The organism is Stutzerimonas zhaodongensis, from assembly GCF_003696365.1.
GTDB lineage: Bacteria > Pseudomonadota > Gammaproteobacteria > Pseudomonadales > Pseudomonadaceae > Stutzerimonas > Stutzerimonas zhaodongensis.
Genome location: NZ_RFFM01000005.1, coordinates 172,783 through 214,333, shown reverse-complemented (window position 1 = coordinate 214,333; position 41,551 = coordinate 172,783). Strand labels below are relative to the sequence as shown.

General features: G+C 57.3%; 42 protein-coding genes (1 of these 42 cut by a window edge). 27 read left to right on the top strand and 15 right to left on the bottom strand.

Translation table 11 applies throughout. The features are described from left to right. The first annotated feature begins 1,130 nt into the window (after window positions 1–1,130). The 4 genes from EA797_RS18075 to fliS all read left to right on the top strand — a co-directional run bounded on the left by EA797_RS18075 (window position 1,131) and on the right by fliS (window position 4,743). Window positions 1,131–2,330: a flagellin gene (locus EA797_RS18075; RefSeq protein ID WP_122167726.1), complete on the top strand. Its 1,200-nt coding sequence runs from the start codon at window positions 1,131–1,133 to the stop codon at window positions 2,328–2,330. Window positions 2,331–2,393: 63 nt separating this feature from the next. Continuing rightward, window positions 2,394–2,744: a flagellar protein FlaG gene (locus tag EA797_RS18070; protein WP_122167724.1), complete on the top strand. Its 351-nt coding sequence runs from the start codon at window positions 2,394–2,396 to the stop codon at window positions 2,742–2,744. Window positions 2,745–2,801: 57 nt separating this feature from the next. Further along, window positions 2,802–4,232 carry a flagellar filament capping protein FliD gene (gene fliD, locus EA797_RS18065; protein ID WP_122167722.1) on the top strand — a complete coding sequence of 477 codons (1,431 nt, stop codon included), beginning with the start codon at window positions 2,802–2,804 and terminating at the stop codon, window positions 4,230–4,232. A gap of 121 nt (window positions 4,233–4,353) precedes the next feature. Then, entirely contained in the window at window positions 4,354–4,743 is a 390-nt protein-coding gene (fliS, locus tag EA797_RS18060; protein WP_122167720.1) for a flagellar export chaperone FliS, read from the top strand. Window positions 4,744–4,893: 150 nt separating this feature from the next. Here the strand turns inward: fliS and ppnP are convergent, their stop codons facing one another. Both ppnP and EA797_RS18050 read right to left on the bottom strand, forming a co-directional pair. After that, window positions 4,894–5,175: a pyrimidine/purine nucleoside phosphorylase gene (gene ppnP, locus EA797_RS18055; protein ID WP_122167719.1), complete on the bottom strand. Its 282-nt coding sequence runs from the start codon at window positions 5,173–5,175 to the stop codon at window positions 4,894–4,896. 112 nt (window positions 5,176–5,287) lie between these two features. Beyond that, window positions 5,288–5,629: a DMT family protein gene (locus tag EA797_RS18050; protein WP_122167718.1), complete on the bottom strand. Its 342-nt coding sequence runs from the start codon at window positions 5,627–5,629 to the stop codon at window positions 5,288–5,290. A gap of 145 nt (window positions 5,630–5,774) precedes the next feature. Here EA797_RS18050 and EA797_RS18045 point away from each other — a divergent pair, with 145 nt between their 5' ends. Further along, on the top strand, window positions 5,775–6,050 hold the full coding sequence (locus tag EA797_RS18045) for a YkgJ family cysteine cluster protein (protein ID WP_122167717.1): 276 nt from the start codon (window positions 5,775–5,777) through the stop codon (window positions 6,048–6,050). A 41-nt stretch (window positions 6,051–6,091) separates the two neighbouring features. On the opposite strand, the gene EA797_RS18040 is transcribed toward EA797_RS18045, so the two are convergent. From EA797_RS18040 to imuA, 3 genes are read right to left on the bottom strand one after another with little or no spacing between them, the layout of a single operon-like run. Then, window positions 6,092–9,166, bottom strand: coding sequence for an error-prone DNA polymerase (locus EA797_RS18040; protein ID WP_208644467.1), 3,075 nt, complete (start codon window positions 9,164–9,166; stop codon window positions 6,092–6,094). Next, window positions 9,166–10,578, bottom strand: a complete 1,413-nt coding sequence (locus EA797_RS18035; protein ID WP_122167715.1) for a Y-family DNA polymerase — start codon at window positions 10,576–10,578, stop codon at window positions 9,166–9,168. The genes EA797_RS18040 and EA797_RS18035 overlap by 1 nt, the downstream gene beginning before the upstream one ends. Before the next feature lies 1 nt (window position 10,579). Beyond that, window positions 10,580–11,197 (bottom strand): translesion DNA synthesis-associated protein ImuA, encoded by a 618-nt coding sequence (gene imuA, locus EA797_RS18030; protein ID WP_122167714.1) that lies wholly within the window; start codon window positions 11,195–11,197, stop codon window positions 10,580–10,582. Between the two features lie 386 nt (window positions 11,198–11,583). Between imuA and mtnA the strand changes: the two genes are divergently transcribed. The 8 genes from mtnA (at window position 11,584) to rpsA (ending at window position 23,891) form a co-directional block, all read left to right on the top strand. Then, window positions 11,584–12,660, top strand: a complete 1,077-nt coding sequence (gene mtnA / locus EA797_RS18025; protein ID WP_122167713.1) for an S-methyl-5-thioribose-1-phosphate isomerase — start codon at window positions 11,584–11,586, stop codon at window positions 12,658–12,660. A gap of 123 nt (window positions 12,661–12,783) precedes the next feature. Next, window positions 12,784–15,591 (top strand): DNA gyrase subunit A, encoded by a 2,808-nt coding sequence (gene gyrA, locus EA797_RS18020; RefSeq protein WP_122167712.1) that lies wholly within the window; start codon window positions 12,784–12,786, stop codon window positions 15,589–15,591. Window positions 15,592–15,731: 140 nt separating this feature from the next. Further along, on the top strand, window positions 15,732–16,817 hold the full coding sequence (gene serC, locus EA797_RS18015) for a 3-phosphoserine/phosphohydroxythreonine transaminase (protein WP_122167710.1): 1,086 nt from the start codon (window positions 15,732–15,734) through the stop codon (window positions 16,815–16,817). After that, entirely contained in the window at window positions 16,817–17,914 is a 1,098-nt protein-coding gene (gene pheA / locus EA797_RS18010; protein ID WP_122167708.1) for a prephenate dehydratase, read from the top strand. The genes serC and pheA overlap by 1 nt, the downstream gene beginning before the upstream one ends. Before the next feature lie 82 nt (window positions 17,915–17,996). After that, window positions 17,997–19,106 carry a histidinol-phosphate transaminase gene (gene hisC, locus EA797_RS18005; RefSeq protein ID WP_122167706.1) on the top strand — a complete coding sequence of 370 codons (1,110 nt, stop codon included), beginning with the start codon at window positions 17,997–17,999 and terminating at the stop codon, window positions 19,104–19,106. Next, on the top strand, window positions 19,103–21,349 hold the full coding sequence (locus EA797_RS18000; protein WP_122167705.1) for a bifunctional prephenate dehydrogenase/3-phosphoshikimate 1-carboxyvinyltransferase: 2,247 nt from the start codon (window positions 19,103–19,105) through the stop codon (window positions 21,347–21,349). Before hisC ends, EA797_RS18000 begins: the two co-directional genes overlap by 4 nt. Next, window positions 21,346–22,032, top strand: coding sequence for a (d)CMP kinase (gene cmk, locus EA797_RS17995; RefSeq protein ID WP_122167703.1), 687 nt, complete (start codon window positions 21,346–21,348; stop codon window positions 22,030–22,032). Before EA797_RS18000 ends, cmk begins: the two co-directional genes overlap by 4 nt. Before the next feature lie 173 nt (window positions 22,033–22,205). Next, window positions 22,206–23,891, top strand: a complete 1,686-nt coding sequence (gene rpsA, locus EA797_RS17990) for a 30S ribosomal protein S1 (RefSeq protein WP_083380720.1) — start codon at window positions 22,206–22,208, stop codon at window positions 23,889–23,891. 128 nt (window positions 23,892–24,019) lie between these two features. On the opposite strand, the gene EA797_RS17985 is transcribed toward rpsA, so the two are convergent. After that, window positions 24,020–24,502, bottom strand: a complete 483-nt coding sequence (locus EA797_RS17985; RefSeq protein ID WP_122167701.1) for a MarR family winged helix-turn-helix transcriptional regulator — start codon at window positions 24,500–24,502, stop codon at window positions 24,020–24,022. Window positions 24,503–24,581: 79 nt separating this feature from the next. Between EA797_RS17985 and EA797_RS17980 the strand changes: the two genes are divergently transcribed. Together EA797_RS17980 and EA797_RS17975 are read left to right on the top strand one after the other, a co-directional pair. After that, window positions 24,582–25,748, top strand: coding sequence for an aminotransferase-like domain-containing protein (locus tag EA797_RS17980; RefSeq protein ID WP_122167699.1), 1,167 nt, complete (start codon window positions 24,582–24,584; stop codon window positions 25,746–25,748). A gap of 37 nt (window positions 25,749–25,785) precedes the next feature. Next, window positions 25,786–26,391 (top strand): glutathione S-transferase family protein, encoded by a 606-nt coding sequence (locus EA797_RS17975; RefSeq protein WP_122167697.1) that lies wholly within the window; start codon window positions 25,786–25,788, stop codon window positions 26,389–26,391. Between the two features lie 72 nt (window positions 26,392–26,463). Here the strand turns inward: EA797_RS17975 and folE are convergent, their stop codons facing one another. From folE to EA797_RS17955, 4 genes are all read right to left on the bottom strand, one after another. Then, entirely contained in the window at window positions 26,464–27,009 is a 546-nt protein-coding gene (folE, locus tag EA797_RS17970) for a GTP cyclohydrolase I FolE (RefSeq protein WP_122167695.1), read from the bottom strand. Window positions 27,010–27,110: 101 nt separating this feature from the next. Continuing rightward, on the bottom strand, window positions 27,111–27,668 hold the full coding sequence (locus EA797_RS17965; protein WP_122167693.1) for a Smr/MutS family protein: 558 nt from the start codon (window positions 27,666–27,668) through the stop codon (window positions 27,111–27,113). Window positions 27,669–27,739: 71 nt separating this feature from the next. After that, window positions 27,740–28,057 carry a hypothetical protein gene (locus tag EA797_RS17960; protein WP_122167691.1) on the bottom strand — a complete coding sequence of 106 codons (318 nt, stop codon included), beginning with the start codon at window positions 28,055–28,057 and terminating at the stop codon, window positions 27,740–27,742. Window positions 28,058–28,143: 86 nt separating this feature from the next. Beyond that, window positions 28,144–28,737, bottom strand: coding sequence for a cysteine hydrolase family protein (locus EA797_RS17955; protein WP_122167689.1), 594 nt, complete (start codon window positions 28,735–28,737; stop codon window positions 28,144–28,146). 189 nt (window positions 28,738–28,926) lie between these two features. On the opposite strand from EA797_RS17955, the gene prmB reads away from it, so the two are divergent. Beyond that, on the top strand, window positions 28,927–29,844 hold the full coding sequence (gene prmB, locus EA797_RS17950) for a 50S ribosomal protein L3 N(5)-glutamine methyltransferase (protein WP_122167758.1): 918 nt from the start codon (window positions 28,927–28,929) through the stop codon (window positions 29,842–29,844). Between the two features lie 46 nt (window positions 29,845–29,890). Here prmB and EA797_RS17945 read toward each other — a convergent pair whose 3' ends face one another. Together EA797_RS17945 and EA797_RS17940 are read right to left on the bottom strand one after the other, a co-directional pair. After that, window positions 29,891–30,679 carry a hypothetical protein gene (locus tag EA797_RS17945; protein ID WP_122167756.1) on the bottom strand — a complete coding sequence of 263 codons (789 nt, stop codon included), beginning with the start codon at window positions 30,677–30,679 and terminating at the stop codon, window positions 29,891–29,893. Between the two features lie 67 nt (window positions 30,680–30,746). Further along, window positions 30,747–31,712, bottom strand: a complete 966-nt coding sequence (locus tag EA797_RS17940) for an alpha/beta hydrolase (RefSeq protein ID WP_122167754.1) — start codon at window positions 31,710–31,712, stop codon at window positions 30,747–30,749. A gap of 154 nt (window positions 31,713–31,866) precedes the next feature. Here EA797_RS17940 and aroC point away from each other — a divergent pair, with 154 nt between their 5' ends. From aroC to EA797_RS17900, 8 genes are all read left to right on the top strand, one after another. Further along, window positions 31,867–32,958 carry a chorismate synthase gene (gene aroC, locus EA797_RS17935; protein ID WP_122167687.1) on the top strand — a complete coding sequence of 364 codons (1,092 nt, stop codon included), beginning with the start codon at window positions 31,867–31,869 and terminating at the stop codon, window positions 32,956–32,958. 70 nt (window positions 32,959–33,028) lie between these two features. After that, a complete protein-coding gene (locus EA797_RS17930; protein WP_122167685.1) occupies window positions 33,029–34,180 on the top strand; it encodes an MFS transporter in 1,152 nt (383 codons plus the stop codon). Then, window positions 34,177–34,797 carry a methylthioribulose 1-phosphate dehydratase gene (locus EA797_RS17925; protein ID WP_122167683.1) on the top strand — a complete coding sequence of 207 codons (621 nt, stop codon included), beginning with the start codon at window positions 34,177–34,179 and terminating at the stop codon, window positions 34,795–34,797. The genes EA797_RS17930 and EA797_RS17925 overlap by 4 nt, the downstream gene beginning before the upstream one ends. 80 nt (window positions 34,798–34,877) lie before the next feature. Beyond that, a complete protein-coding gene (locus EA797_RS17920) occupies window positions 34,878–35,423 on the top strand; it encodes a 1,2-dihydroxy-3-keto-5-methylthiopentene dioxygenase (protein ID WP_122167681.1) in 546 nt (181 codons plus the stop codon). Window positions 35,424–35,425: 2 nt separating this feature from the next. Further along, window positions 35,426–36,109 carry an acireductone synthase gene (gene mtnC / locus EA797_RS17915; protein WP_122167679.1) on the top strand — a complete coding sequence of 228 codons (684 nt, stop codon included), beginning with the start codon at window positions 35,426–35,428 and terminating at the stop codon, window positions 36,107–36,109. A gap of 71 nt (window positions 36,110–36,180) precedes the next feature. Continuing rightward, on the top strand, window positions 36,181–36,390 hold the full coding sequence (locus EA797_RS17910; RefSeq protein ID WP_122167677.1) for a PLDc N-terminal domain-containing protein: 210 nt from the start codon (window positions 36,181–36,183) through the stop codon (window positions 36,388–36,390). Between the two features lie 2 nt (window positions 36,391–36,392). After that, a complete protein-coding gene (locus tag EA797_RS17905; RefSeq protein ID WP_122167675.1) occupies window positions 36,393–36,584 on the top strand; it encodes a PLDc N-terminal domain-containing protein in 192 nt (63 codons plus the stop codon). Window position 36,585: 1 nt separating this feature from the next. Then, window positions 36,586–37,140: a histidine phosphatase family protein gene (locus EA797_RS17900; protein ID WP_415845088.1), complete on the top strand. Its 555-nt coding sequence runs from the start codon at window positions 36,586–36,588 to the stop codon at window positions 37,138–37,140. Here EA797_RS17900 and EA797_RS17895 read toward each other — a convergent pair. Beyond that, complete coding sequence (locus tag EA797_RS17895; RefSeq protein ID WP_244214155.1) at window positions 37,097–38,044, bottom strand: DNA-3-methyladenine glycosylase family protein; 948 nt, start codon at window positions 38,042–38,044, stop codon at window positions 37,097–37,099. The two genes, EA797_RS17900 and EA797_RS17895, sit on opposite strands and share 44 nt — an antisense overlap. Before the next feature lie 167 nt (window positions 38,045–38,211). On the opposite strand from EA797_RS17895, the gene speE reads away from it, so the two are divergent. Further along, window positions 38,212–39,072, top strand: coding sequence for a polyamine aminopropyltransferase (gene speE / locus EA797_RS17890; protein WP_122167672.1), 861 nt, complete (start codon window positions 38,212–38,214; stop codon window positions 39,070–39,072). Window positions 39,073–39,349: 277 nt separating this feature from the next. Continuing rightward, window positions 39,350–39,691 carry a ribonuclease E inhibitor RraB gene (locus EA797_RS17885; RefSeq protein ID WP_122167670.1) on the top strand — a complete coding sequence of 114 codons (342 nt, stop codon included), beginning with the start codon at window positions 39,350–39,352 and terminating at the stop codon, window positions 39,689–39,691. A 1-nt stretch (window position 39,692) separates the two neighbouring features. On the opposite strand, the gene EA797_RS17880 is transcribed toward EA797_RS17885, so the two are convergent. After that, on the bottom strand, window positions 39,693–40,649 hold the full coding sequence (locus EA797_RS17880; RefSeq protein ID WP_122167668.1) for a LysR family transcriptional regulator: 957 nt from the start codon (window positions 40,647–40,649) through the stop codon (window positions 39,693–39,695). A 108-nt stretch (window positions 40,650–40,757) separates the two neighbouring features. On the opposite strand from EA797_RS17880, the gene EA797_RS17875 reads away from it, so the two are divergent. Then, window positions 40,758–41,513 (top strand): sulfite exporter TauE/SafE family protein, encoded by a 756-nt coding sequence (locus EA797_RS17875; RefSeq protein WP_122167666.1) that lies wholly within the window; start codon window positions 40,758–40,760, stop codon window positions 41,511–41,513. 17 nt (window positions 41,514–41,530) lie between these two features. Here EA797_RS17875 and EA797_RS17870 read toward each other — a convergent pair whose 3' ends face one another. Then, window positions 41,531–41,551: the 3' portion of an MATE family efflux transporter gene (locus EA797_RS17870; protein ID WP_122167664.1), read on the bottom strand. Its footprint extends 1,365 nt past the window's final position; the window shows 21 of its 1,386 coding nt (coding positions 1,366–1,386); its start codon lies beyond the right edge, outside the window; the stop codon is at window positions 41,531–41,533.

Genomic DNA, 41,551 nt, shown 5'->3' with positions numbered 1-41,551 from the left:
GCCGGTGCATGGTTGAAGAGCCAAAGCGCATAACCGCTGCGTCCTTTATAAACGTCTTCGGTTGGTGCCAGCTTAGAAAAGAAGTCCGGCTTTTGGATGGCAGTCCTGGGAAAGGGCGACGAGTGCAAATAAAGCTATCGGCGCGCAAATGGTGTGGGGCACGAGGTTGTATCAACTTAAGTCCTTTTTGCGGGTCTCCCATTGGGTAGTAGGCCATGCGTCTCCTCTTGGGTAGGCAAGGAATATTCGCCCAGTCTTCAAAGGTAAAAAGGGCGACGGTTACCGTTTTCCCGACCGTCGTTTACTGTTCCTTGGGCGATGACGAGTGCGTAACGGGATAGGGTGGTAGATAGCGGTTGTTTGAGTCGCCGTGATGTAGCGCCTCTAGTGCCGCACTAGCGCACCACATCTCGTCATAATCGTTAAGCCAAAAGTAAGTAGCGGTGTTCGTGGTACTGGTCGAAGGAAAGGAAAGTGGTTTCAGAGGCTATCGGTAAGAGGTCTGAAGCGAGTAAGGAGTTGAGTGGCTCTATGTACTCGCTTTGATGGAATCTATCGCCATGTTACGACGACGGGCCATAGCATGGCGCCTGGAGACACCAGTGCGGCAATAGTGTTCTGACTTATCGAGCACTGCTCGCCTTCGGCTTCTGCGTATGAAATCCACTGCATGGTGGTGTTAGCGCAGACGATCCAAACAGCTAGCTGCCCTGTTGAATGCGATCCAAGAGCTAGTCCCGTCATCTGATGGTCATTTATCTCGCGCAGTAGCCGATGAAGCTTCCTGCACTTATGCGTGCCACAGCGCACTGCCGCCTAATCAGTATCCCTGCGGTTGTGCATGACCTGACGCGGAGGTGCTCCAAGCGGCGCAAAGGAATTGCCCGTGCTAAAGAATTCTCAATTTTGCCCGAAAACCTGTGCAGGCGGGCTCGCTTGGTTGTGAGTTTCGCCGGTGTCGTACAGGTTATTTTCGGGGCTTGCAAAAAATATTTTCACTGCCTCCTAAAGCTCACCGAAACGACGCCGATAAGCTTATCGAATGCGAACTCAATGGGTGCCTGGGCACAAGCCGGCCCGGAGTCGCAAGCTCAGGCAACCAAAGTAACTAGCGCCCTTGGAGGCACATCATGGCTCTTACAGTCAACACTAACATTGCGTCGCTCAACACTCAGCGCAATATCAACAACACGTCCAACTCCCTGAACACCTCCATGCAGCGCCTGTCCACCGGTAGCCGCATCAACAGCGCTAAAGACGACGCCGCAGGCCTGCAGATCGCTAACCGCTTGACCAGTCAGGTTAACGGTTTGGGTGTTGCGGTACGTAACGCCAACGACGGTATCTCTCTGGCTCAGACCGCTGAAGGCGCTTTGCAGCAGTCGACCAACATTCTGCAGCGTATGCGTGACCTGTCCCTGCAGTCGGCGAACGGCTCGAACAGCGATGACGAGCGTAAGGCATTGAACTCCGAAGTAGGTCAGCTCAAGAAGGAACTGGACCGTATCAGCAACACCACTACATTTGGTGGTCGTAAATTGCTCGACGGCTCATTTGGTACTGCTAGTTTTCAAGTAGGTTCTGCTGCAAACGAGCTGATCAGTGTCGGGATTGATAAAATGAGCTCAGACTCATTGAAAGGCAGCTTTTATAAAACCGAAGTAGACATGGCCACCACTGCGGTTGATGACGCGACTTTCGTGGCTGGCAAAGCTACCGCAACTCTCACCTTGGATGATGGCACAGACGTTACCGTAGATTTCGATATCAAGAAGGGTGACGATGCCGATGCGATCAACGCCAAGTTTGCTGCTGCTGTTAACGACGCAAACGTAGGCGTGAGTTTGCAGAAAGATTCAGCTGGTGCTTACCAAGCTGTTTCGAAGTCTAACAAGGATGGTGACGGCCCTGCTGTAACCACTATTGCTGTCGCCGCTAAAACTGGTGGAACTCTTGCTGGCGTGACGTTCGGTGCCGCTACTACCACTATCGCGACTACAGACTTAGCAGAGGCAGATTCTGTTAAGGAAATCGATATCAGTGACGCAGTGGGCGCCCAAGCAGCTGTACTTGTAATCGATGATGCAATCAAGCAAATCGATTCCCAGCGTGCTGACCTCGGTGCTGTGCAGAACCGCTTCGACAACACCATCGCCAACCTGCAGAACATCAGCGAAAACGTATCGGCCGCTCGCGGTCGTATCGAAGACACTGACTTCGCAGCTGAAACCGCGAATCTGAGCAAAAATCAGATTCTGCAGCAGGCCGGTACTGCGATCCTGGCTCAGGCCAAGCAGCTGCCGCAGGCTGTCCTCAGCCTTCTGCAGTAACAGGCCAGCGTGTAGTGGGGGGCGGCAAGCGTGCCGCTCCCCATGATTCATTAGAGGTGAATCATGGACGTAGGGAAAGTTTCAACCACATCTGTTGTACCTGCTCAGGTACCCAGTCTCCGCAAGGAGCCTGGGCTTTCGTCGTTTCTTGCTGAGCCGGTAGTAGTTGTGGCCAAGCCGGACGAGGAAGCGCGCGGGGAGCTTAACGAGGCCGTAACAGACCTGCAGTCGCGAATGCAGAACGTTCAGCGCGATCTAAACTTCAGCGTGGATGACTCTACGGGTGAAGTAGTCGTCAAGGTGATTGATGGCGAGTCGGGCAAGGTAGTTCGACAGATTCCGTCTGAAGAAGTATTGAAGCTCGCCGAACAGCTGGATGGCGTGCGTAGCTTGATGTTCGAGACCAAGGCTTAAGACGGCACGGTTTTTGGATAGATACTTGGACGCATTATTTTTTGACAGGTGATAGTTATGTCTTCAGTCACAGGTGGTGTCGGGCTTGGCACCGGGATGAACATCGACTCCATTGTAAAGTCGATGGTCGCTGCCGAGCAGGCACCCAAACAAGCTCAGCTATCTAACCTGGAGAAGGCTACGACTGCCCGCATCACCGCTGTTGGCGCACTTAAAAGCGCTATTTCTGACTTCCAGACTGCGCTCGGTAACCTGAACAAACCTGAGCAATTCCAGGGTAGGTCTGCCACGTCGTCCAAATCGGATCTGCTAACTGTAACTGCGGGCACTACGGCAGGGTCAGGCAATTACAAAGTCAACATCATGCAGCTGGCAACCAGCAGCAAGGTTGCACTAGCGGCAGTCAAGGCCCCGTTGGGCGAAACGGCCAATTTTGGGACGGGTTCCCTGACCGTTAAGGTTGGTGGCGGCCAATCGATAGCGATAAAAATTGACGAAAGCAACAATACGCTCGAAGGGCTTCGTGATTCGATCAACAAAGCGGGGGCAGAGTCAGGGGTAGCTGCAACCATCGTGACTGATGCCAATGGCCCTCGTCTTGTATTGAGCAGCAGCAAGACGGGCGAGGGTGAAGATATATCGGTCGAGGGAGACGGTGTCGGTGGAAACGTGAAGCTGTCCAGTTTGAGCTTCCCCGCAACGGACCCAGACTATACCGGGACGGCAGCAGCAAGACAGATCACCATGGCGGGCAACGCCAAGCTCACCATTGATGGTCTGGAGGTCGAAAGCAAGACCAATACTGTGGACTCCGCAATCGAAGGCGTTACGTTGACGCTCAAGGGCGTTACGACTGCAGATGCGCCGATTGTCTTAGGCGTCGAGCTTGACCAGGCTGGCGTGAAGTCGAATGTGCAAAAGTTCGTTGATTCGTACAACAAGCTGATCGGTGTTGTTAACGCTCAAACTAAAGTTACTCCGGTTGGAGACGACAAGGCGCCGGTAACCGGGGCTCTGGTTGGAGATGCCACGGCAAGAACACTGCTTAATACTGTTCGTAACGAGCTTTCTAACGTTCAAGGTAACGGTGCGATACGCGCGCTTTCTGACATGGGTATTACGACCCAGAAGGACGGCACGCTCGCGCTTGATGGCACTAAGCTGGATAAAGTGTTAGCGAGTAACTTCTCGGACGTAGCAGGCTTGTTCACGGGTGAGAAGGGGTTGGCCACTCGGCTTGACGCTAAGCTTGCACCTTATACCCAGACGGGGGGTGTGCTTGAACAGCGTAACAAAGCCATGAGCGAGACGATCACCAAAATCGACAAGCAAAAAGAAGCGCTAACGGTCCGCATGACGGCGCTTCAGGAGCGGTTGTCCAAGCAGTGGTATGCAATGGACGCGATGGTGGCGCAACTGACCAGCACATCCAACTCGCTAGCTGCGATGTTTGAAAACATGCCTGGGGTCGTTACCAAAAAGAACTGATTCAACAAAGATTACTTAACCGCCCATAGGGCGGTTTTTCTTTTTGAGCTCTTTCGTCAAGTTTTGCCCATAAGGGCCGATACGCTGTACATGCAAACTGATGTCGCAAGGGGCATTTAGAATGAACGCAATGGCAGCAATGAGGCAGTACCAGCAGGTTGGCGTTAAAGCTCAGGTGACCGAGGCCGATCCGCATCGCCTTATCCAAATGCTGATGCAAGGCGGGCTTGATCGTATTTCGCAAGCTCGTGGCGCCATGGAGCGCGGCGAATTCGCGGAGAAAGGAGCATTACTGGGCAAAGCGATCGCCATCATCGGTGGCCTTCGCGATGTGCTGGATAAGAAGGCTGGGGGCGAGCTTGCTGACAACCTCGACAAACTTTACGAATACATGTCTATGCGGCTGTTCGAAGCTAATCGGAACAACGATCTGAAACTGCTTGATGAGGTTTCTGGGTTGCTGGCTGAAGTCAAGGAGGGCTGGGACGGTATCGCGTCAGTCGCCGCTTGAAGCTGCGGAAATAGCGAGTAGGTACTCTGCCAAAAAGTACTGAAGTCTACCGCTACGCTTCAAGATAAAGGCTTCGCCAGAGTTAGGTGGATGGCTCATGTTTCATCCACCTTAGGATGTTCTGGCAACCAGTGCACGCCAGCCGTTTCGTTATCTGTACTCGCACAGATAAGCTGTAGCCTCTGCAACCTTCAGCTGAAACTTGCTGTTGGCCGGTACAGTGAACTGGGTGCCCGCACCAAAGGTTTCGTAGTTTTCGCTTCCGGGCAGTTTCACCTCGAGGCTGCCTGATATCACGTGCATGACTTCAAGCTGAGCAGTGCCGAATTCATATTCGCCTGGGGCCATGACGCCGATGGTAGCTGGGCCGGCCGCCGTATCGAAGGCGATGGATTTGACGGTGCCGTCGAAGTATTCGTTGACCTTGAACATGCGGAAATCTCTAAGGGACGGAAAGGGGTGGCCAGTATGCCCAAGCCGCTTGGCGCCGTCATCAGCCTACGATTGCTAGACCGTGTCGTCCGCCAAGGCGCGTATGTGCTGCTCATGTACGGAAGATGAAATAGACCGCACCGAGCAAACACAGCCCCGCCCACAGATAGTCGAGCTTCAGCGGTTGCTGCATGTACATCACGCTGAACGGCACAAAGATGGCCAAGGTAATCACTTCCTGCATGATCTTCAGCTGGCCTATCGATAACTCGGTGTAGCCGATGCGGTTGGCGGGCACCATGATCAGGTATTCGAACAGGGCGATGCCCCAGCTGATCAGCGCTGCTATCAACCAGGGCTTGCCATTGAGCGTCTTGAGATGACCATACCAGGCGAAGGTCATGAATAGGTTGGACACGCAGAGCAGTGCTGCGGTCTGAATCCAAATAGGCATGGGGGGATGGCTCCTAGGTGATGGCAAATGCTAGGGGCGCGCCGGAGTGCTCGCAAGCGCTCTGGTGCCCATTTTTCGTGGCTAGTGTCTTTTGCCTGTACAGCCATTTATCATCGCACCCGAATTTTTCATTTCGGTACTTGGAATGAATTGCCGTCCCGGTTGCGGTGCCTGTTGCATCGCCCCTTCGATCAGCTCGCCAATTCCCGGCATGCCTTCAGGCAAGCCGGCCGGGGTACGTTGCCTGCATCTTTCCGATGCAAATCTGTGCGGCCTATTTGGTAACCCAGCCAGACCAGCTGTCTGCGCAGAATTTCAGGCCGATGTCATGTTTTGCGGCGATGATCGACAGGATGCGATCCGCCTGCTCGGATGGTTGGAGCAGGCGACCGGAAGCTCAAATGAGCAACATGTGGTTTAGTTAGGTGGGCAATACAGCGGCTTCGATTGCGTGTAACCGCGTCATTGAAAATCCCGGCTGCGCACATCGAGCCCTGTCAGCATCGAAGTAAGGTCGCGAAGCCGTCCTGCAATGACATGGCGTACGCCGCTCGACGACTCGAGATGACCATCGATTCGCAGCAACTGAGACTGTAGAAGTACTCTTCGGTAGCGCTCGGCCAAGTCGCGCCAGACAATCACATTGATCATGCCAAACTCATCTTCCAACGTGACGAAGATGACGCCACTGGCGGTTTGCGGACGCTGACGGCCAATCACCAGACCGGCAACGCTGACTAGTCGACCATGTTCAACGTCCGCCAGTTCACGAGAGCTTCGACACCGAAGAAATTTGAGCTTTTCCCTTAGCAAGGCTAATGGGTGGGGGCCTAGCGTCGTGCCCAGTATTGAATAGTCAGTCATCAGCTCTTCGCCAACGGTAGGTAGAGGTAAAGGGATGACCTCCTCTTGAGTTGCCGGCTGATCAGCGAATAGCGGCAGTTGTGGTTCAACCCCAGCAACTGCCCAGCGAGCTCGATGACGATGCCCGGTGAGTTCTCGTAAAGCCCCAGCATCCGCCAGCCCTTCGCGGGCACGGGCATCCAGGCGGGCGCGCAGACACAGGTCCTCAATCGAGGCGAAGGGCTGCTGTTGGCGGGCCGTTTCGATCCTCCGCGCATCGTCCTCGCGAAAGCCGCGTACTAGTCGCATTCCCAAGCGTATGGCGGGTTGATCGGTCTGCGTGGGCTCCAGGCTACAGTCCCAATCGCTGTAATGAATGTCCACCGGATGTATCGCCAGGCCGTGTCGGCGGGCGTCCTGGAGAATTTGATCGGGGTTGTAGAAACCCATCGGCCAGCTATTGATCAGGGCACAGGCATAGGCGGCAGGTTCATGACATTTAAGCCAGCAGCTCGCATAGGTGAGAAGGGCGAAGCTGGCCGCATGGGATTCCGGAAAACCGTAACTGCCGAATCCCTTGATCTGTTCAAAGATCCGCGCCGTAAATTCCGGTGCATATCCTCTGGCAAGCATACGTTCGGTGAGGCGCTGGCGGTGTGGTTCCAGTCCACCATGGCGCTTCCAGGCGGCCATTGCACGGCGCAGCTCGTCTGCCTCGCCGGGGGTGTATTGGGCTGCGACAATTGCCAGCTCCATGACCTGTTCCTGAAACAATGGCACGCCGAGGGTGCGTTCGAAGACCGGCCTCAATTCCTCGGCCGGATAGTCCTCGGGCTCTTCGCCGTTACGCCTTCTCAAATACGGATGAACCATGTCGCCCTGAATTGGCCCTGGACGCACGATGGCTACCTGGATCACCAGATCGTAAAAAGTATTGGGGCGTAGACGCGGCAGCATGGCCATCTGAGCGCGTGACTCGATCTGGAAGACGCCCACCGTGTCAGCGCGGCTTATCATCTCGTAGGTTTTACGATCCTCCTCCGGCAGGGTGGCAATCGTCCAGCGCGTACCGCGATAGTGCTCGATCAGGTTGAAGCAGCGGCGCAGCGCGCTGAGCATGCCAAGGGCGAGCACATCGACCTTCAGTAGCCCGACCAGATCGAGGTCGTCCTTGTCCCATTGGATCACGGTGCGTTCGGCCATGCTCGCATTTTCAACAGGCACCAGACTGTCCAGGGCCTGCTCGGAAATGACGAACCCCCCAGGATGCTGCGAAAGGTGACGAGGAAAGCCAATCAACTCCCCGGTGAGTACGAGCACCCGCTTTAACAACGGACTGCTCGGGTCAAAGCCTGCTTCGCGCAAGCGTTCATCGTCCGGGATTCGATCACTCCAGCGGCCACAGCAATCAGCCAGTGCGTTGATCTGATCGACCGGCAGACAGAGGGCTTTGGCCACATCACGAATTGCTCCGGTGGCGTGATAGGTGATTGCCACCGCGGTCAGCGCAGCTCTTTCGCGGCCATAGCGCCTGAATACGTACTGAATGACCTCCTCTCGACGCTCATGCTCGAAGTCGACGTCAATATCGGGCGGCTCATTGCGCTCTTTGGACAAAAAACGCTCGAACAGCAATTTGCTGCGAGAGGGGTCAAGCTCGGTAATACCCAGTACGAAACATACCGTGGAATTTGCCGCCGAGCCTCGGCCCTGGCAAAGGATATGCTGTTCTCGGGCAAAGCGAACGAGGTCATATACGGTAAGAAAGTAGCTTTCGTACTTCAATTCGGTGATCAGTTGCAGTTCGTGCTCGATCTGCGCCCATGCTTTCTCCGTAGCGCCAGCGGGCCAGCGCCAGCGGGCGCCGTCCTCAACTAACTTGCGCAGCCAGGAGGCGGCGTTGTGACCGGCGGGAACCAACTCATGGGGATAGTGATATTTCAACTGGCTGAGATCGAACCGGCAGCGCTCAGCAATACGCAGCGTTTCGGTGAGCAGTTCCGTGGGGTAAAGCTGGGCTAGCTCAGCGGTTCGTCGCAGATGACGCTCACCATTGGGATAGAGATAGCGACCGGCCTGAGCGACCGGCAGGTGATGGCGGATGGCGGTCATACAGTCTTGCAGAGCGCGCCGGCCTCTTGCATGCATGTGCACATCACCACAGGCGACTGCAGGTATGCCAAGCCGTGTCGCGAGCGCCAACTGCTGCTGCAGGCGTGCCTGATCGTCCGGCCCAAGGTGAAGCTCGATACCGAGCCAAAGGCTTGCTTTGAAACGTTCGATCAGCCAATGGCCATCCGCGTCACAATGGATCGTGTCTGCAAGCCAGATCGCCACAAGCCCATCAAAAGGGTCACTGAAGTCCTCGAATAACAGCTCATAGCTGCCTTTCTCGGCGCGGCGACGAGCACGGGTTATCAATCTGCACAGAGCTTGATATCCATCCAGATTCTCCACCAGCAGGACCATCTTTGGTCCGCCTGTGATTTGCATCTCGCTACCGACAATCAGCGGTAGGCCGACTTCCTTCGAGGCTTGCCAGGCTCTGACGATTCCAGCCAGCGTGCATTCATCGGTAATTGCCAGCGCTTTGTAGCCATGTTGTGCGGCGCGCTCGAAAAGCTCTTTGGCGCTCGAGGCGCCTCGCTGGAAACTGAAGTTGGACAAGCAATGCAGTTCGGCATACGCGCTCATCACGCGAACCAACCGTGCAAGTGCAGTGGTCCTCCTGAGAGTGAGCGAAACGCCCAGCCGCGCTGTCCCGATCGTGTTTCGATCAGGTAATAGTCGCGCCGTACATCCCCCCCATCCCACCAGCCTGACTCGATGCGCTCTGGGCCCGCGAGAATGCGTAGCGATGCCTCATTCACAGATTGCGGCTCGGCAAGTAGCCAACCCGGGCGAGGGCAGTTCGCGGCTAATGCAGATTGCTGCGCATCCGGCGTCGGCATCCACGCACATTCAGGACGATGGTCAGCGCGTACAGCGAGGCCCTGGACAGCATCATCACCCAGGCGGGCCCGAAGGCGCTCGCGTAGCTGCTCCCAAGGCATTGACTGGTGAGGTCGATCCTCGAACAGCTCCCGATGCTCAGGAACAAAACTAGGTAGTTGCATTGCGATCAGTCGTATCGCCAAAACCGGCGCCGGCAATTGCAGATGTTCCAGCCGGCCACGTGTCAGTTCGAACAACATGGCTGGATCACGCTCGGCGCTGAGCAGTCCGACGGTTATCTGGCTATCGGCCTGATTGCGATGTTCAAGCTGCAGGGTAAAGCGTTGTACACCGCTGTCACGACCAGCCAAATAGGCAGCCAGGTCTCCTGTCAGCCGTCGCAGCGGAAATAACAGCGCCTGATGCGATTCAACCTCGAAGTTCAGTTCGATACGCGCGTCGAATTGGTCGGGTGGTCTGTAGAACTCCAGCGCCAGGGGGCGTTTTTCCAACAAGGTATCGAGATGCCTGAGCGCCTCAGCCGGAAAACGCTTTGCAAGCCCGTCGCGTGGCAAGGCAAGCAACTGCTTGAACGTGCGCAGGCCCATACGGGCAAGCGCAGAAGCCACATCCCGAGGTAAACCGAGGCGGTCTACCGGCAAACTGCAAATAACCTTATGCAAAGTGGCGGAATCCGTTACCGCTACCCCGTCATGAACGTTGGCCAATACTCGTGCGGCGGCAGGGTTCGGCGCCAGGGTAATGCGATGGCTGAACCCAAGCCCGCTAAGCTCTTCGCGTAGTCGGGTCTCCAGTCGAGGCCAGGGGCCAAACAACCCTAGACTGGAGCGCACCTCCATGAGTAGGCAGCGCGGGTATAACAGGCTGACCTGGGAGCTGAATCCGTAGGCCCATGCGGCGAGAAATTGCTGCCATCGTTCTATGGATGCCGGGTCATAGTCAGCCGTGGCGAATGAGCGGGTCAGAGCATGCGCGGCGATCAGCGTTTGCCCAGGTTTGAGTCCGAGCTCGCGTGCTGCAGGGTTGATCGCTTGTAATACACGACGCTGCGGTGTGCCACTCAGGAGCGCCAGTGGGGCTTTGGAGTCAGCACGGCTGCGTAGCACTCCGTCCATGGCGAGCTGCGGAAATAGAATGCAGGCCCAGAGCATTTCAATGCCACGACGTGGTGGGGATAGGGCGGGCCGGAGCCAGGCCGCCACGACACTTGAGCACCCGAAGCTGAGCCGGTTGGGCCTCAACTGCGAGACGCAAAGCCGCTGGCGAAGGATTTGCAGCCTCTCGCAACGGGCGATAGGCGAAGGCCAGCGTCTGACCAGTCTCAGCAGCTACTTGCAGCCGACGCAATGCGCGATCATCCGGCTGGTCAGGCCAGCACAGTACTGCTCCACAACTGCCAGATCGCAAACATTGCTCGGCAGACCAGAGAGCTTCTCGTGGCGATGCGTTGATGATGGTCAATTGGCTCAGAGTTATACCCGCGCTCAACCACGCATGGGGGTAGGGCACGTGGGGGGGCGCAACCAGCACTACTCGCTCGCCGGCTCCACTCAAACGAGCCAGGGTAGGCCAGAGCAGGCTCAACTCGCCGATCCCGGCGTTCTCGAACAATATTTCGCTTAAGGCTGACTCCGGCCAGCCGCCGCCAGGCAGCGCCGCATCCAGCGCTGTAAGGCCTGTTGGCTGAGTGTTATTCGAGATGACTCGCGTCTGGCCGCGCCATAACCGGCGTGCATCGAGAAGGTGATCAAGGGAGACGACGGAGTTCATGAAACAGCAAACCCTGAATACTGTATATGGATACAGTATTCTGCTTTGCATGATGAGAGGTCAAGCTCACGCGATGAAGCGTTGTCGATGGATCCATGGGAAGCGCAGCGACCCTGCATGAATGATGGATTCCGTCTGCCGCAACGATTTCAGGTTCCTGCATGACAGGTCAGACTCGTACGTCCTCTTCATTACTTGTGCTAGGAAAATCAGTCGATTAGGATTCGCGACCGGGTAACGGTACTAAGGCGAGTATCCGGTTTGCCGTCCCGACCTGTTCTCGCGAAGAAGCCCGGCTCGAAAGCGCCCGGGCTTCTTTTTTTTCAGGCAGAGCGGAGCGGCGTAAATCGCACTCGCCAGTGCTGGCTAATCAAGAGAGGATTGCAATGCGCGAGCGTTTGTTGGCCGCCGAGAAAGTGAAGGCAATCGAGTGGAAAGATGGGCAGCTACATTTGCTCGATCAGCGCAAATTGCCACTCGAAGAGATTTGGCATACCTACGAATCCGCTGCTGCGGTAGCCACTGCCATTCGTGAAATGATCGTGCGCGGCGCGCCAGCCATCGGTATCAGTGCCGCGTATGGACTGGTTCTCGGCCTGAAGGCACGACTTGACGAGGGCGGCGATTGGCGAGCGGCACTTGAGGCTGATTTCGATGTGCTTGCCAACTCCCGTCCCACTGCTGTCAACCTGTTCTGGGCGCTGAATCAGATGCGTGAGCGTCTCGAAAGATTGAAGCCAGGCGACGATCCGCTTGCAGCTGCTGAGGCTCAGGCCGCCTCCATTCATGCGAGCGACCGTGAAGCCAATCTGACCATGGCGCAATTCGGCGTCGACCTGATTCGCAAACACCAGGGCAATCCGCAGAATCTTCTCACCCATTGCAATACCGGAGCGCTGGCGACCGGCGGGTTTGGTACGGCGCTCGGTGTAATTCGTGGTGCGCATCTGGAAGGGTTGGTCGAGTGTGTATATGCCGATGAAACCCGCCCGTGGCTGCAGGGCTCGCGATTGACTGCCTGGGAGCTCGCTGGTGAGGGCGTGCCGGTTACCTTGAATGCAGACTCAGCTGCGGCGCACCTGATGAAAACACGTGGCATTACCTGGGTAATCGTTGGGGCAGATCGCATCACGGCCAATGGTGACGTTGCCAACAAAATCGGTACTTATCAACTTGCCGTATTGGCAATGCACCATGGTGTGCGGTTCATGGTGGTGGCGCCAAGCTCGACCATCGACATGGACCTGGAAACCGGTGATGACATTCCCATCGAAGAGCGGGCTGGCCACGAGCTGCTGGAAGTCAACGGTCAGCGCTTTGCGGCTGATGTCGAGGCATTCAATCCAGTGTTCGATGTCACACCTGCCGACCTTATCGACGCCATCGTGACGGAGAAGGGCGTCGTGGAGCGGCCAAATGCCGCCAAGCTCGCTGCGTTGATGAGTCGCAAGCGTCTCCACTGATCACTTGAGCACTTCCTGAGATCTTCTCTCGGGAAGTGCATCCTGGAGCCTCCGGCTCGCCAGCTGTGATACCATTCCGCGCTTAATCGCAGGACCCTGCTGACTATAAGGAACCAGGCTTCCATGGGCGAACTGGCCAAAGAAATCCTCCCGGTCAATATCGAAGACGAACTCAAGCAGTCCTACCTCGACTACGCCATGAGCGTAATCGTCGGTCGTGCGCTGCCGGATGCGCGCGACGGATTGAAGCCTGTGCATCGCCGTGTGCTTTTTGCCATGAGCGAGTTGGGTAACGACTGGAACAAGCCGTACAAGAAATCCGCCCGTGTGGTCGGTGACGTGATCGGTAAATACCACCCACACGGTGACTCGGCGGTATACGACACCATCGTGCGGATGGCGCAGCCTTTCTCGCTGCGCTACATGCTGGTCGACGGCCAGGGCAACTTCGGTTCGGTGGACGGCGATAACGCAGCCGCCATGCGTTACACCGAAGTCCGTATGGCCAAGCTGGCACATGAGCTGCTGGCTGATCTCGACAAGGAAACCGTCGACTGGGTGCCCAACTACGATGGCACCGAGCAGATTCCAGCGGTCATGCCGACCAAGATCCCGAACCTGCTGGTCAACGGATCGAGCGGTATTGCGGTGGGCATGGCGACCAATATCCCGCCGCACAACCTCAGTGAAGTGATCGACGGCTGCCTGGCGCTGATCGAGAACGCGGATATCACCATCGATGAGCTGATGCAGTTCATCCCTGGGCCTGACTTTCCCACGGCGGGCATCATCAACGGCCGGGCTGGTATCGTAGAAGCCTACCGCACGGGTCGCGGTCGCATTTATATGCGTGCTCGCTCGATCATCGAGGATATCGACAAGGTCGGTGGTCGCCAGCAGATCGTTATCACCGAGCTGCCTTATCAGCTGAACAAGGCGCGTCTGATCGAAAAGATCGCCGAGCTGGTAAAGGAAAAGAAACTCGAAGGCATAACCGAGCTGCGCGATGAGTCGGACAAAGACGGCATGCGCGTCGTGATCGAGCTGCGCCGTGGCGAAGTGCCGGAGGTCGTTCTCAACAACCTCTACGCTCAGACCCAACTCCAAAGCGTATTCGGGATCAACGTCGTAGCGCTCATCGATGGTCAGCCTCGTACGCTGAACCTGAAAGAGCTGCTCGAAGCCTTTGTCCGGCATCGTCGCGAAGTCGTGACTCGTCGAACCGTCTACGAACTGCGCAAGGCGCGTGAGCGCGGGCACATTCTTGAAGGCCAGGCCGTCGCGCTGTCCAACATCGATCCTGTAATCGCACTGATCAAGGCTTCGCCCACGCCGGCTGAAGCGAAGGAAGCGCTGATTGCCGAAGCCTGGGAATCCAGCGCAGTCGAATCGATGGTCGAGCGTGCAGGCGCGGACTCCTGTCGTCCCGAAGGTCTCGATCCGCAATACGGCCTGCGCGACGGCAAGTACTATCTTTCTCCAGAACAGGCTCAGGCCATTCTCGATCTGCGCCTGCATCGCTTGACCGGCCTCGAGCATGAAAAGCTGCTCAGCGAGTATCAGGAGATCCTGACCCAGATCGGCGAGTTGATCCGGATCCTGACCAACCCGGTGCGCCTGATGGAAGTGATTCGTGAGGAGCTCGAGGGCGTCAAGCGCGACTTCGGCGATGCGCGTCGCACGGAGATTCTCGAGGCGCGTCTGGATCTGACGCTTGCCGACCTGATTACCGAAGAAGAGCGTGTCGTTACTATCTCCCACGGCGGTTATGCAAAGTCACAGCCCTTGGCCGCCTACCAGGCGCAACGTCGCGGTGGGCGTGGCAAGGCTGCAACCGGGGTCAAGGAAGAGGACTACGTTGAGCACCTGCTGGTTGCCAACAGCCATACAACGCTGTTGCTGTTCTCCAGCAAAGGCAAAGTGTATTGGCTCAAGACCTATGAGATTCCCGAAGCGTCGCGTACCTCGCGCGGTCGCCCATTGGTGAACCTGCTGCCGCTTTCAGAGGGTGAGCACATCACGGCGATGTTGCAGGTCGATATCGAGGCGGCGCGTCAGCAGCAACTGAACGGCGAAGATGACATCGAAGATGCTGAAATCATCAGTGAAAGCGATGAGGTCGAAGAAGTTCTTGAAGGTGACGAGAGCGACGAGTCGGTAGACGAGCCCACGGGCACCTATATCTTTATGGCAACTGCTAAAGGCACCGTGAAGAAAACACCTTTGTCGCAGTTCAGTCGGCCGCGCAGCGTTGGCCTTATCGCTCTCGGGCTGGAAGAGGGTGACACCCTGATCGCAGCGGCGGTAACCGACGGCGCACGTGAAGTCATGCTGTTCTCTGATGGCGGAAAGGTTATTCGGTTCAAGGAAAAGCACGTCCGTACAATGGGTCGTACCGCGCGCGGTGTTCGTGGCATGCGGCTGCCGGAAGGGCAGCGTCTGATCTCAATGCTGATCCCCGAGCCGAATGCGCAGATCCTCACCGCCAGCCTCAATGGCTACGGCAAGCGCACGGTACTCGCAGAATTCCCACGGCGTGGTCGCGGAGGGCAAGGCGTCATCGCGATGGTCTCCAATGACCGTAACGGTCCTTTGGTGGGTGCGGTGCAGGTGCAACCTGGTGAAGAAATCATGCTGATTTCCGATCAGGGCACTTTGGTGCGTACGCGGGTAGACGAAGTGTCCTCGTTGGGTCGGAATACCCAGGGCGTTACGTTGATCAAGCTGGGCAAGAATGAGCATCTAGTCGGTCTTGAGAGGGTTCAAGAGCCCTCAGAGGAAGATGTCCTTGAAGATATCGAGGCGGTGCTCGACGAGGACGCACTGGACAAGGAGATGCCGGTAGTCAGCACTGAGCCAAGTGAAGATGATCTGCTGGGCGGTGGTGGTGATGTTCCGCCAGACGTAGTCCCGACTGACGACGACATCTGATCTGACGACGGCGCGGCCTCAGGGCTCCGCCGTCGTTTTGTTCTCAGCCCTGTTGCATGTTAAGGAAAGCAAGCTCCGGACTTGGCTTTATGGCGGCGGACGGGGCGAGCAAAGTATCGACCGTTTTTGAGAGAACGAAGATGAGCAAACGCGCCTTCAACTTCTGTGCCGGCCCTGCCGCGCTACCTGAGGCCGTGCTACAGCGTGCACAGGCCGAACTTCTGGACTGGCAAGGCCGCGGCCTTTCGGTCATGGAAATGAGTCATCGCAGTGACGAATACACTGCCATCGCTGAAAAAGCTGAGCAGGATCTGCGCGATCTGCTGAGTATCCCTTCTAACTACAAAGTGCTCTTTCTGCAAGGCGGCGCCAGCCAGCAGTTTGCAGAGATTCCGCTGAACCTGCTGCCTGAGGGTGGCGTTGCCGATTACATCGATACCGGCATCTGGTCGAGTAAAAGCATCGAAGAAGCCAACCGCTACGGCCATATCAACGTAGCCGCGAGCGCCAAGCCATACGACTATTTTGCGATCCCTGGTCAGAATGAGTGGAAGCTCAGCGCCGATGCTGCGTACCTCCACTACGCCAGTAACGAAACCATTGGCGGCTTGCAATTCGACTGGATTCCCGAGGTTGGTGATATCCCGCTCGTCGTCGATATGTCTTCCGACATTCTTTCTCGAAAGCTGGATGTCTCACGCTTCGGCCTGATTTACGCTGGCGCGCAGAAGAACATCGGCCCCTCAGGGCTGGTAGTGATCATCGTTCGCGAGGATTTGCTAGGTCACGCGCGGTCAAGCTGCCCAACGATGCTCAACTACAAGGTCGCCGCCGATAACGGCTCTATGTACAACACGCCTGCCACCTTCTCCTGGTATCTCTCAGGACTGGTGTTCGAGTGGCTGAAAGAGCAGGGCGGTGTCGAGGCGATGGAGCAACGCAATCGCGCCAAGAAAGACCTTCTTTATGGTGTGATCGATTCCAGTGACTTCTACTCCAACCCCATCGCCACTAACGCTCGCTCCTGGATGAACGTGCCATTCCGGTTGGCCAATGAGCAGTTGGACAAGGCATTTCTTGCTGGGGCTGATGCGCGAGGTCTGCTCAACCTGAAAGGTCATCGTTCAGTTGGCGGGATGCGTGCGTCCATCTACAACGCAGTTGGCTTGGACGCGGTCGAGGCGCTAGTCGCTTACATGCGTGAGTTCGAGAAGGAGCATGGCTGATGAGTGATGTCGACCGGCTAAAGGCGCTGCGTGTTCGCATCGACAGCCTCGACGAGAAAATCCTCGAGTTGATCAGTGAGCGTGCTCGTTGCGCCCAGGATGTTGCTCGGGTCAAAACCGCTTCCCTGGCCGAAGGAGAGGAAGCGGTGTTCTATCGGCCCGAACGAGAAGCTTGGGTGCTCAAGCACATCATGGAACTCAACAAGGGGCCGCTTGATAACGAGGAGATGGCTCGGCTGTTTCGCGAGATCATGTCCTCCTGTCTAGCCCTTGAGCAGCCATTGCGCGTCGCCTACCTCGGGCCGGAGGGCACCTTTTCTCAAGCGGCAGCGCTCAAGCATTTTGGGCAGGCGGTGATCAGCAAGCCAATGGCTGCGATCGACGAAGTGTTCCGGGAAGTGGTTGCCGGTGCGGTCAATTTCGGTGTGGTGCCAGTGGAGAATTCCACTGAAGGCGCTGTGAACCACACGCTCGACAGCTTTCTCGAGCACGACATCGTTATCTGTGGTGAGGTCGAGTTACGCATCCACCACCATCTGTTAGTGGGTGAAACCACAAAAACAGACCGCATCACCCGTATTTATTCCCACGCACAGTCGCTTGCGCAGTGTCGAAAGTGGTTGGACGCTCACTACCCGAACGTTGAGCGTGTTGCAGTTTCAAGCAATGCTGATGCGGCGAAGCGCGTTAAAAGTGAATGGAATTCGGCGGCAATCGCAGGCGACATGGCCGCTCAACTTTATGGCCTGACCAAAATCGCCGAAAAGATCGAGGACCGCCCGGACAATTCGACGCGCTTTCTCATTATCGGCAGCCAGGAAGTCCCGCCCACTGGCGATGACAAGACCTCGATCATCGTCTCGATGCGCAACAAGCCGGGAGCCCTGCATGAGTTGCTGATGCCATTTCATTCCAATGGCATCGATCTCACCCGTATCGAAACCCGACCGTCGCGCAGCGGCAAGTGGACCTATGTTTTCTTCATCGATTGCATCGGTCATCACCAGGAGCCGCTCATCAAGGACGTTCTGGAGAAGATAGGTAGCGAAGCGGTTGCGCTGAAAGTGCTGGGGTCTTATCCGAAAGCGGTACTCTAAATAACAGCTGGCAGCGACAAGCTATAAGCCTCGCGCAATGGGTTTATCTTGCCGCTGGCCACGTGAGCTTGAGGCTTAATGTATGAGCTGTGACTTCCTCGCTCTGGCTCAGCCAGGCGTGCAAAAACTCTCCCCCTATGTACCGGGTAAGCCCGTGGATGAACTGGCGCGGGAGCTCGATCTCGACCCCGCGACCATCGTCAAGCTTGCCAGCAACGAGAATCCATTGGGCCCAAGTCCGAAGGCGCTAGAGGCAATCAAGGCGCATCTCGACGAGCTGACCCGTTACCCGGACGGCAATGGCTTTGTACTCAAGAGCAAGCTGGCTGAGAGATATGGTGTTGGCGTCGAGCAGGTAACGCTCGGTAATGGCTCCAACGATATTCTCGAGCTGGTCGCGCGTGCCTATCTCGCTCCTGGCCTCAATGCGGTATTCAGCGAGCATGCTTTTGCGGTCTACCCGATCGCTACCCAGGCGGTTGGTGCGCAAGCGAAGCAGGTCCCGGCCCGGCAATGGGGGCACGATCTCGACGCCATGCTAGCTGCTGTCGACGGAAATACCCGCGTTGTGTTCATTGCCAACCCCAACAATCCAACGGGCACCTGGTTTGACTCCGAGGCGCTGGAGCGTTTTCTATCCGGCGTACCTGAGCGAGTTCTGGTGGTGCTGGATGAGGCCTACATCGAATATGCCGAAGGCGCTGAGTTACCAAATGGGCTGAGCTTTATGGCTGCCCATCCCAATCTTCTGGTTTCGCGGACCTTCTCCAAAGCCTATGGGCTGGCTGCCTTGCGAGTAGGCTATGCGATCAGTTCGGCCAGGATTGCCGATGTGCTGAACCGCGTACGCCAGCCATTCAATGTCAATAGCCTCGCCCTCGCGGCGGCTTGTGCCGCGCTTGATGATCAGGCGTATCTCAGTGAGAGCCGTTTATGTAACTCCACCGGAATGCGTCAGCTTGAAACCGGGTTCAAGGCGATGGGCCTCGATTGGATTTCGTCACGTGCGAATTTCATTGCCGTTGACTTTGGTCGCGACGCCGCTCCGATCAATCAATCCCTGCTACGCGACGGTGTCATCGTGCGGCCTGTTGCAAGCTATGGAATGCCGACCTTTCTGCGGGTGTCCATCGGCACAGAGGCGGAAAATGCGCGCTTCCTGGAAGCACTTCGCAAGGCGCTCGGGCATTGAGCCGAACAAACTCACTCCCGGCTGGCGCACCGAAGATTGGCCGTCTGGTCGTTGTAGGCCTGGGCCTTATTGGTGGTTCGTTTGCCAAGGGGCTGCGCGACGGTGGGTACTGTAATGAGGTGATCGGATTTGATCTGGATGCGCGCTCTAGAGAACTAGCCGTCGACCTTGGCGTGGTAGACCGCTGCGCAGAAAGCCTGGAGGAAGCTTGTCGGGCTGCAGACGTCATTCAGCTGGCCGTTCCGATCCTGGCCATGGAGCGCCTGTTGGCAGAGCTCGCATCTCTAGATCTTGGAAATGCTGTGCTGACCGACGTCGGGAGCGCCAAGGGCAATGTGGTTCGCTGTGCTCGCGAACAGTTTGGTCGAATGCCGTCCCGCTTCGTGCCCGGACATCCGATAGCTGGCTCGGAACAGAGTGGGGTCACTGCTGCCCAAAGCACGCTTTTCCGCCGGCACAAGGTGATTCTCACACCTCTGGAAGATACCGATCCAGCAGCTCTGGCGCTTGTTGATGGGCTGTGGCGCGCGCTTGGAGCAGACGTCGAGCACATGGAGGTTCAGCATCATGATGAGGTGCTTGCAGCGACCAGTCATCTTCCGCATCTGTTAGCGTTCGGTCTGGTGGACTCGCTGGCCAAGCGCAACGAGAATCTCGAGATTTTTCGTTATGCTGCCGGCGGGTTTCGAGATTTCACCCGTATTGCGGGCAGTGATCCGGTCATGTGGCACGACATCTTTCTCGCAAATCGCGAGGCGGTGCTGCATACCCTTGACGATTTTCGTGCCGACCTCGACGCGCTCCGCGCCGCGGTCGATGAAGGAGACGGGCGTACCTTATTGGGTGTGTTCACCCGCGCAAAGGCCGCCCGAGAACATTTCAGCAAAATACTGGCTCGCAGAGCCTATGTGGACGTTATGCATTCCAAAGATCTGATCTTCCTCGCCAATCCCGGTGGCAGCCTCAGCGGTTCTCTTCGTGTGCCGGGCGATAAATCGATTTCCCACCGCTCCATCATGCTCGGCTCGTTGGCTGAAGGCACTACCGAGGTAGAGGGCTTTCTTGAGGGCGAGGACGCCCTGGCGACCATCCAGGCATTCCGCGACATGGGTGTGGTCATAGAAGGGCCAAATCAGGGGCGCGTTACAGTCCACGGCGTTGGTCTACATGGTTTGAAAGCCCCTCCAGGCCCGATCTATCTGGGCAACTCGGGCACATCGATGCGGCTGCTGTCCGGCTTGTTGGCAGCGCAGCCTTTCGACACGACCCTAACTGGTGATGCTTCCCTATCCAAGCGTCCTATGAATCGTGTCGCCAAGCCTTTGCGTGAAATGGGCGCGGTCATCGAGACGGCCGCTGAAGGGCGTCCGCCCCTGACCATTCGTGGCGGGCAGAAGCTCTCTGGTATGCATTACGACATGCCAATGGCGAGCGCGCAGGTCAAATCATGCCTTCTGCTGGCAGGCCTGTATGCTGCCGAGAAGACTTCCGTGACCGAGCCTGCACCCACTCGGGATCACACCGAGCGGATGCTGCAAGGCTTTGGTTATCCGGTCACCGTCAAAGGCAATACCGCTACGGTCGAGTCCGGACACACATTGCGTTCAGCGCAGATCGAAGTGCCCGCCGATATTTCCTCATCAGCCTTTTTCATGGTGGCTGCGAGCATTGCGCCCGGTTCCGATATCACGCTCGAGCATGTTGGCGTCAATCCGACCCGTACAGGTGTAATTGACATCCTCAAGCTGATGGGCGCCGATATCGAACTGACGAACGTGAGAGAAGTAGGCGGCGAACCTGTGGCCGACATCCGTGTTCGAGCCGCGCAGCTCAAGGGGATCGACATTCCTGAGGATCTAGTGCCCCTCGCCATCGATGAATTTCCGGTGCTGTTCGTCGCTGCCTCTTGCGCCCAAGGGCGCACCACACTGCGTGGCGCCGAGGAGTTGCGCGTCAAGGAATCCGACCGCATACAGGTGATGGCCGATGGTCTGCAAGCCCTGGGCGTGAGCGCCACACCTACACCCGACGGGATTATCATCGAAGGCGGTAGCGGTATTGGCGGCGGGGAGGTCTGGGCACATGGCGACCACCGCATCGCGATGTCTTTCAGCGTCGCGGGACTTAGGGCCAGTGCGCCGATCCGTATCCACGATTGCGCCAACGTGGCAACGTCGTTCCCGAACTTCCTTGCGCTGGCCGAGCGGGCCGGTATGCGGGTAGGTGTGGAGGATAATTCATGATCTGGCAGGTCCCGGTCATCACCATCGATGGCCCCAGTGGCTCTGGTAAAGGCACCGTTGCTGCGCTGCTGGCAGCCAAGCTGGGATGGAATTTTCTCGATTCCGGTGCGCTTTACCGTCTGCTTGCCTTCGCTGCGCGCAACCACGGTGTGGATCTGACCAACGAAGAGGCGCTCAAACTTTTGGCGGCTCACCTGGATGTGCAGTTTGGCGCATCGAAAAGCGGCGACGGGATGCACATCGTTCTCGAGGGAGAAGACGTCACTCAGGCTATCCGTAACGAACAGGTGGGTGCCGGAGCCTCACAGGTTGCAGCATTGCCGGTCGTGCGCGAGGCGCTTTTGCAGAGGCAAAAAGCATTTCGCGAGCCGCCTGGTCTGGTTGCGGACGGGCGCGACATGGGAACTGTGGTCTTCCCGGACGCCGCCTTGAAGATATTCTTGACCGCCAGCGCCGAAGAAAGGGCCCGCAGGCGCTACCTGCAGTTGAAGGGGAAAGGGGATGATGTTAATCTCGCGAGTCTTCTCGATGAGATACGGGCGCGTGATGAGCGCGACACCGGCCGTGAAGTGGCTCCGCTAAGGCCGGCAGATGATGCTGTGCAGCTGGATTCCACCAAACTATCAATCGAGCAGGTGTTAGGACAGATTCTGAGCGAAGTCGCCAATCGCGATTTCGCCTGAAGAGCGACCGCCGAGAGGCGGCCTGACGGTTTCTCGATATCGGGAGCTGTTAACAAGGAGGCATGTGGGAGACCAGATCTAGTCCCGCAGGCCTTTTTTTATATGAATGAACCCACTTCTATCTGGGATGTGGAGATTGGGCGGATCCTCGTCCGAAAACAGCAGGAATAAACATGAGCGAAAGCTTTGCAGAACTTTTTGAAGAAAGCCTAAAAACCCTCGACATGCAGCCGGGTGCGATCATCACCGGCATCGTGGTCGACATCGACGGTGACTGGGTCACTGTTCATGCCGGTCTGAAGTCCGAGGGCGTCATCCCGGTCGAGCAGTTCTACAACGAGCAGGGCGAGCTGACCATCAGCGTGGGTGACGAAGTTCACGTTGCGCTGGACGCGGTTGAAGATGGCTTCGGTGAAACCAAGCTGTCCCGCGAAAAAGCCAAGCGTGCTGAGTGCTGGATTGTTCTGGAAGCGGCTTTCGCAGCTGAGGAAGTGGTCAAGGGCGTTATCAACGGTAAGGTTAAGGGCGGCTTCACTGTCGACGTTAACGGCATCCGTGCGTTCCTGCCAGGTTCCCTGGTTGATGTCCGTCCAGTGCGTGATACCACTCACCTGGAAGGCAAGGAACTCGAATTCAAGGTCATCAAGCTCGACCAGAAGCGCAACAACGTTGTTGTTTCCCGTCGTAGCGTCCTGGAAGCCGAAAACAGCGCCGAGCGCGAAGCTCTGCTGGAATCGCTGCAGGAAGGCCAGCAGGTCAAGGGTATCGTCAAGAACCTCACGGATTACGGCGCATTCGTCGATCTGGGTGGCGTCGACGGTTTGCTGCACATCACCGACATGGCTTGGAAGCGCATCAAGCATCCGTCCGAAATCGTCAATGTTGGCGATGAGATCGACGTCAAGGTGCTGAAGTTCGACCGCGAGCGTAACCGCGTATCCTTGGGTCTGAAGCAGCTGGGCGAAGACCCATGGGTTGCTATCAAGGCTCGTTACCCAGAGAACACCCGCGTTGTGGCCCGTGTTACCAACCTGACTGACTACGGCTGCTTCGCTGAGCTGGAAGAAGGCGTCGAAGGTCTGGTACACGTTTCCGAAATGGATTGGACCAACAAGAACATCCACCCGTCGAAGGTCGTTCAGGTCGGCGACGAAGTGGAAGTCATGGTTCTGGACATCGACGAAGAGCGTCGTCGTATCTCCCTGGGCATCAAGCAGTGCAAGTCCAACCCATGGGAAGACTTCTCTGGCCAGTTCAACAAAGGCGACCGCATTTCCGGCACCATCAAGTCGATCACCGATTTCGGTATCTTCATCGGTCTGGACGGCGGCATCGACGGTCTGGTTCACCTGTCCGACATCTCCTGGAACGAAGCTGGCGAAGAAGCCGTGCGTCGCTTCAAGAAGGGCGACGAGCTGGACACCGTCATCCTGTCAGTTGACCCGGAGCGTGAGCGCATCTCCCTGGGCATCAAGCAGCTGGAAGACGATCCGTTCTCCAACTACGCCGCTGTCAATGACAAGGGCAGCATCGTTCGCGGTACCGTGAAAGAAGTTGACGCCAAAGGCGCCATCATCGATCTGGGTAACGATATCGAAGCCACACTGAAAGCCTCTGAAATCAGCCGTGACCGCGTTGAAGATGCGCGTAACGTCCTGAAAGAAGGCGAAGAAGTCGAAGCCAAGATCATCAGCATCGACCGCAAGAGCCGCGTTATCAGCCTGTCCATCAAGTCGAAAGACGTTGAGGACGAGAAGGACGCGATGAAGGAACTACGTACCAAGCAGGACGTAGAGCCGACTGCAGGTCCGACCACCATTGGTGATCTGATCCGCGCACAAATGGAAAACCAGAACTAAGTTCTGCGATCCATGAAAAAGGGCGACTTCGGTCGCCCTTTTTTGTGCCTGTGCCTGCGGGAAAGTGAGTTCAGCCCCGAATCGCTCGGCAGAGTGGCTATGGAGCTGCAACCGTCCAATCAGAGCAGCTATCGATCGCTCTGAATGAAGGGCGCGGCGGTGTCGATTGCGGTCTGTATCGGGCTTGACGCCAGTGCCTGATTCACCGCCAGCCAGCCAGCCACCGCTTCCTCGCCTGCGTGCTGAAAGGCTCGCTCCAGGAGCCGCAGCTGTTCGCGGCGCAGCGCCTGTTCCAGCTTGGCGCCCTGCGTAGTAAAGCGCAGCATGCGCTTACGCTTGTCCTCTTCGGCCGTTCTGCTTTCGACAAGATTCATTTCGATGAGCTGACGCAGGGGGGTGTTCAAAGCCTGCTTGCTGACGCCCAGATAACCAAGCAACTCTTTGACGCTAAGGTCGGGATAGCTGGCAATGAAGAACAGAATGCGGTGATGCACCCGGGACAGCCCGCGACGAGCGAGTATCTCATCAGGCTTGGCTGTGAAGGCCTGATATCCCAGAAAAAAGCTCTCCATGATATGCCGCTGAACATTACTTTTTTTTAGGTCATGCATGTTGACGTATCCGCGGTAGCAGGCGTACTTTCGGTCAAGTAGTTTGACTCATTTTTCCAGTTCCTGCATCCGGTGCACCATGGCCTTTTCCGAACGCGTCGACCGCCTTAAAAGCTCGCTTATCCGAGAAATTCTTGCTGCTGCGCAGCGCCCCGAGGTGATGTCGTTCGCCGGAGGCTTGCCTGCTGAATCCATGTTGCCGAAGGTGGACTGGGATCAGATGCCAGCGAGCATGGGACAGTACGGCATGAGTGAAGGGGAGCCAGCGCTCCGCGAGGCGATTGCTGCGGAGGCGCGCTCGCTTGGCATTGACTGCTCTGACAGTCAGGTATTGATCGTGAGTGGTTCCCAGCAGACTCTGGACCTCGCTTCCAAGTTGTTCATCGATCGCGGTACGGAAGTTTTGCTCGAGGCGCCAACCTATCTTGCTGCGTTACAGGTATTTCAGTTGTTTGGAGCCGATTGCCTGTCTATACCCCAGGAATCAGATGGGCCTTTGTTGGATGCATTACGACAGCGTCTCGAGAAGCATCATCCGGCCTTCGCGTATTTGATTCCTACGTTCCAGAACCCCTCGGCAGTACGCTATAGCGAAGAAAAGCGTGACGCCGTCGCGGCATTGCTCGATGAGTACAATGTGACGCTCATAGAGGATGAGCCCTATCGTGAACTGGTGTTCGACGATGAAAATGCGCGGCCGATAGTCAGCCGCATGCATAAGGCCAGTTGGATCTATACCGGCACCGTCTCGAAAACCTTGCTACCAGGGCTGCGGGTTGGCTACCTGATAGCGACACCGGATCTCTTTCCTTATCTGCTCCGGCTAAAACAGTCAGCGGATCTTCACACCAATCGAATTGGGCAATGGCAGGCGCTTCAATGGCTAGGGAGCGAGCAGTATCACGCACATCTTGCTGAGTTGCGGCGTTTCTATTGTTTGCGACGCGACGCAATGCAAGACGCCCTGACTAAGCATTTCTTCGATCTCGCTGACTGGCAATTGCCGCAAGGAGGGTTGTTCTTCTGGCTGCGCCTGAAGCGTCCATTGGACACACGAACGCTATTGAAGCCTGCCCTTGCACGTGATGTTGTCTTCATGCCCGGGGAGCCGTTCTTCGTCGATCCTGAACAGAACCCTGGATACCTGCGCCTGAATTTTAGCCATGTCGCGCCGGATCGACTCGATGAAGGCATTAGGCTTCTAGCGAGCGTTGTTCGCGGTGCCTATGTAGTTGAGGCTGCATAAGGAAGCTTGGGTTATTGCATAAGGTTGGGAGGGGAAAATGACGTACAAGGTTTATGGCGATTATCGTTCCGGCAATTGCTACAAGGTAAAGCTGATGCTGCACTTGCTCGGACGTGACTATGAGTGGGTTGCAGTAGACATTCTTCGTGGTGAGAGCCGTGAAGAGGCTTTTTTGAAGAAAAATCCAAACGGTAAGATCCCTGTCCTTGAGTTGGACGACGGTACCTGTTTGTGGGAGTCGAATGCGATCCTCAACTTTCTTGCGGAAGGGAGTGAATTTCTGCCTTCAGTTCCGAGGCTCCGAACTCAAGTTTTGCAGTGGCAGTTCTTCGAACAATATAGCCATGAGCCGTTCGTTGCCGTGGCGCGATTCATCAAGGTCTATCTCGGGCTCCCGGACGATCGCCTCGAAGACTACGCTGCCAAACATCTGGAGGGTTACCGCGCCCTGAATGTCATGGAACAGCAACTGCAACGCACGCCTTATCTCGTCGGCGATCAGTACTCGATCGCCGACGTCGCGCTGTATGCATATACGCATGTGGCGGAAGAGGGTGGTTTCAAACTCGATGGCTATCCGGCCATCTGCGCTTGGTTACAGCGAGTGGCCAGTCATCCGCGACATGTAGGCATGTTTGATTGAGCAGTGGCTTAAATAGCGCGGGAGCAGGGTCAAAAATCACCGAGAGCTTCAGAAAATGCTCTCGGCGTCTGGTTATTTGACAAGGCCAAGAAACTCACCGCGGGTGGCGGCATTTTCGCGGAACTGTCCGAGCATTACCGAGGTGACCATTGAAGAGTTCTGCTTTTCCACGCCGCGCATCATCATGCACATGTGCTGGGCTTCGATGACGACCGCGACACCCCAAGCCCCCGTGACCTGTTGAACTGCTTCAGCGATTTCGCGGGTGAGGTTTTCCTGGATCTGCAATCGCCGCGCGTACATGTCGACGATGCGTGCAACCTTCGAAAGCCCGAGCACCTTGCCGTTGGGTAGATAGGCCACGTGCGCTTTGCCTATGAACGGAAGCATGTGGTGTTCGCACAGAGAATAGAGCTCGATGTTCTTCACCAGCACCATTTCGCTGTTATCCGAGCTGAACAGCGCGCCGTTGGTGACTTCCTCCAGCGTTTGCTGGTAGCCCTTGCACAGGTACTGCATCGCTTTAGCGGCGCGCTTGGGCGTATCGAGCAAACCCTCGCGGTTTACGTCCTCGCCGAGCTGGCCAAGGATCGCGGTGTAATGAGTTTCCATGGACATGAAATACCTGTCAGGCTTGCAAAAAGCGCGAGTGCGAAGGTTAGGGGGTCAGCAGCGAGGCTGCAAGCGGCACTGGACTTCGAGTAGTCTAGAACGCATGACTATTCGTCACGGCCTTCGAGCATGGTTCGTTTGAGCATCACATAAACGGCCCCGGTGCCCCCATGTCTTGGCATGCATGATGTGAAACCCAGCACCTGTGAGTGCTGACGCAGCCATGTATTGACGTGACTCTTGATCAAGGGACGTTTGCCGTCGATGCGTGCGGCCTTGCCATGTGTAACTCGTACGCAGCGAATCTCGAACTTGCAGGCCTCTGCAAGGAAGTCCCAGAGCAGCTCGCGGGCTTTTTCTACACTCAATCCGTGCAAGTCAAGGCTGCCTTCGAAATGGATCTGACCGCCTTTGAGCTTGCGCATCTGGCTGTCTTGAACCCCATCGCGTACCCAGTAAAGTTCTTCTTCGGCGGCGACATCGATGACAAATAGATCAGAAAGCCCATCGATGCGGGTTTCACCGTTAGTGACTACAGCGTGGGCTCGGCGATTAGTAATCTGGGCTTTGTTGCTGCGTGGCTTGCCCGTATCGGCACGATCGTGCGCTATCGGTTTGACGCCACGAACCGCCGATTTGAACAGTGAAAAATCATCGTCTTGCATGAGGCCTCCGCATTGGGCGGCGATTTTAGCCGAAAGCGATGTTTCGACTGCAAAGGTAAGTTCTTGCGTGCTCAACGTCGTTTATTAAGGCGAGGGGACATGCTCAGCCCACTGGGCTCCCGAAGGCGTCGGTGCACGCGCTTACGGACGATAGCACCGAGCACCAGCAAGATAGCGCCGAGAGTCATGAGCGTAATGGCCGCCTCTCTCTCCAAAGGTACGTTGGCGAAGGCTTGAATGTCGTCGAGGAATGACGCTGCCCCGGCGCCCAGCAAGAGAAAACCGGTGATGATCAATAGCGTCCCGAACGCTGCACCAAGGCGGGAGCCGAGGCTTCGGTGCTGTCGGGGGCGGAGGCGGCGAGCGTCGAATCCATCGGTTCGTTTCATTCCGGTTACCTCGTCAGAACGGGCTATGAACGGAGTCGTTCGGCCAAATTATTCATTGTAGGTAACGCAGCAGGGCTCGAATCGATTTAGGCCACTGCTCCGGCATCAGGTACGCATACTGCGAAGTTGTCCGCGAGAATAGTCATCTCCATCTGATGCACTTGCGCTGCTTCGATTGCACCATCACCCATAGGCAGGTCACGTGTCGCGCATGCCTTATCGACCAATGTGCAGCGATATCCGTAGTCCTTTGCAGCGCGCACCGTGGTGCTGACGCTTGAATGAGTCATGAAGCCGCATACGATCAAGTCGAGACGACCATGCTGCTGCAGCAATTCGTGAAGTTTGGTGCCGGCAAAGGCATTGGGCAGTGTCTTGCCGATTACTGTCTCGCCTGAAAGAGGGGCGGCTTCGGGCATGATCTGGCCACGTTGGCCCTGTGGATCAAACAATCCCCCAGGGATGCCGAGATGATGGACATGCACGATTGGTGCTCCAGCCTCCCGGGCCAAGGCCAGTAGCCTGGTGATCTCCTCAAGCGCCGGGTTCAAGTCAGGCAGGGCCATGGCGCCCGACCGGTATTCTTCTTGAACGTCGATCACCAGAAGGGTCGCGTTGGCCAGAGTCGCCGGTGCATAACTGCGGCCACTGAGCTGAAGCAAAGTCTGTGGCTTGGACATGACTGACTCCTTGTTCTGAGGGGGGCCTGATTGTGGCGCCAGATGACACAGATGTGAACTGCCCAAACCGATGATTCGTCAGCTGAATTGACAATAACCGGCCACAGGCCAGCACTGGGCAACATCAAGGCTGAGAAACCCATACGACCTTCGGCTAAACTCTTTCGTTTTTGACAGGAGATGCCGCCCGTGACCGCTTCGCCTTCCCAACTGCGTACCTTGCGTGATCACATTCGCTGGGCTGTCAGCCGATTCCATGCCGAACAGCTGTTCTTTGGTCACGGCACGGACAACGCGTGGGACGAGGCTCGACAGCTGGTGCTCGGCGCACTGCATCTTCCTTGGGAGATGGCCGACAGTTATCTCGACTGCCGTCTCGAAGATGCTGAACGCGAGCATCTGCAAGGGTTGCTGCGTCGCCGCATCGAGCAGCGTGTGCCTACCGCCTACCTGCTTGGGCAAGCCTGGTTCTGCGGACTTCCCTTCATCGTTGATGAGCGTGTGCTGATCCCTCGCTCGCCGATCGGCCAACTGATCGAGCGTCGCTTCGAGCCCTGGCTGGCAAAGGAGCCGGCTCGAATTCTCGACCTCTGTACCGGTTCCGGTTGCATCGGAATCGCCTGTGCGTATGAATTTCTTGAGGCGGAAGTGGTGCTTGCCGATCTGTCATTCGAAGCCTTGGAGGTGGCCAATCGGAACATCGAGCAGCACGGTCTGGAAGAGCGCATATATACGGTGCAGAGCGACGGCTTCCACGGTCTACCCAAGCAGCGCTTCGATCTGATCGTTTCGAATCCGCCATATGTGGACGCCGAAGACTTTGCCGATATGCCTGACGAGTACCACCATGAGCCCGCTCTAGGGCTTGCTTGCGGCGACGATGGACTTGATCTGGTGCGGCGTATGCTCGCCGAAGCGGCCGATCACCTAACCGATGACGGAACCCTGGTGGTCGAAGTTGGTAACAGTCAGGTGCATGTGGAAGCGCTGTATCCAGAGGTGGATTTCACTTGGCTGGAATTCAATGAAGGCGGGCACGGAGTATTCCTTCTTGCTGCCAGCCAATGTCGTGATCATCAGGCGCTGTTTCGAGAGCGCCTGCACTGATCCAGCCCGGCAGCGCATCGTTGGCGGCCGTTTAGCGATCCCTAGGTCATCGGGTCGCGATCCAGATCAACAGCCCGGCCTGGAAGAGTGAGAAGGCGATAAGGCAGGCGATGGTGAATCTCAGGGCGCCGTCCTCCCGCCGAACCTTGTTGAGGCGTTCCTGTGTATCGCGAATCTTGTTTTCCTGCTCGAGCAAGGTGCGGTCGGCCTGTTCGAGCATTGCCGCGGCATCCGTCAGTTCCAGAATCTGCACTTTCTCACGATTCCAATCGGGCCGTAGGGAGCTGACGCGGGGGGCACTATAGGTGGCCTTCAGTTGTTGAGACTCAGGGTATAGAACTTCGAAGCCTTGGCTCAGCAGGCAGTGGTCCCGGCGCAAACGCATGTCATCGCCGGTGATGTCCTTGGCAGCTAAGGCGCCACCCTCAACCAGATAATGTGCCCAGCGCTTCTGAGCCCATAGCGTTCCCTGCGCCAGAAGAAAACGGCCTAGCCCCCGATTGACGGGTTCGACGCGCAAGCCAGTATCTGGGCCAAAGCGCAACTGCTTTGCTTGATGGTCGGCCCAGATTTCCAGCACGTTGTGCTTCTTGGACAGAATCTGGCCAGGCAGGCGTATGAACAGCTTCATCAAGCTCTGCTGTGGCGTATGGCGTTCTGTATGGCCTAGTTCGACGAACCGTAGCGGGCGCTGGCCACTGTCTCTGTCTGTCGGCAATGGCGCCAGACGCACCAGCCGGAAGCGATCCGGGCCGAGCTCGGCCCAAGGGTGCGGTTGTGGTGCCGCGGGCGCCTGGGCCTCGTTTTCTTCAGGTGATGGTGAGCTGTCGGTCATATCCGAATCCATGAGCCTATCCGGGGAGTCAATGCGGCAGGCATGGAGCGTATCGGCAATCTTCAGGTTAACTGGAGTCCGGCAATACTCCCTTTTCATGAAGAAATTGGCTGATACGATCCGTAAGCTCGTGGGCTATCGGGAGTTCTGGCTGACTATAGGATGCCGTTTGCGCCTTTTGACCAGGTGGGGTAATACGCAGCACATGGTTCATTCCGCCTATTATCGCCAGCTCGGCGTCTACTCTCGCCGCGTGCAGGATTTCGGCATCCTTGCGCTCAACCTGGATGTCCTGCGTACCCTGAACGATGAGCGCAGGGGCCGTGGTACCGGCAAAAGCCTCTGCAGGGTCATATCGAAACAACGAAATCAGATAGGGCTGTACGCTGGGGCGAAACAGTATCTGCAGTGTCTCAGGGATCTGTTCATGCATCCTTCCCGCTTTCAGCTCATCGAGGATGTAAAAAGCTGTGGCCAGTAAAGGCGGCGGGAGGCGGCCCTGAAGTTGCTCGCGAAGAAGCTCGTCAATCGGGCGGCCGCTACCCGCGATACTGACTAACGCAGCCGGCTCCAGGTTCTGGGCGGCGAGACTTGCGATCAGTGCGCCTTCGCTGTGGCCGATGAGTACCACATTGGAGAAGCGCTTGTCGGTTCTAAGCTGTTGCACCCAAGCCTCAGCATCTGCCACGTAGGCTTCCACCGACAGCAGGCTTTCATCTGACGCTACGGCTTGGCTTTGGCCTATGCCGCGCTTGTCATAGCGCAGGCTGGCGACACCCCGTCTTGCCAGTGCCTGTGCCAGTCGCTTCAGGCTGTCGTTGCGTCCCATGGGGTTGTTGCCGTTGCGGTCGGTTGGGCCGGATCCAGCGATCAGCAGTGCGACTGGAATGGGAGCATCAGCCTTGGGTAACAGCAGGCTGCCCCGCAGACTACCGCCGGGCACCTCCACGGACATTTTCTGGTTCAGCAGGGTTTGAGCTTGGGCGTGCGGAGCGAGCATGGCGAGTAACGAGAGCAACAAGAAAAGACGCATGAGCAGAAAACAACCAGGGTCGAAGCGGGTTGGATAGACGGCGAGCCGGTTGGTTCGCTGGTCGGCAGTATGCGCCGCCACTGCAAGCAGTGAAACCGGTGGCGGCTCGGGTATACTTCCGCCCCCTGTTTAGGTCGATCGCGGAGCACCCTGCATGTCCGGCAATACATACGGCAAGCTGTTCACCGTCACCACCGCTGGTGAAAGCCATGGTCCGGCGCTGGTCGCCATCGTCGACGGGTGCCCGCCGGGTCTGGAGCTGACTACAGCTGATCTGCAGCGTGACCTTGATCGACGTAAGCCCGGAACCAGCCGGCACACCACGCAGCGTCAGGAGCCTGACGAGGTCGAAATCCTTTCGGGAGTCTTCGAGGGACGCACAACTGGGTGCCCGATAGGCCTGCTGATCCGTAATACGGACCAGAAATCCAAGGATTACTCGGCCATCAAGGATCAGTTTCGCCCCGCACACGCCGACTACAGCTATCACCACAAATACGGGGTGCGTGACTATCGAGGCGGCGGACGCAGCTCAGCGCGCGAAACCGCCATGCGTGTCGCCGCAGGCGCCATAGCCAAGAAATACCTAGCTACCCTGGGGATCCAGGTCCGTGGCTATATGAGCCAGCTCGGTCCGATAGAAATCCCCTTCAAGACCTGGGACAGCGTGGAGCAGAATGCCTTCTTCAGCCCTGATCCTGACAAGGTGCCTGAGCTGGAGGCCTATATGGACCAATTGCGGCGCGATCAGGACTCGGTCGGCGCCAAGATCACCGTCGTGGCCGATGGCGTTCCGCCGGGTCTTGGTGAGCCAATTTTCGACCGACTCGATGCGGACCTGGCCCACGCGCTGATGAGTATCAACGCGGTCAAGGGCGTGGAGGTCGGTGCAGGTTTCGCCAGCGTAGCCCAGCGCGGAACGGAGCACCGTGACGAGATGACTCCAGGTGGGTTCCTGTCCAATCATGCCGGCGGCGTGCTGGGCGGTATTTCATCTGGGCAGCCGATCATCGCGCATCTTGCGCTGAAGCCAACGTCCAGTATCACCACTCCGGGTCGCTCGATCGATGTGGATGGCAATCCCGTTGAGGTGATCACCAAGGGGCGGCACGATCCCTGTGTCGGAATTCGCGCGACCCCGATCGCGGAAGCCATGATGGCCATCGTATTGTTGGATCATCTGCTCCGTCATCGCGGTCAGAACGCCGATGTGCTGGTCGCCACGCCAGTACTGGGACAATTCTGAGCCATACGCCGGGAGCCCGAGGCTGAGTTTTGATTACAGCTGATTTGCTCCTGGCACCGGCTTTTCGCTTATGACCCCCTCGATTCCATACTGGCGTCTGTCAGGTTTCTACTTTTTCTACTTCGCGCTCCTGGGTTCCACGGCGCCCTTCCTGGGCCTGTATTTCGCCCACCTCGGCTTTGGCGCAGAGCGTATCGGCGAGCTGGTTGCGATTCCGATGCTGATGCGCTGCGTGGCCCCCAACCTCTGGGGCTGGCTAGGCGACACTACCGGGCGGCGTCTGGCGATCGTCCGTGCGGGAGCCGCCTGTACGCTCATTTCGTTCGGCTTGGTCTTTTATAGCAAGAGCTACGCCTGGCTCGCGTTGGTCATGGCCTTGCATGCGTTTTTCTGGCATGCGGTGTTGCCACAGTTCGAAGTCATTACCCTGGCGCACCTGCGCGATCAGGCCTCCCGCTACAGCCAGATCAGGCTCTGGGGCAGCATCGGCTTCATCGTTGCCGTAATAGGGTTGGGCGCGCTGTTCGATCGTCTGAGCCTGGATGTCTATCCGATGGCGGTCATGCTCGTGATGCTGGGGATCGTCTTCAGCAGCATCTGGGTTCCCAATGCCACTCCGGCGGAGCGACCAGAGCTGGAGGGGCAGGGTGGGTTCCTCCGTCAGCTCTGCCGTCCCGGGGTGCTCGCGTTCTTTGTCTGCGTCGGCCTAATGCAGGTCAGTCATGGTCCTTACTACACCTTCTTCAGCATACACCTCGAATCGCTCGGCTATGGCCGGGGAACAATCGGGCTGCTCTGGGCGCTGGGTGTGGTAGCTGAGATTCTCACCTTTCTTGTAATGGCAGCGTTGCTGTCTCGATTTTCGTTACGTCAGGTTCTGGTGGCCAGCTTCCTGCTAGCAGCGCTGCGCTGGTTGTTGCTCGGCTCCTTGGCGGATCATCTCGGCGTGCTGCTGATTGCACAATTGATGCACGCCGCCACGTTCGGCAGCTTCCATGCAGCGGCTATTCATTTCGTGCAGCGCAGCTTCGGCCCCCGTCAGCAAGGGCAGGGGCAGGCGCTATACGCCACGCTTGCTGGTGTCGGGGGGGCATTAGGCGCGCTGTACTCCGGTTACAGCTGGGCCGGACTCGGCCCGATATGGACTTTCGCCATCGCCAGCCTGGCGGCGCTGGCCGCGGCCGTTATCATTGCCATTCCAGAGCGGGAGAAACAGGTATGACAGCCATTCGTGAAAATCTGGCGCAGTCCATCATAGAGGCCGGGCAGTTTCTTTACGGCCGAGGATGGTCGCCGGCTACCAGCAGCAATTATTCCGCACGGCTAACGAGCGCCGAAGTGCTGCTGACCGTATCCGGGAAGCACAAGGGACAGCTGGTTGCGGACGACCTGTTGGCGGTTGATATGAACGGCATCAGTCTGGAGAACGGCAAAAAACCTTCTGCGGAAACTATGCTGCACACCCAGTTGTATCGTTGGAAGCCCGAGATCGGTGCCGTGTTGCACACGCACTCGGTCAACGCGACGGTGCTTTCGCGCATCTGCCGCAGTGATTCGCTGGTGTTTGCGGACTATGAGTTGCAGAAGGCGTTCAGCGGTATCGCGACCCATGAATCTGAGGTGTTGGTACCCATTTTCGAGAATGATCAGGATATCGATCGCCTCGCCTCTCGGGTTCAGCCCTGGCTGGACGCGCATCCCGATTGCGTGGGCTATTTGATCCGTGGGCATGGGCTCTATACCTGGGGCCAGCGTATGAGCGACGCCTTGCGCCAGATCGAAGCGTTCGAGTTTCTATTCGAATGCGAACTGACGATGCGCATGCTACAGCGCACCTAAGCGCGCCGGCTCAGCCTGCACCAAGCATTCTTTCCTATTGACGATGAGACGGGCAGCAGCCCTGACTGGAGACGATCAGCGTGAGCATTCTAAGTGTTTATCAGGACAGCGCCCCCGAGCAGCCGCTTAAGGTGCTTACCCATCTAGAAGACATTGCCGCGACGCTGGCCGAGGTCGGTGTACACCTCGAGCGTTGGGAGGCAAGTGCGCCAATCGGTGCGGGCGCCAGCCAGGAGGAAGTGATCGATGCCTACCGTCCGCAGATCGAGCGGCTGAAACGCGAACGTGGCTACGTGACCGTCGACGTCATCAGCCTTACCAGCGACCACCCGCAAAAAGCTGAGCTGCGCGCGAAATTTCTTGAGGAGCACCGCCATGCCGAAGACGAGGTGCGTTTCTTCGTTGCAGGCCGCGGGTTGTTCACGCTCCACATCGAGGACAAGGTGTATGCCGTGCTTTGCGAAAAGAACGACCTGATCTCTGTACCCGCTGGCACCCGCCACTGGTTCGACATGGGTGAGCATCCGCATTTCGTTGCCATTCGGCTGTTCAACAACCCGGAAGGCTGGGTAGCGCAGTTTACCGGTGAAGACATCGCCGGGCGCTTCCCACGGCTGGAGGATTGAGCATGCCAGTCAAAGCCGTTCTGACCGATATCGAAGGTACGACCAGCGCAGTAAGCTTCGTTTTCGACGTGCTGTTCCCCTACGCGCAGGCGCACCTGCCAGCCTTCGTTCGTGAGCATTCGAAAGAGCCGGCGGTTGCAGCTCAGCTCGATGCAGTGCGATCTGAAAGTGGTGAGTCGGGTGCCGATGACGAGCGCGTTATCGGGATACTGCTGGAGTGGATCAAAGCTGACCGAAAGGCCAGGTCGCTGAAGGCGTTACAGGGCATGGTGTGGGCTGAAGGGTATCGTGCAGGCCAGCTTAAAGGTCATGTCTACCCCGATGCCGTGAGCGCGCTACGCCGGTGGCATGAACAGGGCTACGGGCTTTATGTGTACTCCTCTGGATCAATTCAGGCTCAGAAGCTGATATTCGGCTGCGCTGAAGCGGGCGACCTGACACCGCTCTTTTCGGGTTACTTCGATACTGGCAGCGGCCATAAACGCGAGAGCGAATCCTATATTCGTATCGCTGACTCGATTGGACTGGATGCCGAGCAGATCCTCTTCCTGTCAGACGTGGTAGAGGAGCTAGATGCCGCACAGCAGGCAGGCATGCAGACATGCGGGCTGGTGCGTGACGGCGGTACGCTGGGCAGGCATCAGGTCGTCCAGAGCTTCGATGCAATCGACCCAGCGAGCTACTGACCAATACACACTGAACCCTCAATCCGCCGCGGCATCCTAATTACTAACTCACTGTAATTTGGAGTCATGTCATGACCGATGCCTTCGGCGGTATTTTTGGCCTGCTGATCCTGGCACTGGATATTTGGGCCATTGTCAGTGTCCTGCGAAGCGACAGTACTACTGGGAAAAAGGCTCTCTGGGTGCTATTGATCGTCGTGCTGCCAGTGTTGGGTCTGATCATCTGGGGCATCATGGGCCCGCGCGGTAATCGTCCTGATGAGCGCAACCTGAGGCCCTGATAGTGGAAGCCTGGAGTACGGTGCTGGCTTTGGTCGTATTGGTGGTTGATATCGTAGCCATCATTCAAGTTTGGCGAAGCCGCATCGAAGCTGGCCGCAAGATCATCTGGAGCCTCGTCATCGTGCTAGTGCCGGTGGTCGGGCTGATCATGTGGTTAATGGCCGCGGGTCGCCACGCCAGGGTAAGACTCTAACGTGCGTGTCGCTGCGTTAGTTGCGCTGCTGCTTTGGGCCAGCATCGCCTGTGCGGATCTGGAACAGGCGTGGTCTGAATTACGCGATGGACAGGCCGTTCTGCTCATGCGTCATGCATCGGCGCCTGGTATTGGCGATCCACCCGGTTTCGTTCTGGAGGATTGCGACACCCAGCGTAACCTGGACGAGCAGGGTCGGTTGCAGGCCCAACGTTGGGGTGAGTTACTTCGAGCAAAAGGGGTGACTCAGCCAAGGGTGTTCAGCAGCCGATGGTGTCGGGCGCTGGAAACAGCCGAAAAGATGCGTTTCGATGCAGTCGAGCCGCTGCCCTTGCTTGACTCCTTTTTTGTTCGAAAGGACCAAAAGGACACTCAGACAGAGAACCTGAGGGCATTCATAAATTCATTGTCAGCGGGTTCTCCCGTGATACTGATTACTCATCAGGTGAATATTACTGCGTTAACCGGTGTCTTTCCTCGATCCGGCGAAGCCTTATTCCTTGCATTGCCACTCACCGACTCGCCGAAGATACAGGCTCGGATTCTGCCCCCGTGATCCATGGCCGGCCCGGTTTGGCTGCGGCATCACTGTAGTTCTGCCAGATATGGACCGCGGCATAGGCTCGCCACGGCCGCCAGGCCTCCGACTGTGCCCGCAGCGCCCGGGACGAGATGCCACCTTCGCCCCATAGCGGCGCTTTCAGCAAGCCTAAATCCGCGGCCGGGAAGGCGTCTGCTTCGCCGAAGCCCCGCAGCGCGATGTATTGCGCAGTCCATGGCCCGATGCCGGGTAGCTCGCATAAGCGGCTGACCAGCTCATCGGGACCGTTATCGATGTGCAGCTCGAGCGCGCCATCCGCGACGGCGGCCGCCAGACGCTTCAGAGTTGCGACTCGCTTGCCCGGCATGCCGATATTTTCAAGCGCAGCGGTGGCAATAGCGCTGGGTGTAGGGAACAGCTTGATCAGTCCCGGTGCCTTGTTCTCGTCTGCGCAATCGAGGTTTTCGCCGAGCCGCTCAACCAGTCGACGAGTAATGGTGACAGCGGCTTTGACTGTGACCTGTTGCCCGACCACGGCGCGGACTGCCTGCTCGAAGGGATTGAATGCGCTGGGTAAGCGCAACCCAGGGTCGGCTGCTATCAGCGGGCCGAGGTATCGGTCCGATGCGAAATGTCGGGCAATCTCGGCCGGATCGACATCCAAGTCGAACATCTTGCGGACACGCAAGGAGAGGGTGGGCAAGTGTTCCCCCAGCGAATCGCTCACGCTCAGCTCCAGAACGTGTTGACCCGGTATTGGCCGGACACTTATCCAGCCAACATGCCTGCCGATTTGCACGACCCTGCTATAACGGTCGGGCTCGAGCGCCTCGACACCTGAGAGCAGGCGCAGCGCGAAATGCTGGTGGAATTGCGACCAGTTCCAGGGCAAGACATAAGGAAGATGAGCGATATGCATCGACAAACGATAGCCCAGATTGATATGGCGTCCTTCACCTGACGCGCTTTGAAAGGGCGCGGTTCCACCTGTCATGAGACCAAAGTAGAATGCGCCTCTTTGCCATCGGGCATACCGCCGTGCCTGCGCGGTTACCCGTTACGCCATTCCACACGGGAGACACCCCCATGAGCGATTATCAGGAAACTCTCTACGAGGGATACGGCCAGCGGTTCTCGGTCGACAAGATGCTTCACGAAGTGCGTACCGAACATCAGCATCTGGTCATTTTCGAAAACGCTCGCATGGGCCGTGTCATGGCGCTCGACGGCGTTATTCAGACCACTGAAGCGGATGAGTTCATCTATCACGAAATGCTCACTCACGTTCCCATCCTTGCTCATGGGCTGGCGCGGCGTGTGCTCATCATCGGAGGCGGTGATGGCGGGATGCTGCGTGAGGTCTCCAAGCATCGTGATGTTGAGAGCATCACGATGGTGGAGATAGATGGCACCGTGGTCGATATGTGCAGAGAGTTTCTGCCGGAACATTCGAAGGGTGCTTTCAATGATCCGCGGCTGAATCTGGTGATTGATGACGGTATGCGTTTCGTCGCGACGACCGAGGAAAAGTTCGACGTGATCATCTCCGACTCGACCGACCCCATCGGTCCGGGTGAGGTTCTGTTCTCTGAAAACTTCTATCAGGCTTGTCGCCGCTGCCTCAATGATGGCGGCATCCTGGTAACGCAAAACGGTACGCCGTTCATGCAGCTGTCGGAGGTTCAGACGACCGCCAAGCGCATGACCGGTCTGTTTCCCGATTGGCATTTCTACCAGGCCGCAGTGCCGACCTATATCGGCGGTGCGATGACGTTTGCCTGGGGCGCTTGTGATTCAGCCAGCCGCAAGCTTTCACTTGAAACGCTCTGCCAGCGCTTTGCGGGCAGCGGGATCGTCACCCGTTACTACAACCCTCATGTGCACCTAGGTGCATTTGCGCTTCCGCAGTACGTGCTCCAGGCTATCAATAAGCCAAGCAACGACTGAGTCAGTCCCCTCTGAGGCCTCCACGGATCCGGCTGCAATCCGGCTGGATCTAAAACTCTGCTCGATTGTCCATTGCAGTAGCGGTGCAGAGGCCGTATGTTCGAAATACGGAGCGCGGCAAGCAATTCCGTCATGCCTACCGTACGCAATCAAATCGACCCTGGCCAATAGGGTCTGAGACACCAACAAGGCCGCGCCTTGCGCCGGCATCTGCGATGGGGTTCAAACGCTTATCCAATCCTGAAATGGTCATCCATGAGTGCGAGGAGGTTGTTTTATGAGTACCACCTTCCATGAGGATGTAAGCAGCAATGTGCTGTTGAGAATGAAAGAGGGCGGTTTCGATTTCGCTCGCGTTCATCCGATAGAGTTCTATGCCGTGTTTCCTGATCGTGAACGAGCCGTTGCCGTGGCAAGCAAATTCCGCGGCGAATGCGTCAATACCCAAATTACCGCTCGCGATGATGGCGCCTGGGATCTCCAGGTCAGCAAAGTGATGTACGCAACCTTCGATGGAATCGGTGACTTCGAGCAGGACCTTGAGGATCTGGTCGAACCCCTGGGCGGCGTGCTCGACGGATGGGGCGTGACCCAGGAACTATCGGGCTGCGCGGTCTGATTCAACTCAAACCCAAACCACTTTGTAGCGCCTGGTCCCACGGTGGGACCGGGCCGAAGCGGTTTCTGAGAAATTCCAGCAACAACCGGCTGCGCGAGTCGGTTTCCCTTGTAAGCCGCAATGCGTAAATTCCGCTAGGCTCTGGCACCGGCAAGCCGTGCTCGCAAAACAACGGCTGTAACTCCCCTCGCAACAGGTTTTCGCTGATCAGCCAGGTCGGAAGATGAGCGATTCCCAACCCAGCCAGCGCGCCGCTAAGCAGCGCTTCGGCATTATTTGCCACCATGCGCAAGCGCTTGGGCCGCGACGACAATGGCTTACCTTCATGATCGAACCGCCACGCATGCGGAGGAGACAATCCATCCCAGTCCAAGCCGTCATGTTCCGGTAGATCTGACGGGTTCTTAGGTATGCCGCGACGCTGTAGATAGTCAGGGCTGGCGCAGGCGATGCGCGTCAAAGGCGCCAGCGGGGTTGCAACCAAGCGTGTGTCAGCCAGCGGACCGATGCGCAAACTCAGATCCACTTTCCCCAGATGGTCGCCTTGTAGGTCGACAAAACTGTCGATCAGGCGGAGCTGAATATCGACGCCTGGATAGACACCAAGAAATTCAGCCAGAGCGGGCGCCAGGTGGCGACGGCCAAAGGGTGCCGGCGCGTCGATCCGTATATGGCCCGCCGGAATATTCTGCGATGCCGTCAGCTCGGCCCGCGCGAGTTGCATTTCCTGCACAATGCGTCGGGCTCGTTCGGCAAAGCTGCGTCCCGCAGACGTGGGTTTGACGGCATGCGTGCTGCGGCTTACCAGTTGGCAGCCGAGCGATGCTTCCAAGGTATCGGTTCGGCGTGCAACAGCCGAGGGGGTCAGGCCGTGTAATCGAGCTGCCGCGGAAAAGCTTCCTGTCTCAAGTACATCCAGGAACAATCGAAACTGTTCCACGAGCGCGTCGGATTGCATGCGATAAGATCATCTGTGCGGATTTTGCAAAGCCATTGTGCGCGGCTTTGCGTTTCTCTTCCAGACACGGATCGATAGCATCCTGTTTTCAGGTGTGGATGTAGATCGATGGATCTGTTTGCGATTGGCTTGAATGTGCTCTTGGGGTTGATGCTGGGGACGCTGGGGGGATTGTTTGGCATTGGCGGTGGGTTGATCGCGATCCCTGTCGTGGGCGTGCTCTTCGGCCTGGATCAACAAGTGGCGCAAGGCACGGCGCTTGTAATGGTTGTTCCTAACGTGCTGCTTGCCATCTGGCGCTATAACCAACGTAATCGCATCGAGCTTCGTCACGCATTCGCGCTTGGCGTAACAAGTTTTTGCTTTGCCATTGCTGGCGCGGCAGTGGCGGTCTCTCTTGACCCCGGTCGAATGCGCATTGCGTTTATCGGTTTTCTCCTCGTTCTGGCAGCCTATACCTTGTTGCGAGCCATTCTGCGACCACAACCGGGCGGTACTGAGCTCCGCTACTCATGGCCGTGGCTCAGTGCACTGGGCGCTGGTGCGGGAGCACTCGGTGGTCTGTTTGGAGTGGGCGGGGCGGTGCTCGCGACGCCTATTCTTACCAGCGTTTTCGGCGCGTCGCAGGTGGTGGCGCAGGGGCTTTCGTTGTCGCTGGCCGCCCCGAGTACCGCGGTCACCCTTTTCACCTACGCCAGTCACGGTCAGGTCAATTGGGCGCTAGGGCTTCCGCTTGCGGTAGGCGGATTGCTGAGTATCAGCCTCGGCGTGAAATTGGCGCATGCACTGCCGGAGCGAATTCTCCGAGCGCTTTTCAGTATGTTCCTAGTGCTGAGCGCCATCTTGTTGGGCATGAAGGTTTGACCGGGGTTACCAGCGGCTCAAGCCATTGCTCGGGCTTG

What these genes read in the sequence shown, in the direction of transcription:
- EA797_RS18075 (WP_122167726.1), top strand. Translation starts at nt 1,131, where the DNA reads ATGGCTCTTACAGTCAACACTAACATTGCGTCGCTCAACACTCAGCGC.
- EA797_RS18070 (WP_122167724.1), top strand. Translation starts at nt 2,394, where the DNA reads ATGGACGTAGGGAAAGTTTCAACCACATCTGTTGTACCTGCTCAGGTA.
- fliD (WP_122167722.1), top strand. Translation starts at nt 2,802, where the DNA reads ATGTCTTCAGTCACAGGTGGTGTCGGGCTTGGCACCGGGATGAACATC.
- fliS (WP_122167720.1), top strand. Translation starts at nt 4,354, where the DNA reads ATGAACGCAATGGCAGCAATGAGGCAGTACCAGCAGGTTGGCGTTAAA.
- ppnP (WP_122167719.1), bottom strand. Translation starts at nt 5,175, where the DNA reads ATGTTCAAGGTCAACGAATACTTCGACGGCACCGTCAAATCCATCGCC.
- EA797_RS18050 (WP_122167718.1), bottom strand. Translation starts at nt 5,629, where the DNA reads ATGCCTATTTGGATTCAGACCGCAGCACTGCTCTGCGTGTCCAACCTA.
- EA797_RS18045 (WP_122167717.1), top strand. Translation starts at nt 5,775, where the DNA reads ATGAATTGCCGTCCCGGTTGCGGTGCCTGTTGCATCGCCCCTTCGATC.
- EA797_RS18040 (WP_208644467.1), bottom strand. Translation starts at nt 9,166, where the DNA reads ATGAGCGCGTATGCCGAACTGCATTGCTTGTCCAACTTCAGTTTCCAG.
- EA797_RS18035 (WP_122167715.1), bottom strand. Translation starts at nt 10,578, where the DNA reads ATGCTCTGGGCCTGCATTCTATTTCCGCAGCTCGCCATGGACGGAGTG.
- imuA (WP_122167714.1), bottom strand. Translation starts at nt 11,197, where the DNA reads ATGAACTCCGTCGTCTCCCTTGATCACCTTCTCGATGCACGCCGGTTA.
- mtnA (WP_122167713.1), top strand. Translation starts at nt 11,584, where the DNA reads ATGCGCGAGCGTTTGTTGGCCGCCGAGAAAGTGAAGGCAATCGAGTGG.
- gyrA (WP_122167712.1), top strand. Translation starts at nt 12,784, where the DNA reads ATGGGCGAACTGGCCAAAGAAATCCTCCCGGTCAATATCGAAGACGAA.
- serC (WP_122167710.1), top strand. Translation starts at nt 15,732, where the DNA reads ATGAGCAAACGCGCCTTCAACTTCTGTGCCGGCCCTGCCGCGCTACCT.
- pheA (WP_122167708.1), top strand. Translation starts at nt 16,817, where the DNA reads ATGAGTGATGTCGACCGGCTAAAGGCGCTGCGTGTTCGCATCGACAGC.
- hisC (WP_122167706.1), top strand. Translation starts at nt 17,997, where the DNA reads ATGAGCTGTGACTTCCTCGCTCTGGCTCAGCCAGGCGTGCAAAAACTC.
- cmk (WP_122167703.1), top strand. Translation starts at nt 21,346, where the DNA reads ATGATCTGGCAGGTCCCGGTCATCACCATCGATGGCCCCAGTGGCTCT.
- rpsA (WP_083380720.1), top strand. Translation starts at nt 22,206, where the DNA reads ATGAGCGAAAGCTTTGCAGAACTTTTTGAAGAAAGCCTAAAAACCCTC.
- EA797_RS17985 (WP_122167701.1), bottom strand. Translation starts at nt 24,502, where the DNA reads ATGCATGACCTAAAAAAAAGTAATGTTCAGCGGCATATCATGGAGAGC.
- EA797_RS17980 (WP_122167699.1), top strand. Translation starts at nt 24,582, where the DNA reads ATGGCCTTTTCCGAACGCGTCGACCGCCTTAAAAGCTCGCTTATCCGA.
- EA797_RS17975 (WP_122167697.1), top strand. Translation starts at nt 25,786, where the DNA reads ATGACGTACAAGGTTTATGGCGATTATCGTTCCGGCAATTGCTACAAG.
- folE (WP_122167695.1), bottom strand. Translation starts at nt 27,009, where the DNA reads ATGTCCATGGAAACTCATTACACCGCGATCCTTGGCCAGCTCGGCGAG.
- EA797_RS17965 (WP_122167693.1), bottom strand. Translation starts at nt 27,668, where the DNA reads ATGCAAGACGATGATTTTTCACTGTTCAAATCGGCGGTTCGTGGCGTC.
- EA797_RS17960 (WP_122167691.1), bottom strand. Translation starts at nt 28,057, where the DNA reads ATGAAACGAACCGATGGATTCGACGCTCGCCGCCTCCGCCCCCGACAG.
- EA797_RS17955 (WP_122167689.1), bottom strand. Translation starts at nt 28,737, where the DNA reads ATGTCCAAGCCACAGACTTTGCTTCAGCTCAGTGGCCGCAGTTATGCA.
- EA797_RS17945 (WP_122167756.1), bottom strand. Translation starts at nt 30,679, where the DNA reads ATGACCGACAGCTCACCATCACCTGAAGAAAACGAGGCCCAGGCGCCC.
- EA797_RS17940 (WP_122167754.1), bottom strand. Translation starts at nt 31,712, where the DNA reads ATGCGTCTTTTCTTGTTGCTCTCGTTACTCGCCATGCTCGCTCCGCAC.
- aroC (WP_122167687.1), top strand. Translation starts at nt 31,867, where the DNA reads ATGTCCGGCAATACATACGGCAAGCTGTTCACCGTCACCACCGCTGGT.
- EA797_RS17930 (WP_122167685.1), top strand. Translation starts at nt 33,029, where the DNA reads ATGACCCCCTCGATTCCATACTGGCGTCTGTCAGGTTTCTACTTTTTC.
- EA797_RS17925 (WP_122167683.1), top strand. Translation starts at nt 34,177, where the DNA reads ATGACAGCCATTCGTGAAAATCTGGCGCAGTCCATCATAGAGGCCGGG.
- mtnC (WP_122167679.1), top strand. Translation starts at nt 35,426, where the DNA reads ATGCCAGTCAAAGCCGTTCTGACCGATATCGAAGGTACGACCAGCGCA.
- EA797_RS17910 (WP_122167677.1), top strand. Translation starts at nt 36,181, where the DNA reads ATGACCGATGCCTTCGGCGGTATTTTTGGCCTGCTGATCCTGGCACTG.
- EA797_RS17895 (WP_244214155.1), bottom strand. Translation starts at nt 38,044, where the DNA reads ATGCATATCGCTCATCTTCCTTATGTCTTGCCCTGGAACTGGTCGCAA.
- speE (WP_122167672.1), top strand. Translation starts at nt 38,212, where the DNA reads ATGAGCGATTATCAGGAAACTCTCTACGAGGGATACGGCCAGCGGTTC.
- EA797_RS17885 (WP_122167670.1), top strand. Translation starts at nt 39,350, where the DNA reads ATGAGTACCACCTTCCATGAGGATGTAAGCAGCAATGTGCTGTTGAGA.
- EA797_RS17880 (WP_122167668.1), bottom strand. Translation starts at nt 40,649, where the DNA reads ATGCAATCCGACGCGCTCGTGGAACAGTTTCGATTGTTCCTGGATGTA.
- EA797_RS17875 (WP_122167666.1), top strand. Translation starts at nt 40,758, where the DNA reads ATGGATCTGTTTGCGATTGGCTTGAATGTGCTCTTGGGGTTGATGCTG.